Here is a 57,671-nt window from a genome sequence, read left to right as displayed (position 1 = left end):
TAGTTCCTTTGGGTATATTGGGTTTCATTCAATTAATTTTTCATGATTCAAAACGCTGCAAATATCCAAAAAAAACATTGGAATACGGGAAGAAAATTACGATTTATCTAATTACTCTTTTCGTTTTTGAGTATAGTTTAAACATCAAAAAAAGTACTAAAACGACAAGTATAAATGCAATTAATGGCACAAACACAGCAGACAACGATAGTGCGCTCGAAATACCCGATTCTGTAGCCGAAACTACTGGATTAGCCAAACCGGCTGTAACCGTTGAAGAGGCTAATCTAGAGGTTGATGTTGCAGATTTTACCAAAGCGGCAGTTCCACCTCCAGCCAAAATAGCCAGAGAATAGGTAATCAAGGGATCAAATTCGCCAATTGTAGAAAGCATTATTGCCGAGCCCGCTATACCGGCAATTGGTATAGCGATGGTATCTAATAAATTATCGACAAAAGGAATAAAATAGGCAAATACCTCCACTACAGTTGCTACAGCAAAAGTTATGATAGAGGATATACCGCCAATCCACTCCCAATTTTCATTTAAATCAAAGTAACCAAAATGAGCAGCAATACTCACGACTAAAAACGGAATAAATATTCTAAAACCGACTGCTGATGCCAATGAAACGCCTAAAATCACACTAATTAATTGCTCCATAATAAAAGAGAATAAAAATTGAATTAAATTTAGCAAAATTAAATTGGTCTCAAGTCGGTTGCATATAAATTGTATTAACTTTATAGTAAAATGGTTTGAAAATGAAATTTCGATTTCTCTTTCTTTTATTTGTTTATCAATTTACTCTGGGCTATGCGCAAAAATCTCCCTACAGTTATCTCAAAATAAATAATGAAGTTTCCACCTTGGAAGTTTTACTGCAGAAGTATATTCAAATTCCTTCTGTTAGCGAAAATGAAAAAGAAGCCGGTGAATTTTTAAAAAAAGTTTGCAAGGAAAATGGATTAATTATTACAGATTTCGGAACGGAAAATGGCAATTACAATTTTGCAGCCTCCCTACATCCTTTAGACCTTAAAAAACCCAATATTGTTTTCCTAAATCACATTGATGTTGTCATGGAAAGCGAATCCTCTAAATTTGGACCTTATTCTGGAAAAATTGAAAATGGTAAAGTATACGGTCGGGGTGCTATAGACAATAAGGGAGCAGCAGTAATGCAATTGGGCGCTGTACTTCAGGCTCTTCAGTTAATCAATAAAGCAAATTCAAATTATAATGTAACATTTCTTAGTGTTTCATGTGAAGAAAATCAATGTAAAGGGGGGGCTGACTTTGTTGCTGAGCATTATTTGGATATACTTAAACCAGTTGTTGTTATTGGTGAGGGCCCATCAGAAATTAGCACAATCATTGGGGGTGATTTTAAACATGACATTTTTGGCATTTCAGTAGCACATAAAAGAACACTTTGGTTAAATCTAAAACTAAATATTGAAACGGCAGGACATGCAAGCATTACGCCCCATCATTATGCCAATAAGGACATGGTAAAGTCTCTTGAAAACTTGGTTAGCAAAAAGCCAAAAATCATATTTAATGATGTAAATGTAAATTTTATAAAATCTTTAGGAGAACATAAAAAAGGGATTGAGAAGCTATTCTTATCTCATCCAAAATTATTTAAAGTCTTTTTAGCAAGTCAGATTAGAGCACATCCTGAATTATTGGCAATTTATTCTAATACATTAACCCTAACCAATGTCTATTCAGATAATAACACATATAACAAAATTCCAAATACTATTGAGGCTTATTTAGATTGCAGATTACTTCCTGAAACTGACGAAACTGAATTCCTTAAGGACATAAAAAAAAGACTAAAAAACGATTCAATTTCAGTCAATATTGTTGAACAAACTCCTAGAACTTATCCATCAGGCAAGCAGAATATCTATTATCAAAATTTGAAAAAAGCTATCCAAATGAATTACGCTGGCGCCGAAGTAATTTCGGTTATCATGCCCAATTTAAACGATTTGGGTGTTTTTAGGTCAAAAGGTATTCCTTGTTATGCGACTATCCCAGTATATTTTACCAGAGAAGAGGTAGAAAACATCCATAATGTAGATGAAAATATCGCCATTAAATCGCTTTACCAAGGAACACAAGTCTACTATGACTTTATAGAATTGATGTTGGAATAAAAACTATTTCGCTACGTTTACAACCCTTGTCTCCCTAATCACAGTGATTTTCACCTGACCGGGATACGTCATTTCATTTTGGATTTTCTGAGAAATATTAAAAGAAAGTTCTGCGGCTTTTGTATCATCAACTCTTTCACTTTCTACGATCACCCTTAATTCTCTACCCGCTTGAATGGCGTAAGCCTTTTGTACACCTTGAAAACTAAAAGCTAGATCTTCCAATTCTTTTAAGCGTTGAATGTACGAATCGACAACTTGTCTGCGCGCACCTGGTCTGGCACCAGAAATCGCATCACATATTTGTACGATTGGAGCGTAAAGCGATTTCATTTCTATCTCATCGTGGTGAGCACCAATAGCATTGCAAACATCCGGCTTTTCTCCATATTTTTCTGCCCATTCCATACCCAGAATTGCGTGTGGAAGTTCTGTATCCGTATCCGGCACTTTTCCAATGTCGTGTAAAAGACCAGCCCTTTTGGCAATTTTTGGATTTAATCCTAATTCAGCTGCCATCACAGAACAAAGATTGGCTACTTCTCTCGAGTGTTGTAATAAATTCTGACCATAACTCGAACGGTACTTCATTCTACCCACTGTTTTGATCAATTCTGGGTGTAATCCATTAATGCCCAAATCAATTACTGTTCTTTTACCAATCTCAATAATTTCTTGCTCAACTTCTTTAGCAGTTTTTGCAACTACTTCTTCAATTCTAGCAGGGTGAATACGACCATCAGTTACAAGTTTGTGTAGAGCCAATCTCGCAATCTCTCTTCTTACAGGATCAAAACAAGATAAAATGATGGCCTCAGGTGTGTCATCAACTATAATTTCAACCCCAGTAGTAGATTCTAAGGTTCTGATATTTCTACCTTCTCTTCCAATAATCCTACCTTTTACTTCATCACTATCTAGGTTAAAAACAGATACACAATTATCTATTGTCTGCTCAACTCCAATTCTTTGAATTGTATTGAGAATAACTTTTTTAGACTCTTGTTGCGCGGTTAATTTTGCCTCTTCCAAAGTGTCTTGAATAAAAGCCATGGCGTCAGATTTTGCTTCATCCTTTAAAGTTTCCAATAACTCTTTTTTGGCATCTTCAGCTGATAAACCAGATATAGTCTCTAATTGCAAAACCTGGCTTTTGTGTAATTTATCAATTTCAGATTGGCGTTTTTCTATAAATTCTAATCGTTGTTGAAGCGACTTTTCTTTATCTTCTAATGATCTGGTAAATCTTTTGCTTTTATCTAATTCTTGAGAAACCATCGATTCTTTATCACGTATTCTCTTTTCGGCATCATTGATTTTTTTATCACGCCCAAGGATGACTTTTTCATGTTCTGCCTTTAATTCAATAAATTTTTCTTTGGCTTGTAAAATTTTATCCTTCTTTATTCCCTCGGCTTCTATTTTTGCTTCTTTGAGTATGGTAGCTGCCTGTTCTTGTACGTTTTTTAAAGTATTTGATGCTCTATTTTTTTCGATGAGTTTGGCTATTAAAAAGCCCAATCCCAGTGCGATAATCCCAACTATAATTGTTTCCATTTCTTGAATATTAAGTATAAAAAAAGCCCACATTAGCCTGGGGTTCATAAAACTCCATTAAAACAAGTTTAGGGTTAACAAAGTATTCAAGTATCCATAAAATGGCGCGCTTTAGCACTTCTGACTCACCCTTTTTAAATTGATCGTGTTGAGTTTTTCAAACAAATAACTAATGTAGGCAGTATTGTTGTATTTTAAGAACTTATTGTAAATGATTCGCCAAAACCTTATTTAGCTCATTTAACTTATTTTCGACATAAACGGTATCTTGACCTTTATGTATACTTTTTACTTCACTCATTGCAGCAAATTGAAGAGCGCACATAGCTAAAACATCTTGCTTGTCTCTTATTTCATAATTCTGCTCAAATTTCTTTACGAGTTCATTAATTTTTTTAACCGCTTTTCGCACCCCTTCTTCCTCTTCTTCATTTTTTATAGTCAATGGATAAACTCTATCTCCAATTGTAACCTTTATCCTAAGCTTATCGTCCATAACTACTTCATTCACTTAATTGGGCAATACATTTATCTATTTCACGAACCAAGGCGTTTATTTTCAGTTTGGTTACATGCTTATCTTCTTTGCTGCCTACAATTGCATTCGCAATTCTTGATGTATCTAATTTTTCCTCCAACTCAATAATTTCCTTTTCTTGTTGAGAAATTTTCATCAGTAAATCTTCTTTCTCCTTCAATAATTTCTCAAAAGATTGCTGCAAAGCATTGTGCTTTGATAATATTTTGGAAACATTGACTTCCAGTAAATCAACTGATTGTGATAAATTATTCATCAAACCAAAGAATCTAACATATGCAACAAAGTTAATATACCATTTCAAATAATACAACACTTTTATTTATTTAACAAAAAAATTGCGTTACACTGTTGTAAATCAATGTAGTAAATAAATATTTTTTCTTTTAATGGCTAATTACTAATTTAGCCCGAATTATGACTAAACAGCTCTCCCCCGTTTTTTTTATGGTCTTTTTTATTTACCATAGTTTTGGCCAACAAAACTATCCTAAAGACTATTTTATTAATCCTTTAGAGATACCATTAGTACTATCAGGAACTTTTGGTGAACTCAGATCAAACCATTTTCACGGAGGGTTAGATATTAAAACCCAGCAAGTTCAAGGACTGAAAGTTGTTGCTTCGGCCGAAGGATATATTTCCAGAATAAATGTAGCTCATTGGAGTTACGGTAAGGCGCTCTATGTAACTCATCCTAATGGTTATACTACCGTTTATGGTCATTTAAGAGAATTTTCCCCAGCAATTCAAGATTATGTCAAAAAACAACAATATTCCATGGAAAGTTATGAAGTTCAGTTATACCCTCAAGCAAATGAACTTTCTGTAAGCAAAGGAGAATTAATTGCATATAGCGGAAATAGCGGAAGTTCAGGTGGACCCCATCTCCATTATGAAATAAGAAATTCCAAAGCAGAACCACATAACCCATTGCTTTTTGGTATTTCCATTCCTGATCACAAATCACCTATTTTTAAGAATGCCATAGCCTATGCTATCAATGATAGTTCTCATGTTAATCAAATTACCGATCAAATTGAACTGGTACTCAAACCTAATAATTTGGGTAATCTAGACGCCAATACCATTTACGCTTATGGAAAAATTGGGTTAGGCGTTAATGTAACGGATAGACAAGATGGCGCCATTAATAATAATGGTATCTACAATTTAGAAATGGAGGTAAATAATAAAAAAATATTTCAATATACAGTAAATTCATTTTCTTTTTCTGAGTCGAGATATATCAATAATTTTTTTGATTTCGAACGATATGATCAAAAAAAACAAAGAGTGATTAAATGCTTCAAAGAGCCAAATACCCATCTCAGTGTTTATCAAAATTTAGTTAACGATGGATATCTTTTTATCAAAGACAGTACAGAATATAATGTAAAAATATCTGCTTTTGACTTTAAAGGAAACCAAACCGATTTGTTGTTAAAAATAGTTGGTAAAAAAGACTCCATTATTAAAAAGAAAAAAGAAAAAATTACACCTTATTATTTCCAGGCGGCAAAGCAAAACGAGATTAACGATAGTCTGGTGAAAGCTTTCTTTCCAAAAGATATTTTTTATAAAGACCTGTTTTTTGATTACAAATTTGAAGATGGTATAGCGAGTTTCCACAATTCATCCGTTCCAATTCATGGAGATTTCACTATGTCTTTTAATATTAAAAATTATAGTGAAGAAGACCTTAAACAGATGTATATCGCCAGAAAGAATTTCAACAAATTCTATTATCAAAAATCCTACAGAAAAGGAGATTGGCTCACAGCAAAAAACAACGAATTAGGCGACTATAAACTAATGCAAGACACCAATGATCCAATAATTACACCGGTAAATATTAAAGATCAACAAGTTTTGAACAGACAAAGCACGATTGTCTTTAAGATTTCTGATAAAGACTCAGGGATTAAATCATATCGAGGTGAAATTAACGGTAAATTTGCTCTATTTGAATATGACCCTAAAACCGGTAGGCTTGTTTACGACTTAAACGACAGAACCTGGGATGAGGACAACTATAATTTAACCCTTAAAGTAATCGACAATGTGAATAATTCGGCTACCTTTAGTGCCACATTCACAAAAAAGGATTAGGCTTGAAAACACAAATTGCCATTTTATTTTTCTTTACTTTATTCTTTTTTGAAAACTGGGCTCAATCTACGGTCATTAAAGGTTTTGTATCTAATGAAAGTGGAAACCCTGTAGAAAACGTCTCCGTTTTCTACAGGTCTAAAGGGGTGGTTACTAATACGGAAGGTTATTATGAGATTTTGGTCCCGTCGAATAGTCAAATTCTATTAAATTTTAGCCACGTTGGTTATAAAAAATTGCAATATGAATTTAGACTTAGGCCTGGTGAAGAAATTGAGTTTTCTCCCACTCTAGTATATAAATCAGAAGAAATTCAAGAAGTTATAGTCAAAGATAAAAGGGACGAAATTCAAGGTAATGTAACAGTCAAAACGGAAACCATAAAAAATACACCAGGTGCGAATCAAGGTGTTGAAAGTATTTTAAAAACTTTACCTGGCGTTAATTTTAATAATGAACTGAGCACTCAATACAACGTGCGTGGTGGTAGCTTTGATGAAAATCTTATTTATATCAATGGAATTGAAGTTTATAAGCCTTTCTTGATTCGGTCTGGTCAACAAGAGGGTTTGAGTATAGTAAATTCTCAAATGACCCAAAATGTCAAATTTTCCGCAGGAGGTTTTCAGGCTAAATACGGAGATAAATTGTCATCCGTTTTAGACATTACATACCGAAAACCTGAAAAGTTTGGGCTACAATTCGACGCTAGTCTTTTAGGTTTTGGAGCAACCATCGAAGGACTTGCCTTGAATAATAATATGCAAATTATGGTTGGAGCTAGGTATAGAAATAACAGTTTATTTGTAGATCAAAACGACACCCGGTCTAATTTTAACCCAGCTTTTACAGATTTCCAGTCATTTATTACCTATCGCTTTTCAGAGAAATTTTCGATGGAATTTTTGGGAACCGCGAGTTTGAATGATTATAATTTTACGCCTTTTACCAGAAAAACTAATTTCGGTACATTGTTGAATCCTGTGGCAGTTATTGTAGATTATGAAGGCAAAGAAGAAGACAACTATCAAACGCTTTCAGGTGCCTTAAAAGGAACCTATGCCTTCAATGAAACACTTTCTCTCGAGCTAACGACATCCGCTTACTACACTCGTGAGCAAGAATATTACGACATTATTGCAGCATATGGCATTGGAGATGTAAACACAGATCTGGGATCTGATGATTTTGGAAATACTGATTTTATTCAGTCAATTGGCACTCAGCAAGACCATGCAAGAAATGAACTGGAAGCTAACATTTCTAATTTTCAGGCAAAACTGAATTACAGAAAAAACAATCGATTATTAGAACTTGGAATAAAATATCAAAATGAGGATTTTAATGACCGAGTTATTGAATGGCAAATGATTGATTCCGCGGGTTTTGCTGTTAGACCACCAAATCGTTTCCCGGGAAATGACGAGCCCTATACTCCCTATATAAGCCCTATAGTACCTTATCAAAACGTTCGGGCTTTTAACGATGTAAATACCCAGAGGATATTAGGTTTTGTTCAACTCAGTGATCAGTTTTTTATTCAGGATCAACAATTTTGGTACAACATAGGTATTCGGGCTCAACATTGGATTGTATCAGGCCAAGGATTATCTCAGGTAAGTCAGACTGTTTTTAGTCCGAGAGCTCAATTAACTTGGAAACCCAATTGGCAAAGTGATATGCTGTTTAGAGTTGCTGGTGGTGTTTATCAACAACCTCCTTTTTACAGAGAAATGAGAGATTCATTAGGTATCGTTCATCCTGAGGTCAAAGCTCAAAAATCTGTACAAATAATTCTCGGTAATGATTACAGTTTTACAATGTGGAATAGACCGTTTAAATTGACAACAGAGGCCTTTTATAAGAAATTAACAGAGGTTAATCCATTTACCATAGACAATGTAAGAATTAGATATCGTGCAAAAAATAATGCAACAGCTTACGCAACAGGCTTTGAAATGAGATTGAACGGAGAATTTGTTCAAGGCACCGAATCTTGGTTTAGTTTTGGCTATCTCAAAACCGAAGAAAACATAGAAAATAGAGGTTATATATCAAGACCTACAGATCAGAGGTTAAAATTTGCCCTACTTTTTCAGGATTATATTCCAGCAATTCCCAATATTAAAATGTATTTAAATACTGTTTATAATACCGGTGTTCCTGGAGGTTCTCCTAGTTATGCAGACCCATATGATTATCAAAACAGATTAAAGGATTATTTTAGAGCAGATTTAGGAATTTCATATGTTTTCAAAGATATCAATACGCCCTCCAAAGAACAATGGTTAAGAAGTTTTAAATCGTTATCAGCAGGAATAGAAGTGTTTAATATGTTCGATGCCCAGAATACAATTAGCAATACATGGGTCACGGATGTTTCTTCAAATCAATCGTTTGCTATTCCTAATTATTTAAGTCCGCGCATTTTAAATGTTAAAGTGAGTATGTCGCTTTAATCAAATTTCATTTTTTTAACTTTGATGTTTTAAACCTTTTGATCAAATGATTGTCAAAAGATTAAACAGTAGTTTTGGAAGAAGCTTTATTGGTAGAACGGCTCAAAAATAACGAAACGCAGGAGCTGGCATTTAAAGATTTAGTTCAAACGCATAAAAAGCGTTTGTATTGGCATATCCGAAAGATTGTGATTAATCATGACGATGCGGACGATGTACTGCAAAATACTTTTTTAAAAGTATTTAAAAGTATTGCAAATTTTAAAGGAGATAGTAAGATTTATTCTTGGATGTATAGAATTGCTACAAATGAAGCCATTAACTTTTTAAATACCAAGGCGAGGATGTTAAATGCAAGTCCGGAAATGCTGCAGATGAAAAGGGTTGAACAATTAGAGGATGATCCGTACTTTGATGGAGATGAGTTGCAAATAAAGTTGCAAAAAGCCATCGCGCTTTTACCACAAAAACAGCAAATCGTTTTTAATATGCGCTACTTCGACGAAATTAAATACGAAGATATGAGTGAAATATTAGAAACCTCAGTGGGTGCCTTAAAAGCTTCGTACCACCAAGCTCGAAAAAAAATAGAAAAATACTTTGAAGAATGAACAAATCTGGGGCTGACATACTAAAATTCTTGAAAGAAAAAAAGCAAGGCTTCCGAGTTCCAGACAATTATTTTGAGAACTTAGAAGCTTACATTTCTTTAGATAATGGAAAAGACAAAGTATTGTTACCAAAAGAATCTGGATATATTGTACCAGAAAATTATTTTGAATTGACCGAGCTCCAACCTTTAGATCTGATAAAGAAATCTGCTCATAACAATAGTTTTACAGTACCCGAAAATTATTTTGAAAATTTTGAAGTTAAGATCCCTCAACCAAAAGCATATGTTGAACAAATAAAATCGAGGATATTCTATTTTTCGGCGATAGCTGCCTCTCTTTTTTTAATTTTGGCAATCGGAAATTTATTGAGTTCAGAAAATAATGCTGAGTCGCAAGTTGAAATAAGCATGAAAGATTTAGAAAGTTGGTTTGACGATAATGCAGGAGTTTTGACGAGCTCAGAAATTGTAGATACTTATGATGATTTAACACTTAACCTTAATTCATTCAGTTTTAACGGCGAAATTGCCGATTATTTAGCAGAAGAAGATTTAGAAGACATTATAATTCAAGAAGAACCATGAAAATAAGTATTTTAACTTTATTTATTGTTTTGCTTTTACCCCTGACTGTAATAAGTCAAGAAAACAAACACGAAAAATTAAAAGCTTTTAAAACGGCCTATTTAACCGAACAATTGAATTTGACAAAAAGTGAAGCTGAAAAATTTTGGCCTATTTACAATAAATACGAAGACAAAACGCATGCAGTTAAAATTCAAAGTTATAAAACTGTAAAAAAAGCTATCAACGAAAAAGGAGGATTTGATTCTATTACTGAAAAGGAAGCAGAATCCTATTTAAAAAGTTTAATGGATAATGAAGAAAAAATGATTTCATTAAAAATGAATCTTTACAATGATTTAAAACCCGTTCTTTCCTCTAAGAAAATCCTGCAGCTCCATCACGCTGAGCACGAATTTAATAGAAGGTTATTAGATGAATACAAGCGAAAACAAGCCAATGCCGGTTCTTCAAAAATTAAATAGAGAAACTAGATAAATTTGAAATGTTTTTACGTACAATTTCGAACTCATCAATAATTTCTTTGACAATATCAGCAGCAGGTTTTATGTTATGAATGAGTCCTGCTACCTGACCAATTTCCAATTCTCCTTCTACTAAATCACCCTCAAACATACCCTTTTTGGCTCTTGCTCTACCGAGTAAATTTTTTAATTCTTCGACTGAAGCACCTGCTTGATATAGCTTTTGAACATTTTGGTAAAACTCGTTCTTGATTAACCTTACTGGTGTTAATTCTTTTAATGTCAAATCGGTTCCGCCATCCTTAGTTTCCACCACCATATTTTTGAAATTTTGATGTGCCGATGATTCTACAGAGGCCACAAATCGGCTTCCTATTTGAACACCTTCAGCTCCTAAGGCCATTGCAGCCATCATACCACTACCAGTAGCAATTCCACCTGCGGCAATTAAGGGAATATTAATTTTTTCCTTGACCATTGGAATCAAGGTAAAAGTAGTTGATTCTTCTCTCCCATTATGGCCACCTGCTTCAAATCCTTCCGCCACAATCGCATCAACTCCTGCCTCTTCAGATTTTTGAGCAAACTTTACGCTACTTACCACTTGTACAACCGTAATTCCTTCCTCTTTGAATCTCTGCGTATAAAGTTTTGGGTTTCCGGCAGAGGTAAATACAATTTTGATCTTTTCTTGAAAAATAATTTCTATGACCTCTTCCAGATCAGGATAAAAAAGAGGAATATTGACACCAAATGGTCTATTTGTGGCTTTTTTACATTGTTGAAGGTGATATTTTAAAACATCAGGATACATAGATCCTGCTCCAATCAATCCCAAACCACCGGCATTACTCACAGCTGAAGCTAATTTATAACCACTTACCCAGACCATTCCAGCTTGGATAATTGGATATTTTATATTAAATAAAGAAGTAATTCGACTAAACATAACTCAATTGATTACACCGGAACCCACCAATTCATCCTCTAAATACCAGGCCACAAACTGACCTTCCGTAATGGCAGATTGAGGATTTTCAAAAACAACATACAACCCTTTTTCTGCTCTAAACAATTCCGCCTTTTGTAATTTTTGGCGATAACGAATTCTTGCTAAAACCTTTAATGATTCCCCTTCTGTTATTTTGAGATCTTCTCTTACCCAATGTATATCATCGTTTTTAACAAACAAAACATTTCTATATAAACCGCGATGATTTTTACCCTCACCGGTATAAATAATGTTTTTTTCGACATCCGTATCAATTACAAAAAGTGGTTCCACTGTTCCGCCAACTGCCAAACCTTTACGCTGACCTTTGGTGAAATAGTGGGCACCTTGATGTTTTCCAACTACTTTACCATCTTCAAGATTATATTTGTGTTTTGTAGATAAATATGACAATTCATCTTCCTTATTTTTAAAAACTGGAATCGATTTCACATAAAAATGATCTGCATCTGGAATTTGGACGATTATCCCTTCCTTAGGACTTAATTTTTGCTGTAAAAACTCAGGCAATCTTACTTTTCCTATAAAACACAATCCTTGAGAATCTTTTTTGTCTGCCGTAATAAGCTCTTGGTCAGCGGCAATTTTTCGAACTTCATCCTTTTTTAATTCACCAATAGGAAATAAAGATTTAGCTAACTGTTCTTGGGAAAGCTGGCATAAAAAGTAGGATTGGTCTTTATTATCGTCAAGTCCAGACAACAACCTATATATCAATTCACCATCTTTCTCTAAAATATCTTTTCTGCAATAATGTCCGGTAGCAACATAATCTGCTCCCAAATCCAAGGCAATTTTCATAAAAACATCGAACTTGATCTCACGGTTACAAAGTACATCAGGATTTGGCGTTCTACCTTGTTCATATTCATTAAACATGTAGTCAACAATCCTCTCTTTGTACTCTTCACTAAGATCAACGACCTGAAAAGGTATTCCCAGTTTATCTGCTACTAGCATGGCGTCATTACTGTCTTCCAACCACGGACATTCTTTGGAAATTGTGACTGAATCATCGTGCCAATTTTTCATAAAAAGACCAATTACTTCGTAACCTTGCTCCTTTAATAAATAGGCTGCAACACTTGAATCAACTCCTCCAGACAAGCCAACAATCACTCTTTTCATAACATTGATGTTTGAGCGTGCAAAGATAAAACAATCCGTACGTTATAAAAAGCTGACTAGAACATCAATCTTCTTTTTTGGGTTTAATGGCAGGTTGCTCAGTACTTACCAATTCGCCATCAACATAATTTTCCCATGTACCTACCCGCTCATCATCTTTAAACGGACCTTTTTTGATAAGGTCGCCAGTACGTCTAGAATAATAGGTAGCTAAACCGTTTAGTTTGCCATTTTTGTAGTTAAAATCATAAATCAAATGCCCTTTTATGGCGTATTTCTTATAATTGCCGTCTAGCAAACCATTCTTATAATTTGCTATTTCTGTTGGAGATCCGTCTTGAAAAAAAGTTTTATAGCTTCCCTCCAGTTTTCCATTTACGTAATTTTCTTCGCTCATTACTGATTTTCCATCGGTATGGTAAAAAGTCCATTTACCAATTCTATCTTTTCCCTTCATTTTTCCCTCACTTTCCAAAACTCCTGCCTCTGTGTAGAATTTTACGTCTGCGATATCTGAATTCGAATCAAATTCTTTAATAATTACCGGATGTTCTGAAGAGGCCGCAGAATAATATTTAAATGTACCAACTTCTTTGCCATTTTTAAAAGTTCCACGATATCTAAGCCTATTATTATCATAATATTTTTCCCAAACACCTTCACGCTCACCATCCTTGTTTAATTTATTCACCTCGTTCTGGGCTAATAGCGGATAGCAACTGATCAATAAAAAAAACAACGAAAAGACAATTTTAATTTTTTCTTTCATAACAAATTCTCATAATTTCTTGATAGGTGCGCTTTGTTACACCCAATGCGCAGTTAAAAGTAACATTTTTTCCTAATTTTGGAATGAATCTCGAAATGAAATGATAATTATGAGGAGTTCGAATTTTTGGTATTATACGGTAATGATCATCGTTATCCTTCATTTTTTGATAGGATTTGGGTATTTGATCTACAAATTATCTCCCAGAAAAACAGATAAAAAAAGAGAAAACAAAAATGACCAGACTTGAATCAATCCTATCAGGTATTATCAATGCAAAGAGAGTTTATCGAGATAATGCAGCCAATGAAGTCCTTTCCAATCCAGAATTAATAGAAGAATTGATAATGTTAGCCCTAAATTCTTCATCCCTATTTCAAATTAAAGCAGCATGGATATTAGAACTTGTTTTTTTAGCTAAACCCAATATTATTTCTCCTTACCTCGATTATTTTTGCACTGGACTAAAATCCGTTAAAAACGAAAGTGCCCTCAGATCTATTTCAAAAATTTGCCGTGGTATTGTCTCTAAAAAAAATGAGAACCAACCCAATTTTATTTTGACAACAACACAGAAAGAAAGAATCGTAGAAGCTAGTTTCGATTGGTTAATTTCGGATAGAAAAACCGCAACTCAAGCATTTGCCATGGATTCTCTCTATTTTTTATCAAATGAATTTACATGGATAAAAGACAATCTGAGAGAAATTTTACAAAAGGACATCCCATTAAAATCACCAGGATATGTAAGTCATGCTAGAATGATTCTCGCAAAATTAGAAAAAGAGCAAAAACAATAAATCATACAAAGTCAGTTCACGTTGATTCAAGTCATTTAAAAATACTAATTTTGTAGCTTAATTTTTTTGAAAAACAGATGACTTTAAACAGCCTAAATGCCATTTCTCCTATCGATGGAAGATATCGCGACAAAGTAGAAAATTTAGCACCTTTTTTTTCAGAGGAGGCATTGATCAAATATCGTGTAAAAGTAGAGATCGAATATTTCATCGCTTTGTGCCAAATCCCGCTTCCACAGTTGGCCAATTTTGATCCTAAAAACTTTAAAAAGTTAAGAGAAATCTATCTTAATTTTGGGTTTGATGATGCATTGAAAATTAAAGAAATAGAAAAAGTTACGAATCACGATGTCAAAGCTGTTGAATATTTTATCAAAGAAAAGCTTGATGAATTACAACTACAAGCGTTTAAAGAATTTATCCATTTTGGATTAACATCTCAAGATATTAACAACACATCCATTCCCCTTTTGCTAAAAGAGGCTTTTTATGAAGTTTACTTACCAGAATTAGAAAGTTTGGAAATTAAATTAGATGAACTTGCCCATGATTGGAAAGCGGTGCCTATGTTGGCTAAAACACATGGCCAGCCTGCTTCCCCCACCCTTTTAGGCAAAGAAATCTACGTGTTTGTTGAAAGAATTAAACAACAAAGAAAATTATTGTTACAAGTACCTTTTGCGGCAAAATTTGGTGGTGCTACTGGTAATTACAACGCTCATCAAATTGCCTATCCTGAGATAAATTGGCGAGTATTTGGAGAAACTTTTGTTGTAACTGGTCTCGGTTTACACCATTCTTTTCCAACCACACAAATTGAGCATTACGACCATATGGCTGCTTTTTTTGATGGGATGAAACGCATAAATTCTATTTTAATTGATTTGAACCGAGATGTTTGGCAGTATATCTCTATGAATTACTTTAAACAAAAAATAAAAGAAGGTGAAGTCGGATCATCTGCAATGCCACACAAAGTAAATCCTATAGATTTTGAAAATAGTGAAGGAAATTTAGGGTTAGCCAATGCTGTTTTTGAACATCTATCTGCCAAATTACCCATATCGCGTTTACAAAGAGATTTAACCGATTCTACGGTTTTAAGAAATATCGGTGTGCCCTTTGCCCATACCATTATTGGGTTCTTATCTACACAAAAAGGTTTAGGTAAATTATTGCTTAACAAAGAAGCTTTCGCAGCAGATTTAGAAGCAAATTGGGCCGTAGTGGCCGAAGCCATTCAAACAATTTTAAGAAGGGAGGGTTATCCAAATCCTTATGAAGCATTAAAAGGTCTCACAAGAACGAATCAGAAAATAAATCAGGAATCCATTGCCGCTTTTATAGATTCTCTAGATATTTCATTTGAATTAAAAAAAGAACTTAAAAATATTAGTCCGAGTAATTATACCGGCCTGTCCTTTTAAACTATGAGAATTTTTATTGTTTTATTCTGTGCTTTATTTCTGTTTTTTGGGTGTAAGTCTGAAACGACAAACATAGATTCATTCAAAACAGGAAAATACAAAACACTGCTTAAAGACAATGAAATTAGTTCTATTGCTGTGCGTAATGATTCTTTGCAGATAGAATTGACAAATGGCGTTCGTGACACTTTTTATATCAATTGGAAAAATGATTTTGAATACACCCTTCTTAAAAAACATCCCAAAAGTTTATTAGACAGCACGCCATTTCATGTAAAAATTACAGGAATAAAAAATAATGAATATACCTTCAAGGCTTTTTTTAAAGGATCCAATTTTAAGCAAGAAGGTACAGCTATAAAGTTAGAAGAATAATCTTTCAACCAACAAAACATGGAACTATTCTCACATCCCGAAACGTGGGGAGCCCTCATAACTCTTACTTTTCTGGAAATTATATTGGGGATTGATAATATTATTTTTATCTCGATCACCGCAGGTAAATTACCCGAAAATAAAATAAAGAAAGCAACAAACATTGGACTTTTGCTCGCCATGGTCTTTAGGATCTTATTATTGACCGGTGTAACTTACCTTATCGCCATGAAAGATCCTTTATTTTATGTCAACTGGAGCTGGTTAAAAGCAAGTATATCAGGTCAAAGCTTGATTCTTTTTGCCGGAGGAATATTTTTATTATACAAAAGTACACACGAAATTCATGCGAAGGTTGAAGGAAAGGACATTACAACACAAACGAAAAATACTCAAGGAGTTTCAATGCTTTCAGTCATCGTCCAGATTGTTTTAATTGATATTGTTTTTAGTTTTGATTCGGTACTTACAGCTGTAGGAATGACAAATGGAATACATGGCGCTTTAGTGATTATGATTACTGCTGTAATCATTTCGATTATTATTATGATGATTTTTGCCAGACCTATTGGCAAGTTTGTAAATACGCATCCAACCATACAAATGTTAGCACTTTCATTTTTAATCTTAATTGGGTTTATGCTCGTAACTGAGAGTGCACATCTTTCACATGCCATTGTTTTCGGACAAGAAGTGGGTGCTATACCAAAAGGTTATTTATACTTCGCCATAACTTTTTCTCTAGGTGTAGAGGTATTAAACATGAAAATGAGGAGTAAAACCAATAAAATTTAGGGTTAGACCATCATAGCGGTTTTAAATTAGAACTCTGTAATCTAAGTTACGTAGCCTACGTAGATAGCAAGATACTTTTGCAGAGAATTTTAATTTAATAACCAGATGAAATTTAACATTGATAAGTATCTATTCGGATTTTCAATCCTGATAACTTTTTTAAGTCTTCATATTGGATACGGACAAAACACGGAGCCAATTAGTCTTGATCAAGCCAAAGCACTTGCTATTCAGAACAACTATGAACTCAGAATAAATCAAAAGAGTTATGCCGTTGCTAAAGCTGAACAAGAACAGGCCAATGCAGCATTTCTTCCTTCATTGGTTTTATCAAACACAAGTGTTTCTACCAATAACCCACTACAGGCATTTGGTTTTAAGTTGTTGCAAGAATCTGTTACAACTGAAGATTTTAACCCAGATAAATTAAATGATCCCGGAAGTCAGGAAAACTTCAACACAAAAATAGAATTGATACAGCCCATTTTTCATTTGGATGGATGGAAAATGAAAAAGGCTGCCAAAAGTAAAACCGAAGCTCTTGAACTGCAAAATGAAAGATCAAAAGAATACCTGCAGTTAGAAATCGAAAAAGCTTATATGCAATTACAATTGGCGTATGAGCAACAAGAGGTTATTGAAAAGGCTTTGGAAACTGGTGAGGTAAATTTAAAAATTTCAAAGGATCAATTTGATCAGGGTTTGATTCAATTTGCCGATGTCATCAATGTGGAGGTAAGGTTCAATGAAGTTAAAAATGACCTTCTAAAAGCCAAAAGTAATGTTTTAAATTCATCTGAATATTTGGCCTATTTAATTGGAAAAGAACCAAATGATATACTCATTCCTACAGAAAAACTGACGATGAGCGAGTATCCAGAACCAGATTCTGTGAAAATGAGTTCAGACAGAAAAGATCTTTTAGCCATTGAACAAAATATAACCGCTCAAGAACAAATGCTCAAATCATCTCAATATCAATTCGTACCCAAGGCTAGTGCAATGGCACATTATGAGTGGAACGACAATGATTTTATGGGTTTTAATGTAAGTAACTACTTAGTGGGATTACAACTCTCCTGGGATGTTTTCGACGGAGGGAAAACATTGGGCAAAGTGCATAGAGAAAAGGCAATGCTAGAAAAAAATGAATTGTATAAACAGAATTATTTAGCCCAAAGCGAGTTAGAACTAAATAAAGCCCGCAGACAAATGTATGATGCTCGAGATGCTGTAGAGATAGCAGAATTAGCTGTAGAACAATCAAAAGAATCATATAGAATTGTTAGCAATCGCTTTTCTCAGGGATTAGAAAAAACCAGCGATTTATTGTACGCAGAAACTCAATTGCAAAAACAAGAACTCAATCACTCACAGGCTTTGTTCAATTATAACTACGCCTTATCATACCTTAACTTTTTAACGAAATAAAAATGAAAAAAATAATTATTCTACTCATTGCAGTAATTAGTGCTTATAGCTGTGGCGACAGTAAAAATGAAGTTGTTGTTGACAATACCATTGTAAATGTTAGTGTTGCAAAGCCTAACTCAAATGCTTCCGGTCAGTTTTTTACTGCCAGTGGACAAATTGAAGCTGATCAATTTTCAAATTTAAGTACCAAAATAACCGGATACATTGAAAATATTTATGTAAAAATTGGTGATAAAGTAACAAAAGGTCAGTTGTTACTAAAAATAAATAATACAGACATTGAAGCCCAACGTGCCCAAGTAAAAGCGAAGTTACTACAGGCTGAGGCAAACTTTAAAATTGCGGAAAATAACTACAATCGATTTAAAAAATTATACGAGCAAAAAAGTGCCTCTACCAAAGAGTTTGAAGATGTACAGGCCGCCTACGACATTGCAAGTGCACAGGTTGAAGCTGTAAAGGAGATGGAAAACGAAGTATCTGCCATGCTCAACTACAGTTCAATTACAGCTCCATTTTCAGGGGTTATCACAGATGTTTTTGTCAAGGAAGGAAATATGGCTCTACCTGGAAATCCATTGTTGGGTATAGAAAACCCAAATAATTTGGTGGCTACAGCCGAAATTCCTGAAATGTACTTGACGAAAGTGAACAAAGGTGATCAAGTAAAAGTGAGAATTAAAAGCAATCAGACACTTTTAAATGGAAAAGTGAGGGAAATAAGCAGATCATCTCAAAATAGCGGTGGTCAATACCTAGCTAAAGTCGAAATTCCAAATACGGAAGAAGGAATTTTTTCCGGCATGGATGTAACAACTGAATTTCCATTTGAAGGTACCTCGGGTGAAAGAATTACTATTCCTAAGTCAATTTTAATTCACAAAGGTCAATTATCAGGAATCTATACTCTAAGTCAATCAAATACTGCCGTTTTACGATGGTTGAGATTGGGTAAAGAATATGGAGACCAAATAGAGGTATTGTCAGGTCTCTCTGCTGATGAAGCCTATATCATGGAAGCCGATGGTAAATTATACAACGGAGTTAAAATTCAAATAAAATAATCTGATGGAAAAAGGATTTGCAGGAAAAATAGCAGCTTTCTTTCTAGAATCGAAGCTGACAATTTTATTGATGATTATGTTCTTACTTATAGGAATCTACAGTTCTTTTTTGATTCCAAGAGAAGAAGAACCACAAATTGAAGTGCCTATCGCGGATATATTTTTACAATATCCGGGTGCAAGCCCTTCTGAAATAGAAACAAAAGTAATCAAGCCACTCGAAAAAGTGATTGCCAACATTCCGGGAGTAGAATACACCTATTCAACCTCCATGAAAGAACAAGCCATGGTAATTGTTCAATTTTATGTGGGCTCAGATATTGAAAGGTCTTTTGTGCAGTTGTACAATGAGATCATAAAACATATGGATCAAATGCCACAAGGTGTTTCTCTTCCTCTTGTTAAAACTAGAGCAATTGATGATGTACCTGTTTTGGGATTGACATTTTGGAGTGATACTTATGACGACTATGAACTCAAACAAATTGTTGAAGAAGTTAATAACGAGATCAAAAAAGTTGGCGGTGTTGCGAGTACAAAAAGTATAGGTGGTCGAGACAGAGAAATTAGCGTAATTCTCGACAAAGATAAAATGGCTGAAAATAACGTAGATTTTTTATCTGTAGCACAGAAAATTCAAATCAATAATGCGCAGTCAAACTCAGGAAAATTTAACCAAAAGGACGAAGAGTTTTTGGTGCATACTGGCGATTTTTTAAAGAATTTATCTGATGTACAAAATTTAATTGTAGGGGTAAATGGACAAAGTCCGGTTTATCTGAAACAAGTTGCTGAAGTGGCGGAAGGACCTGAAACTCCTGTTGCTTATGTGAACTATGGATATGGATCTGCCAATCCCGACAATCAAACAGCTTTTCCGGCTGAATATCCGGCTATTACCCTTTCTGTAGCCAAACAAAAAGGTGGGGATGCTATGAAAATATCGGAAGTAATCATCGACAAAATCGAGGTACTTAAAAAGGATTTGATTCCGGATGAAGTAAAAGTTTCTATCAGTAGAAATTATGGTGAAACCGCTTCACATAAAGTTTCTGAACTCCTTAGCCATTTGATCATCGCAATTATTTCGGTTTCACTGGTGGTGATGTTGGCCATGGGTTGGAGAGGTGGTTTGGTAGTATTCTTATCAGTACCAGTCACTTTTGCTTTAACCTTGTTTAGCTATTATTTCATGGATTATACGCTAAACAGAATTACTTTATTCGCGCTTGTTTTTGTAACCGGTATTGTTGTAGATGATTCCATCATTATAGCAGAGAATATGCACAGGCATTTCAAAATGAAGCGATTACCATTTAAGCAGGCGGCAATCTATGCCATCAATGAAGTAGGAAACCCTACCATCTTGGCCACATTTACGGTTATCGCTGCTGTACTTCCAATGGCTTTTGTTTCAGGTTTAATGGGGCCTTATATGAGTCCTATGCCCATTGGAGCTTCCATTGCCATGATTGTTTCACTGTTCGTTGCCTTAACCATAACACCCTACTTAGGTTATATTTTCTTAAGAGAAAAAGATAAAAAAGGAGCGAAAACAGAAGAGCACGGACATGATATCTCTCAGTCAAAAATTTATATCTATTACAAAAAGTTTATTGACCCATTATTAGAAAACAAAACCTATCGATTCCTGTTTTTTGGAATCAACATTTTGCTTTTACTCGGCACAATGAGTATGTTTTTGACAAAATCTGTTGCTGTTAAAATGTTGCCTTTCGACAATAAAAATGAATTTCAAGTCATTATTGATATGCCTGAAGGTACAACATTAGAAAGAACCCAGGTTGTAACAAAAGAAATTGCTCAATATCTTAGACAAAGTTCTTACGTAAATGATTACCAAACTTATGTAGGTACAGCCTCGCCGATAACTTTTAATGGATTGGTAAGACATTATGACCTGCGAAGTGGTTCTAGCTCTGCAGACATACAAGTAAATCTTATCGATAAAGGAGATAGAAAAGAGCAAAGTCATTATATCACCAAAGTACTTCGCCCGGAAATTCAAAAAATTGCTCAAAAATATCAGGCAAATGTAAAAGTTGTAGAAGTACCACCAGGACCACCGGTTTTATCAACATTAGTTGCAGAAGTTTACGGTCCGGATTACCAAGAGCAAATAAAAATTGCCGAACAATTAAAAGGTTTATTTCGAGATAATGAGGAGGTAGTAGATGTTGACTGGATGATTGAAGCAGATCAAACGGAATATCGCTTTGAGATCGACAAAGAAAAAGCCATGTTAAACGGGGTAGCTCCTCAACAAATTGTAAGTACTATGCAAATGGCGCTTAGCCATCAGCCCATTAGTAAAATTTACAATGAAGAGGCTAGTAAAGACATCGGAATTGTACTTCAAATGAAAGAAAACGAAAAAACGAATATTGATGATTTGTTAGCTTTAAAGGTTATGTCGGCTAAAAACCAGGCTATTCCGGTAGGTGATTTAGTGCATGTTAGAAAGGACACCATCGAAAAAAGTATCATGCGAAAAAATCAACGAAGAGTGGTTTATGTTACGGGAGAAATGGCTGGTAAATTAGAAAGCCCGGTATATTCCCTTCTCGACTTTTCTGAAAATCTCGATAAAATCAAAATACCCGAAGGTTATGATTTACAAGAAGAATGGAATCAACAACCCGAACATGAAAATGAATACACGGTAAAATGGGATGGAGAATGGCAGATTACTTTCGAGGTATTTAGAGATTTAGGTGCTGCTTTTGCTGTGGTCATCATCATTATTTATATGCTATTGGTCGGCTGGTTTCAAAGCTTTAAATCACCCATCGTGATGCTTGTTGCTTTACCACTTTCATTAGTTGGAATCATTTTAGGCCACTGGGTTTTTGACGCCTATTTTACGGCAACATCAATGATCGGTTTAATTGCTTTGGCAGGAATTATGGTTCGTAACTCTGTACTCTTAGTGGATTTCATCAATTTAAGGTTAGAAGAAGGAATACCGCTTAAACAGGCTGTTATAGAAGCAGGAGCCGTAAGAACTACGCCAATTTTATTGACAGCCGGAACAGTAGTCATTGGAGCTTTTGTAATGTTATTCGACCCAATTTTTCAAGGGCTGGCAATTTCAATGTTAGGTGGAACCATATTCTCAACTGTTTTGACATTATTGATGGTACCCCTTATTTACTACTTTATGGAAAGAAAAAAATATAAATTATAAAATCATGGTCAAACTCATCGCATTAACCGCCGTAAAAGAGTTCGAAAAAAAAACTGTTGAACTTTTTAGAAAAGCCTCCATTCCCGTTTGGAGTGTATTTAACATAGACGGATTCAAAAATAATCCGGAAGATAGTTTAGAATCTAAATGGTTTTCCGGAGCAAGCCAGAATGTGAGATCTATTATGGTCTTCTCATTTGTAGAGGAAGAAAAAATTGATCACCTGATTAATGAATTGGAAAAATTTAATCAAAACATCGAAAGCAGCAACCCTATAAGGTTAGCGGTATTAAGTGTCGAAAAATTTATTTAATTATGGAAAAATATATTAGAGCAATTGCAGGAATGTTTATTATCATCAGTGTTTTACTGGCCTATTTTGTAAATATAAATTGGATTTGGTTTACATTATTCGTAGGTATAAACTTGTTTCAATATAGTTTTACTAACTGGTGTTTGATGGAAAAAATACTCAAAAAATTAGGGGTTTCTTAAATAATCCTAGTTTTTTTCAATGAGGGTGAGATATCACCCTCACTTTTCTTATTTTTGCCATGTGTTGAAGCAGAGCAAAATTCTTATTGTAATTCTGTTTATTGCAGGACTATTATCTCCCATGCTGGGTGGAGTTTTTCACGCTTTTCAAAATCATGAGCACAATTATTGCTTCGCCAAGGATGAATTACATCTGCATAAATCAAAAGACAATTGTTCGAATTTCCATCACATTCAAAATGTAATTCAAGGTTTTGAAAGTTATGAGAACTTTGAACTTATAAATTCTTACTTCAGAACATCATATTTTCTAGTACCTCAGAAAGAAGATTTTCAAAGCTGTGATATCAATACGCTTAGAGGACCTCCTATTCATGTTTTTTAATAAGACCACATTACTCTTTTAAATAACATGAATTTATATAAATATGAAAATCAAATTAATTTTTATTTTTTTTGTGTTTGGCTTAACTATTCAAGGCCAGAACTCATTAAAAGGAATCGTTTTAAACGAAAATCAAGAACCTATTGAGAATGCAGAGGTATATATCGAATTATTGCATATAGGAACAACAACCGAAGAAGATGGTTCTTTTGTGCTTAAAAATATTCCTAAAGGAAACCACAAACTAACTGTAAATTATTTAGGTTACGATACTAAAAATATTAATATTCAAGCTACCGAAAATGACTTAGAAATAAATATTAAATTACTACCTACAATTTTCCATATGGACGAAGTCATTTTATCTACACCGTTCCATCGACTTCAAAGCGAAAATGTGATGAAAATTGAGTCAAAGTCGATTCAATCTCTCCAAAAAAATGGCGCTCCCACCCTCATAGAAAGCTTGACAAGTATTCCAGGAGTAGAGCAGTTTTCTACAGGAACAGGAATTGGTAAACCTGTAATTCGAGGACTAACAGGTAACCGAGTTTTAGTTTACACACAGGGTGTTAGGCTTGAAAATCAACAGTTTGGAGATGAACACGGCCTGGGATTAAACGAATCTGGAATCGAAAGCGTTGAAATCATAAAAGGTCCGGCTTCACTCTTATATGGTTCTGATGCTCTGGGTGGTGTACTGTATTTTAACCCAGAAAAATTTGCTTATCAAAACGACACGAAAATAAATATCAGTCAAGATTTTTTCTCAAATACATTGGGAAGTGCAACCTCGGTAGGTGTAAAAACTTCAAAAGATATTTTTAAATTTTTGGTTCGAGGCACATATAACACTCATTCTGATTATGAAATTCCGAATGGTGATCGGATAACTAACACAAGATTTAATGAAAAGGATCTTAAACTCGGTTTAGGATTGAATTTGAATAATTATGTATCGGAAATCAGATATAATTATAATGATGCTGAGATTGGTATCACGGAAGGAATCAATGATCAATCCACTTCTAAAACTTTAGAATTACCCTATCAAGATATTCAAAATCATATCATTAGCCTTCACAACCATTTCTTCTTAAACAAGGCTAAAATAGATTTAAACCTAGGATATGTTATCAATAATCGAAAGGAATTCGAAGAACATGAAGAGGAAGATCATGGCTTTGAGCCTCATGAAGAGGAAGAACATATGGAAGCTGCATTGGATATGAAATTACAAACGTTTACCTATGATGCGAAATACTATTTCCCAAATTTCAAAAAGTTTGAAACCATTATGGGTGTACAAGGTATGTTCCAATCAAATAAAAACTTCGGAGAAGAAATTTTAATACCAGATGCTACGACAAACGATATCGGTTTTCTGGCAACTTCAATTTACAATATGAATGATAAGAGTTTGGTTCAAGCCGGTCTTAGGTATGACCATAGGAACTTGAGTACAGACAGTTATGAAATCCACCATCACGAACACGACGAAGATGAATCACACGAAGGCGATGAAATTGAAATAGTTGATGCAATAGATAAAACATATGGAAATTTCACTTTTTCTTTGGGCTATAAAACCAAAATCTTTGATAAAATAGTTACTCGATTGAATTTGGCAAGTGGATTTAGAGCTCCTAATTTAGCTGAATTAACGTCATATGGCGTGCACCATGGTACGAACAGATTTGAAATTGGTAATCCAAATTTGGAGAGCGAAAGAAATTTTCAAACAGATCTTTCATTAGAATATGGTAATGAGCATTTTGAAATTTTTGCAAATGGATTTTACAATAGCCTAAATAATTATATTTATGCTTCACCAACAGGCGAATTTGAGGATGATTATGCCGTTTACGAATATATTCAAAATGATGCTGAGCTTTATGGTGGTGAATTTGGAATTCATCTACACCCACACCCACTCGATTGGCTGCATTTAGAAAGTAACTTTGAAATGGTTATTGGAAAACAAAAAAATGGAGATTATTTACCATTGATCCCTGCCAATAAATGGTCTAATACAGTAAGAGGAGAGTTTGCAGGAAATAAAATCTTCGATGATATTTATTTGGCCATGAATCTTGATTCATTCTTTGATCAGAATAAAACGAATGATTTTGAAGCGAATACTGAGGGATATAATTTGCTGAATTTCAGGTCTGGTGGAAATATCAATTTCAATAAAGTTGAAATTCAAATCAATTTTAGCATCAATAATTTACTCGATAAAGAATATATTTCACATTTATCAGCATTAAAAATTGATGAGATTCCTAACCCGGGAAGAAATTTTGTTCTAGGACTTAATTTTACGATTTAAATTGGATAGAAAAATTAAATTAAGTAGAAGTTGATAATTTGCATTTACTAACTTTGATTATCAATTAAATATCATGGAAAAAAGACTAATAGAGTGCGTGCCAAACATAAGCGAGGGTCGTGACCTACATAAAATAAATACAATAGCCAATGTAGTAGAAACTGTTGAAGGTGTTAGATTATTAGAAATTGATCCCGGTAAAGCAACGAATAGAACGGTCATCACTTTTGTAGGTGAACCTGAAAAAGTTGTAGAAGCAGCATTTTTATTGATCAAAAAGGCAGCAGAACTTATTGATATGTCTAAACATAAAGGAGAGCATCCTAGATTTGGTGCTACGGATGTTTGTCCTTTGATCCCTATTTCTGGTATTTCTATGGAAGAAACGGCTCAATATGCCCATCAACTAGGAAAAATGGTGGGGAATAAATTAGGAATTCCAGGCTATTTTTATGAAAATGCAGCCACTTCGGCCAAAAGAAAAAATCTGGCAAGTTGTAGAGCAGGAGAATATGAAGGCCTTAAAGAAAAGCTGGTTGATAAGCTTTGGAAACCTGATTTTGGACCAGCAGCATTTAATGATTCCGTAAAAAAAACGGGGGCAATTGCCATTTCAGCCAGAGATTTCTTGGTGGCCTACAATGTGAACCTCAATTCAACCTCAACCAGAAGAGCAAATGCCATCGCATTTGATATCCGTGAAGCCGGAAGAATCAAAAAAATTGGGGATCCTGTGACAGGAAAAACAATTTTTGATAAAAACGGTGAACCAGAGCGAATTCCGGGGAAACTAAAAGCAGTAAAAGGTATTGGTTGGTTCATTGAAGAATATGGAATTGCGCAAATTTCATATAACCTAACCAACATCAATATTACACCTGTACATATTGCATTTGATGAAACCTGTATATCTGCTGCAGAAAGAGGTTTAAGAGTAACCGGCTCCGAACTGGTAGGTTTGATCCCGCTCAAAGCTATGCTAGATGCTGCCGATTATTTTTTAACTAAACAAAACAGATCTTTGGGTATTTCTGAAAAAGAAAAAATTAAGATCGCCGTTAAGTCTCTAGGATTGGATGATTTAAAGCCTTTTCATCCCGAGGAAAAAATAATAGAGTACCTTTTAAAAGATGAATCTGAAAAAAAATTAATCGATTTAAGTGTCAGAGAATTTGCCGAAGAAACTGCCAGTGAATCTGTAGCCCCTGGTGGTGGTTCAATTTCAGCTTATGTGGGAGCACTAGGGGTTTCTTTAGGCACGATGGTGGCTAATTTATCTGCCCATAAACCAGGTTGGGATGATAGATGGATGGAATTTTCAGAATGGGCAGAAAAAGGGCAAAAATATAAGGAAGATTTACTCTTTTTAGTGGATGAAGATACAAATGCTTTTAACAAAATAATAGAGGCAATAAGACTCCCAAATAGTAATGAACAAGAGAAAGAAGAAAGAAAAATCGCCATAGAAAATGCTACAAAATATGCAATTGATATCCCTTTTAAGGTAATGAAAACTGCGTTTGAATCGCTATCGGTCATGAAAAAAATGGTAGAGATTGGAAATCCAAACTCTTTGTCGGATGCTGCCGTTGGTGCCTTATGCGCAAAAACAGCAATAGCGGGAGCTTTCCTAAACGTGAGAATCAATGCGAAAGATTTAAATGATAAAGATTTTGTTAAAGAGGTTATTGAAAAGGCTGGAAACATTTTCGCCAAAGCCAATCAGATTGAGAATGAAATAATGGAAATAGTAAATGAAATGATTTAACTATGATGATATGGCGTTCAACAATGCAAGTTATTTGTTTAATATGTATTTTTATAAATGATTGAATGTAAATAGCCCTGAAATAATGCGTCCTGCTTATTGCTAATGGATTTTTTTGAAAAATATAAATCAATATTTGACTCTGAGACTACTTTTTCTAGTGCCTCAATAAAAGACCATTTGGCAAAATTGGAAGAAATCGACTCATACCTGCCCCCTTCCCAATCTTTCTTCATTTTTATCAATACAGCGAGTTCGTCATATGAATTTGTAAGTAAAAACTTTGAATATTCATTAGGGTACAACAGAGAAGAAATGCTTAAATATGGCGCCAAATTTTGGATTTCGTGCTTGCATCCTGAAGATTGCGAGAATTGGTTAAAAAGTTCTCAAGATATGATGGACTTTACTTTATCTAAGGTAAATCTTGCTGACAGAAAAAAATTAGTCTATTCTTATAATTTCAGGGTAAAAACAGCCCAAGGATCTTATGTTCAGATTGTGGCTTCGCTTACACCTACACATTTCGATGAAAAAGGGAAACCCATTTTAGGATTGGCACATTACACCATTGTAGAAACAGAAGGGCAATCTTCAAGTTGTGGAGTAAAAATTCTGGATGAGAACAATAGGTACAAAACCTTATTTTACAAAAATTATTTTCATGAGTCACTTTTCTCCAAGTTAAGTCAAAGGCAAGTTGAAATTGTCAAATTATTAGCAGATGGAAAAAAGAGTAAAGAGATTGCCAAAGAAATATTTTTGAGTAATCATACCGTAGATGGTCATAGGCGGAACATCTTAAAAAAACTTGGATTTAGATCTACTGACGAATTGATTCAGCATTTAAAAAGTCATGAATTAAACGAAAAACACTCAATTTGAGTATTTTATTTAATCGGAATGTGTAGTAAGTTTGTTTTTTGAATTAAACTACTTTTCCCCCTTGTTTAATTTTTAAATAGATTTTTTGGATTAATAAAAAAACTCGATTCTTCAATCGAGTTTTTTTATTGTTCTTAGGAGTACATCTCTTTACGCAGTTCTTTAATTTTTGGATCATCCAAATACTCGTCAAAAGTCATATAACGGTCAATTACTCCTTTCGGTGTCAATTCAATTACTCTATTCGCTACCGTTTCTGCAAATTCATGGTCATGTGTAGAAAACATAACAGTTCCTTTGAATTTTGTTAATGAGTTATTAAATGCCTGAATTGACTCTAGATCAAGGTGATTCGTTGGTTCATCTATCAACAAAACATTAGCCCTGGTCATCATCATTCTGGAAAGCATGCAACGCACTTTTTCACCTCCAGAAAGCACATTACTTTTCTTTAGCGCTTCATCACCACTAAAAAGCATCTTTCCTAAAAAGCCTCGCAAAAAAACCTCTTCTCTTTCTTCGTCTGTCTTCGCATATTGCCTTAACCAATCTACCAAACTTAAATCATTCTCAAAAAATCCCGAATTATCTAAAGGTAAATAAGCATATGAAGTTGTTACTCCCCAGTTAAACTTTCCTTTATCTGCTTTTTCTTGATCTGCAATGATCTGATAAAATGCTGTAACTGCGCGTGAATCTTTCGATAATAAAACAACCTTATCCCCTTTTGCAAGATTTATATTTACATCACTAAAAAGTAATTCACCATCCTCAGAGGTTTTAGCTAAGTTTTCAACATGCAAAATTTGATCTCCGGCTTCTCTTTCTTGATCAAAAATAATGGCAGGATACCTTCTGCTCGAAGGCTTAATGTCAGAAATATTTAATTTCTCAATCATCTTCTTTCTACTTGTCGCCTGCTTTGACTTGGCTACGTTGGCAGAAAAACGACGGATAAACTCTTCCAATTCTTTTTTCTTCTCTTCGGCCTTTTTATTTTGCTGAGCCTTCTGTCTGGCTGCCAATTGACTAGATTCATACCAAAATGAATAATTTCCTGAATACTGATTGATCTTGCCAAAATCAATATCCGAAATATGTGTACAAACTGCGTCTAAAAAGTGTCTATCGTGAGAAACAACAATTACTGTATTCTCATAATTTGCCAAGAAATTCTCCAACCAGCCAATGGTTTCAAAATCTAGATCGTTTGTGGGCTCATCCATAATCAATACATCCGGACTACCAAAAAGTGCCTGAGCTAATAAAACTCTTACTTTAGCCTTCCCATCTAAATCCTTCATCATGGTATAATGTTGATCATCTTCTATACCTAGTGAAGAAAGCAGACTCGCTGCCTCACTCTCTGCTGTCCATCCTCCCATTTCCTCAAATACCACACCCAATTCACCAGCTTCAACTCCATCAGCTTCGCTAAAATCAGGTCTTGCGTAAATGGCATCTAATTCATTTTTAAGCTTATACAAAGGAGCATTTCCCATTAAAACTGTTTCCAGAACAGTGTACTCATCATAGGCATAGTGATCCTGGGTTAAGACCGACATTCTTTTTCCCTTTTCGAGAGAAACATGACCTGAAGTTGGATCCATCTTACCGGAAATTATTTTTAGAAAAGTAGATTTACCGGCTCCATTTGCGCCAATGATTCCATAACAATTCCCTTTCGTAAATTTTGTGTTTACTTCATCAAAAAGTATTCTCTTCCCGAATTGTACAGATAAGTTTGATACTGATAACATGCTTTAAAAATTTTTGCAAAAGTAGATAATTATTAAGGATTTCTTAATGTTATCTAAAACTAAATTGAATTTTAACAAAGTCTTGGTAAAATGATAAATAACAAATCAAAAATGCGTTAAAAAGAGTTATTACAAGACTATTTTAACAAGCCATTAACAAGGGGCAACATGGTATATAATTACATTTGTTCATTATGTTAACCTCAATGCATTTGAAAAAGAACTACTTTGACTTATTGAAATTTTCATTCTTACTTATAGCTATATCTTTGGCTTCATGTAGCAATGGGAAGAATGAAGATCGTAAGACGTATTTTGGAGGCAAAATTAAAAATCCTAGGGAACAGTTTGTCTATTTTTTAAAAGACGAAAAAGTACTGGACTCCGCCAAAATTGAAAATTCCAGATTTCTATTTGAATTAAATTCTATTGAAAATGGTCTCTATACTTTTAAACATGGGCCTGAATTTCAATACTTATATCTCGAACCTCAAGACAGTCTGTTACTTTATCTCAATACTTGGAATTTTGACGAAACGATAAATTTTAGCGGAAAGGGATCTAGAAAAAATAATTTTTTAATTAATTTATTTCTTAAACAAGAAGAAATTGAAAAACTAAATCAAGACAATTTTCATTTAGATCAATACGCATTTGCAGCCAAGGTTGATTCTATTACAGCTTCATTGGTTACAGAATATGAAAAACTTATAGAGGCTGAAAATGAGGAGCCGTCAGAATTCTTTCAAAAACTGGCAGAAGTGGCTATTTTTTACCCGGGTTATTCTAAAATGGAATATTTCCCAATGAAACACAAAGATCAAAATGAGCGCTATGATCACCCTGAAGTGAGTGATGATTTTTATACTTACCGCTCAAAAGTTGACCTAAACGATGAAGATTTGATCAGTTATGCTACTTATCGTTATTACATAAAAACATTCTTGTACAATCAAGCTTTTGAAAAAGAAATGAAAGATTCAACTCAGAATAATTTTTCGTTGAATTTTATGGCTGCAGCGAATGAACATATCAAAAGTGAAAAAATTAGAAATATTTTATTGGCGTCAGGATTTTGGATTTCTGTTTCGGCCTTTAATATGGACCCACAACACACCAAAGAAGTTGAAGATTTCTTTTTTGCCCATTGTACCGATGAAAAATATATCGCTGAAGCCAAGCAAGTTATTGATCAAAGAAGAATGCTCAAAAATGGTGATTCTTTACCCTTTTTAAGGACATACAACATTAATAAGGAACATCAAGACATTAAAAAGCTTATAAGAAATAGAGATGCTGTCATATATTTTTGGCCAAAAGAGGAAAGTTCGCAAGAATTATTGGTAGAATCTTTACATGACATGCATAAAAAATATCCGGAAATCATTTTTATTGGTATAGAAAGAGAAAAATCTTATGATGAATGGGCTCATTTCATAAAGACCAGAAAGTTACCAGCAGAATTACAATATAAAATTGATAAAAATTGCACTTCCTATCCTTTGTTCAAAGGTGATATGGCTAGAACACTTATTCTTGATAAAGGTTTGATTATGAACAATTACTTATTGTTTACAGATTCTTATACCTTAGAAAAAAACCTTGCTTTACTTAAAAAGTAAGATAAATCCTATATATCGGAAAATAAGTAGTACTTTTGCAGCCCAAAACATCAAATAACTTATTTTATTATAAATCAGTTATTTATATTCATTTTTTAAACACAATTTATGTCATCATTCAAAGATCTGGGATTAAGTGAAAATCTACTCGGAACACTTTTAGAACTCGGTTACGAACAACCAACTCCAATTCAAGAAATAGCAATACCTCAGATCATTAATTACGAAAATGATTTAAAAGCTTTCGCTCAAACAGGAACGGGTAAAACAGCAGCGTTTAGCTTACCTATTTTAGAGCTAATCGATAATGAATCATACGAATCACAAGCAATTATTCTTTCGCCCACCAGAGAATTGGCGATTCAAATTGCTAAAAATATCACCGACTTTTCAAAAAATATTCCCGGATTGAAGACAGTTGCCGTTTATGGCGGTGCTAGTATCGAAGATCAAATTAGAACCATTAAGAAAGGTGCTCAAATTATTGTGGGAACTCCAGGAAGAACGGTAGATTTAATAAATAGAAGAGTTTTAAAACTCAATAGCATTCAATGGTTGGTATTAGATGAAGCCGATGAAATGTTGAACATGGGTTTCAAAGAAGAGCTCGATAAAATTTTAGCGGTTACACCAGAAACAAAACAAACCCTATTGTTTTCAGCTACTTTTCCAAAAGAAGTAGAGGCTATCGCAAAGCATTACATGAAAAATGCAATGGAAATTTCTGCTGGTACAAAAAATGTTGGTGCAGATAGTGTTAGTCATGAATTCTATTTAGTTTCTGATAGAAATAGATATAGTGCATTAAAGCGAATTGCTGATTTGAATCCGAACATATATTGTATCGTTTTTTGCAGAACTAGAAGAGAAACTAAAGATGTTGCCGACAAACTTATCGCAGACGGCTATAATGCAGATGCTCTTCACGGAGATCTTTCTCAGGCACAGCGGGATATAGTGATGCAGAAATTCCGAAACAAAAATCTTCAGATTTTGGTGGCTACTGATGTGGCAGCAAGAGGTTTAGATGTCAATGATTTAACTCACGTTATCAATTACAAATTACCTGATCAGATTGAATCTTATACGCACAGAAGTGGTAGAACGGGTAGAGCTGGTAAAATTGGTATTTCTATTGCCATTATTACGGCAAAAGAAAAACGAACACTTTCTTCTATTGAAAAAATTATCAATAAAAAGTTTGAGCAAAAACAGGTTCCTAACGGAAGGGAAGTTTGTAAAAATCAGTTATATAGTTTAATTGACAAAGTACATGATATTGAGGTAAATGAAAAAGAAATCAAAGAATATCTGCCCGATATTTACGAAAAGTTGGAAGGTCTTTCAAGAGAAGAATTGATTCAAAGATTTGTTTCATTAGAGTTTAATCAGTTCCTATCTTATTACGAGAATACGCAGGATATAAATGAAGATGGCAGTTCAAAAGGCAGACAACCCGATGCTAATTTTGAAAGATTCTATATCAATTTAGGTAAAAAGGACAAAATCAACGCAACAAAGTTAATTGGCCTGATTAATGAAAATTTAAAGGTTCGAAATGTTGAGATCGGAAAAATCGAAATTTTAAATAATTTTTCATTTTTTGAGATCGATAAGAATTATCTCGACCAAACTTTAGAAGGGTTTAAAAGAACCAGCTATAATGGTAGAAACATTATTGTAGAACAGGCCGGTTCTAAAAAAGGTTCTGGTAAGAGAAAAAAAACTAAACGTTATTAGTCAAATTTAGACATATTGGTGGCCTATATTTTTATTAGAGTTTTTAAAGAATTCACCATTTTGATAAAAACTTTATTAAATTTATAGTTTCAAGCCACCTTATATGAAAATGTTTTCTTTTTTACTTTATTTCATTTTATTTACCATTCCGAACTTTGGTCAGGAGATAATTTCTCCATTTGGCCAAGGCACTACCTCAAACATTGGCAGTTTAAATGCAACTTTAGGAGAAATTGCCATTGCTACAGATCAATCTAGCGAAGGAATAATAACGCAAGGTTTTCATCAGACTAATCTTTCTGTTTTATCTGTGGATGATTTTGATCCACAGTTAAAGGTTTCTTTATACCCCAATCCAAGTCCAGATTTATTTCATATTGAAATGGAAGATTTTACTACTGCAATAGTCAAAGTTTATAATGTGCATGGTCAACTCATGCTAGATCAAATTTTGGACAATAATAATTCTGAAGTACACACAGAACAACTTAAAAAAGGAATGTATTTTCTTACCGTGTTCAAAAACGATAAACCCATTAAAACATATAAAATCTTAAAAAACTAGCCATGAAGAATACTTTTACACTGATTTTTTCGCTTTTATTCATTACAACTATATTTGCACAAAGTCCTGAAGGATTTAATTATCAAGCCGTAATTCGTGATTCTGGAGGAAACATCATCGCTAGTAAAAATATTGGCGTTCAATTTACAATACATCAATCGTCGGCCACAGGAACCACTGTTTATAGTGAAATTCATGCACCAACAACAAATGAATTTGGTTTAATCAATTTACAGATTGGTAGTGGAACTGTTGTTTCTGGACAAATTGAGTCTATTAATTGGGGCGTTGGACCTTTTTTTCTTGAAACATCAGTCGATGTATCAGGCGGAACAAATTATACCTCCATGGGAAGTAACCAGCTAATGAGTGTACCCTATGCTCTATTCGCTAAAAATTCTTCAGGGAATTTTTGGGAATCCAGTTTAGCAGACAATGGAATTTCTTATTCTGATAATGTAGTTATTGGACAAAAATCAGTGAACGATTACGACAGACTATTTGTAGTTTCGAATGAAAATGATCCCAATGCCTCAAGTTTAGTTTTAACGAATAGATCAAAAACAACACAAACCCGATCTGTATATTTTAACGACGAAAACAAAACATTGGTGATGGGATTGAATAGTTCTAATTCTCCGTTTGGATCAAATGAAGGATTCTTATTTTATTTTGATAATTATGATTTTAAAATTGGTGTTGGAGGTGTAGAAAGAATGCGATTTAAAGCAGATGGAAAAATTGGAATCGGTACGATAGATCCCAAATCACAATTACAAGTTACAGGTGGCGATGTTTATATTGAGAATGTAAATAGTGGTGTTATCATGAAATCACCAGATGGTAATTGCTGGCGAATGACCGTTGATAATAGCGGAAATCCTGTTTTTACCAGTATCACATGTCCTTAAAATAAAAAAGCCTCGAAGGAGGATTTTTTTATATCTATGAGTATTCTATCTAGTCGAATAATTTGGCGCTTCTTTTGTAATAGTTACATTGTGTGGATGACTTTCTGTAATTCCGGCTGCAGTAATTCTAACGAATTTTGCTTGTTTATGGGCAGCGATATCCTTACTTCCACAATAACCCATACCCGCTCTCAAACCACCAATAAACTGATGCATAGTTTCATAAACTTCACCTTTATATGGTACTCTACCAACAATCCCCTCTGGTACTAATTTTTTAATATCATCTTCCACATCTTGGAAATATCTATCCTTTGATCCCTTGGTCATCGCCTCTACAGAACCCATTCCACGATAGGATTTAAATTTTCTCCCTTCAAAAATTATTGTTTCTCCCGGCGATTCTTTCGTCCCTGCAAGCAGTGATCCTAACATAACTGAATCTGCTCCGGCCGCGATAGCTTTCGGAATATCACCTGTATAACGAATTCCTCCATCAGCAATTATTGGGACTCCAGTATTTCCTATCGCCTTTGCAACTTCAATGATAGCTGATAATTGCGGAAAACCAACACCCGCAACAATTCTTGTCGTGCAAATTGACCCCGGACCAATTCCTACTTTTACCGCATCGGCACCGGCATCTACCAAATATTTTGCTGCTTCACCTGTGGCAATATTTCCAACCACGATATCTGTATCCGGATATTCGGACTTAATAGATTCTAACACCGAAATAACACCCTTTGAATGTCCATGTGCAGTATCAACTACTAAAGCATCTACACCATGCTTGATTAGAGCCCTCGCACGATCTAATGTGTCTTGTGTAACACCCAAGGCTGCAGCCACTCGTAAACGTCCATAACTATCTTTATTCGCATATGGATTTTCACTAACCTTAATGATATCTCTAAAAGTAATTAATCCTACTAATTTATTCTTATCATTAACTACGGGTAATTTTTCAATTTTATAATTCTGTAAAATTTCTTCTGCTTCTTTGAGAGACGTTCCTTCTTTAGCTGTTACTAAATTTTCAGAGGTCATCACTTCAGAAACTAATCGACTCTCGTTCTTTTCAAAACGTAAATCTCTATTTGTTATAATTCCAATTAATTCTCCTTCATCATTTATCACAGGAATACCACCAATAGAATATTTTTTCATCAAACCTTTTGCATGTGCAACTGTTTTATCTTTTTTCAAAGTAATTGGATCTATAATCATTCCAGATTCCGATCTTTTCACTCTTTTAACTTCAGATGCCTGTTGCTCAATAGGCATATTTTTATGCAACACGCCTATCCCACCCTCTCTAGCCATGGCAATTGCCATATCTGATTCTGTAACGGTATCCATTGCAGCAGATACAATAGGAACATTCAAAGATATATTTCTAGTAAAATGAGATTTAGTACTTACATCTCTTGGCAACACTTCGGAAAAAGCTGGAACAAGCAGAACATCGTCATAAGTAAGACCTTCGAGTAAAATTTTTGAAGTAGGCATATGCAATTGAAATTAATTGCGAGCAAATTTACGATAATATATTGGATTCTAAATGCAATATGTTTTTGTGGACTAAAATTAGTTATCAGATCGCAATACATGGGTAGTATATGCAGAAAAAAGCGTCCCTTTTTTAAAAAAGAACGCTTTTCAATTCAATAAAACAATTTAAAACGAATAGGATACTCCACCATTTACCATAAATGGCGCACCGGGTCTTAAACCGGCTGGTGTTCTTGCCACTTCATATTCACTATCAAAAACATTCATCAAGTTAGTAAAAAATGTAATTCTTGGTGTAAAGAAATAGCGTGCAGCAGCATCAACAATAAAATTACTGCCAATCTTATAATTTTCAGGAATTGTTCCTGTACCGGCCATAGTTCTGAATTCGTCTGTATAGCGACCACTCAAACTTAGATTAAACCTATTACCTTCTAAAGAAGCTGTAATATTAAATTGATTTTCCGGTATATATGGAATCTGATCTCCTTTAGACACTTTTCCATAAATTTCCACTTGACTATCAAAATCAGAATCAAATCTCGTATCTGTTAAGGTATATGAAAAAGTAACGGGAAATCTTAAATTACTAGAAGTATTCCTCAAAAAGTCATAATTCAATATCAATTCAATACCCTTAACTGTTGCAGCTCCGGCATTAAATAAATCCAAACTTCCTGTACCCCCGGTAGCTGCCAAATCACTTCCCAATAAATTAGTGTAATCATTATAATAACCTACTAATTCTCCTGTTATTCCTGCAAAATTAAAACGGCCACCTAATTCATAGTTCGTACTGTTTTCAGGGTCAGAACCGTCTTGGTTTCCAGGAGGAGAAAATCCTCTGTGGACACCACCAAATATTGAAAGGTCATTGCTAAATTTATAGTTTGCACCAATTCCCGGAATTACAACATCAACATCATTTTCTCGGGTAGTTAAATCAACGCCTGTTCTGTCGGAATCATTCTTTCCATAATCCTTTTTCTTAAGCGTCATATTTTCATATCTCAATCCGGGAGTGATTGTTAAATTATTCCAGGTCAATTTGTAAAGAACATAAGTTGCTATAGCCTCTGCACTATTAATCAAGTTTGAATCACTTCCTTTTCTAGCAACAGTTGTACGAATCATTTCTTGATTTTGAATAGCGTATTTATCAACCCATTGAAAACGATCTTCATAATCTTCGTGATAACGCAATCCAACTTCTAAATCATTAAAAGTATTGGTGCCAAAAGTAAAATTCGCTATCGCTTGAATTCCTTTTGACTCATAACTTCTATTATTGGCCTTCACTCCAAATACATCACTTTGTGTATCATTCATACTGGCAATAGCTTCATATTCAAGTGGGTAATCTTCGGGAGTTTCAAGTACATCACCAATACTTACCTTATTATTAACTGTAACATCATTTAATTTATACCAATTTCGATTGAATTCATTTTTATAGGCTGTGGCTCGTATTTTTAAATTCTCTAAAGGTTTAATTAAATAGTCAAATTGAATCTGCTTGTGCTCAGTATCCATTTTATCCTCTGCTGAAGACAAATATCTACGGTAAGGATTTGCATTAAAATCATCTTCGGTTAAACCCAAATACGTCTCATTAGATGCTTCTTCAGAAAATTGCAATTTCATTGTTAAAGATTGAAACACTTTTGCGTCATAATCAGAATTTAAACGGATTTTTCCGAGGTAATCATTTTTGTCAAAACCTGTATTTCCTCCTCCGTCTAAACTTTTAAAACCGTCAGAATTATAGTTAAAAAACTGAGTTACAAACCCAAAGTTCTCTGTTGAATGTCCCAAAGTTGCTTCTGTACTTTTAGAATCATAGTTTCCATAGGTAAATCGTACATCACCAGAAAAATCATTTGGAATCTGCTTTGAAACCATATTTACAGCCCCACCGGTAGTATAAGGACCATATTGAATCTGGCTACTTCCTTTTAAAACCTCAACATCTTCAATTCTTCCGATGGTTGGAAAATAATAGGCTGAAGATGCACTATAAGGTGCAGGAGCTATCAATACGCCGTCTTCCATCAAGGTAATCTTGGCAGATCTTTCAGGAGAAGTTCCACGAATACTAATATTCGGCCTTAAACCGAATCCATCTTCTTCTACAATAGATACACCCGGAACCGCTCTAATCACTTTGTTCATATCTGTATATCCGAATTGTTGTAAATCTTGTGGAGATAAAAAATACGCAGAACCAGTTCTATTTCTAACTTCAAATTTACTTCCCAAAATATTATTGGATAGAATAATTTCATCGAGAACCTCAGGTTCCTTATCAACAATTGTGTCTTTTGTAGTTTCTACTTGGGCAAAAAGACTAAATGAAAACATCCCAAATAAAAGAGTTAAAACAATTCTTGTCATTTTATTTTAATTTAGATTCATTATAAATTAATAAGTTTTGAGAGGCAAATGTAAAAGAAGAAAATCAATAAAAAAAGCTTATTTAGAATTATTTTAAATAACATGATATTTGTCATGTTTTTGGCTTATGGCTTACCCCATTTAGTAGAAAAAAAACATATTTCTCCTCTAAAAAATTTAATGAAATAGAAGTTTATAAATTCTCTTGTAGAAATTATTTTTTATATTTGATTATAACTTTAAATTAACCAATCATGAAAAGATTATTAACTTTATTCATTTTAGCAATTACATTTTCATTTGCCAATGTTGCAAATGCTCAAGAAGATTACAGTGCTTTAAACTTATTTGTAAGCTTTGGAGACCACGCAGCAATTAATGGACACTATGAAATACCAATTGCCAAAAATTTAACCGTATCTCCATCTGCTGTAGTAGCCTTTGACTTTGATTACATTGCTTTAGGTGGTAGATTAGATTATTATTTTGATAGTCTATTTAAACTTAATGAGCCCTGGGATATTTGGGGTGGTGTAGATGCAGGATTCGTTCTTGGTGATGATGATAAAAATGATGACTTCAGTTTGAATCTTCACGCAGGTGTAGAGTACAAATTAAATGATACTTGGGGTATCATTGGTGAAATAGGTGGTGGTACCGCTTCATTCGGAGGTATTGGTGTCGGAATCCATTTCTAAACAACAAAACAAAATCTAAAAAACCTGCTTATGGCAGGTTTTTTTGTTTAAATCTATTAACTTTAGACTCAAATAAGCATACATGATTACATTAGGAATTGATATTGGTGGCACAGGTATTAAAGGAGCTCCAGTTGATTTAGCGACAGGAGAATTAACACAAGAAAGATTTAGAATAGAAACACCTAGACCTGCAACTCCTGAGAAAATCGCAGAAAAGATACATGAAATCGCACAACATTTTAATTGGACCGGGTCTGTGGGCTGTGGCTTCCCTACTCCATTTTATCATGGTAAATGTTTATCCGGCGGAAATTTACACCCTGATTGGACCAATGTTCATGTTGAAAAATTATTTGAAAAAGCAACCGGACTCGATGTTCATGTAATTAACGATGCTGATGCAGCCGGCCTTGCCGAAATGAATTTTGGTGTTGGAGTAGGTAAGAAAGGTTTAGTGGCAGTTATTACTTTAGGTACAGGGATTGGATCTGGATTATTTTTTAATGGAGAATTAATCCCAAATACTGAACTAGGTCATTTGGTATATAAAAATAAACCTTTTGAAAAATATGCGGCAGATTCTATTCGAAAAAAGAAATCCTTGAGCTATAAAAAATGGGGAAATAGACTAAATAAGTATTTTCAAAGGGTAGAGTTAATACTTTCTCCAGACTTGATCATTGTAGGTGGCGGAGCTAGTAAGTATTTTGATAAATATCAACGGAAAATAAAAATAAATGCCCCAATCATTCCGGCTGAAAATAAAAATGAAGCAGGGATCATTGGAGCAGCTTTGGCGAGTAAACTCGCCAAAAATTAGTAGATTTTATTCGTCGTCATCACTATCATCCTCTGTATCAGGATCTAAATATTCTTCTTCTAAACTTTCTTTAACATCATCTTTCAGAACACCGTCATCATCATAATCATCATCATCATAAATAATTTTTTCGGCTGCCGTCTGACTCATCTTTATCAATAAAATCTTCTCGTCGGTTTCAAAAATAAGCGCACTTACATTAATCCCATCTTTGTCATAAAAATTAATCAATTCATGACTAAAACCTTCAGGATACTGCAGTTTTAAAAGATTTTTTATATCGTTACTCAGTTTGTCGTAAGACGTGAATACTCTTGGTTTTTGTGAACTCATAATTACCAATTTAACAAATATGCAAAAATTAATGGTGCAACAATCGTTGCATCGGATTCTACGATATATTTTGGAGTGTTTATATCTAATTTACCCCATGTTATCTTTTCGTTAGGTACGGCACCAGAATAGGATCCATAACTTGTTGTTGAATCACTGATCTGACAGAAATAACTCCAAAATGGAGTGTCTTCTCTTTCCATATCCTGATACAACATAGGCACAACACAGATAGGAAAATCACCAGCGATACCTCCACCTATTTGAAAAAATCCAATCCCCTTATCTTCAGCTTGTTCTGTATACCAGTCAGCTAAAAAGGTCATATATTCAATGCCCGATTTCATCGTACTCGGGTTTAATTCACCTTTTAAACAATAGGAAGCAAAAATATTTCCCATAGTCGAGTCTTCCCAACCTGGAACTACCATTGGTAAATTCTTTTTGGCAGCAGCCAGCATCCAACTGTTTTTCGGATCTATTTCATAATACTCTTCTAAGACACCTGATAAAAGCATTTTATACATAAATTCATGCGGAAAAAATCTTTCTCCATTTTCTTCAGCATCTTTCCATATCTTAAAAATATGCTTCTGAAGTCTTCTAAAAGCCTCCTCTTCAGGGATACAAGTATCTGTTACCCGATTCAATCCTTTTTCTAACAAATCCCATTCGTCCTGAGGTGTTAAATCTCTGTAATTAGGCACTCTTTTGTAATGGCTATGGGATACTAAATTCATGATATCCTCTTCCAAATTAGCCCCGGTACATGAAATAATTTGCACCTTATCTTGTCTGATAATCTCAGCTAATGAAATGCCTAACTCTGCCGTACTCATTGCTCCTGCTAAAGAAATCAACATTTTTTTCCCCTCAGCAAGGTGTTTTTCATATCCTTTTGCTGCATCTACCAATGCCGCAGCATTAAAATGTTTATAATGCTTAAGTATATACTCGCTAACCGGACCTTTATTTTGCATGGTTATAATTTTTAATTTTCATTTGATCAAGCTCCAAAATTACTTGTTATAACCAAGAATTTTGAACATTTCTTCGAACGATTGCTCATTTCTATACACATAATCTATGATATTTCCCTTTTCATCTCGATCTATGATTACGTGTTTTGGTGAAGGTATTAAACAATGCTTAATGCCCCCATAACCGGATATTGCATCTTGATAAGCTCCTGTATGAAAAAATCCGAGATAAAGTGGTTCTTCTTCATCATCATTCATATTGGGTAACAAAACCTCCTGGTTTAAATCTTCTGAATTATAATAATCAGAATGGTCGCAACTTATTCCGCCAATATTGACTCGTTTGTATTCGTTTTCCCATTTATTTACAGGCAATAAAATAAATTTTTCGTGAATAGACCAAGAATCTGGAATAGTATTCATCAAACTGTTATCTATCAAATACCAAATTTCAGCATCGTTCTGATCTTTCTTTTCCAGTACCTTAAAAATAATGGCGCCGCTCTCTCCAACTGTATATTTGCCGAACTCTGTATAAATATCAGGCTCAGGAACATTATCATTTTCGCAAGCCGATTTTATGTTTTTTATGATTTCATTTATAATACCTTCATAATCGTACTCAAATCCCAAATTATTTCGAATTGGGAAGCCTCCGCCTAAATTGAACGAATCTAAAGAATCACATTCCTTTTTAAGATCAATATAAATTTTTAATGCTTTTTTGAATTCTCCCCAATAATACAAACTGTCCTTAATACCGGAATCCACAAAAAAATGCAACATTTTAAACTCGACCATTGGATTATCCTTGATCTTCTCATTAAAAAAATCGATTAACTCATTTGATCTAATACCTAATCGTGAAGTGTAATAAGATGATTGTGGCTCCTCATTTATCGCCATGCGCATCCCAATTTTTATTTTATTGTTTCCTGCAGCGTTCATCAATCTTTCGAGCTCAGTTTTACTATCTAAAACCACGACTATATTGGTAAAGCCCATCTCTTGCAGCGCCACAATTTTCTTGAGGTAATCGATAGTTTTATATCCGTTACATATAACTGTTCGCTTTTTATCTATTTTTTTATCCTTCAACAAGTTGATAATTAAGTCTATATCAAAAGAAGAAGAGGTCTCTAAATGTACATTGTGTTTTAGTGCCTCGCTAACTACATGCGAAAAGTGGTTGCATTTTGTACAATAGCAATAATGATATTTACCCTTATAATTATTCTTTTTAATAGCACGGTTAAAAAGATTTCTAGCTTTTTTAATCTGATCGCCAATTTTTGGCAAATAAATAAACCTAAAGGGTGTTCCGTATTTGTCAATAAGGTGTTTCAAAGAAATCCCGTGAAAAGTAAGATTTCCATTTTTCAAATCAAATCCCTCTTGAGGAAAATAATAGCTTTGATCAATTAAATCAAAATAGGTGTTTTTCATTTAAGAATAGATAAAGGTATTGAGGTAAAAATAAAAGTGCAATATTAATCTTTTTTAAAAAACCATCAAACAATTTTAGACATCGATATTTTTTGTCTTTACTAAAATAATCATTCTATTATTAGGATAGGAAAATAACCTCTAATTTCTGCATGAATTATGATTTTAAATTCCTTTAAATATTTTTAAAGCTTCATTATACGCCGACTCAAATCTCAAAAGATTAAGGCTTATGTCTATTTTTTTTGCGGAAAAATACGTTATCAATTTTTCCGTTGGCATATTTCCTGTCAATTCATCCTTTGCCATTGGGCAGCCTCCAAAGCCCAAAATTGCACCATCAAACCTGTAACACCCTGCGCCAAAAGCAGCGTCAACTTTTGCAAACCAATTTCTTGGATGTGTATGCAAATGTGCTCCAAATTCAATTTCAGGATACAACGGAATCAAATTACAAAAAAGCTCAGAAATTGTGATCTCATCAGCCATGCCAACTGTATCTGACAAGGACAAAATTTTTACACCTAAATCTGATAACCTTTTTACCCAGTTAGAAACAATCTCGACACTCCAAGGATCTCCATAGGGATTACCAAAACCCATCGATAAATAAGCTACTAATTCTTTATTGTGGTTCTTACAGATTGTGAGTAAATCAGTTAAAAGTGAGACAGATTCTTCAATAGTTTTACCTGTATTCCTCATTTGAAAGATTTCAGAGATGGAAAATGGATAGCCTATATAACGAATCTCACTAAATTTACAAGCCTCTTCTGCTCCTCTTAAATTAGCAACAATTGCTAATAGTTTAGTTCTAGAATTTTTTACGTCCAATTCACTCAGGACTTCCGCCGAATCTCTCATTTGGGGGATTGCTTTTGGCGATACGAAGCTTCCAAAGTCTAGTGTATCAAAACCTACTTTGAGCAAAGCATTGATATAGGTAATCTTATCCTCTGTAGGAATAAATCTTTCCGTAATGCCTTGCATGGCATCTCTCGGACACTCTATAATCTTTACTTTTTTCATGAAATTCAAAGATACAAAATAGCAAATCGTTTTAAAGTATTTCTAATTTGACAAAAAAATAATTTCATTCTATTGTACAAAAAAACCCGCAATAAAAATTGCGGGTTTTTAAATTTGGTTTAACTTCTTACAATGTTGCAGCGTGTGCAATCAAATCAAGAATCTTAGTTGAGTAACCGTACTCATTATCATACCAAGAAACTACTTTTACAAACTTATCTGTCAAGGCAATACCCGCACCTGCATCAAAAACAGATGTACAAGATTCACCAACAAAATCCTGAGAGACAACAGATTCTTCTGTATATCCTAAAATTCCTTTTAATTCTCCCTCAGAGGCTGCTTTCATTGTTTTGCAAATATCTTCGTATGTTGCACTTTTTGAAAGATTTACTGTTAAATCAACTACTGACACATCCATCACCGGAACTCTGAATGACATACCTGTTAATTTTCCATTTAATGACGGAATTACTTTTCCGACAGCTTTGGCAGCTCCAGTTGAAGATGGAATGATATTATGTAAAGCTGCACGTCCACCTCTCCAGTCTTTCATAGAAGGTCCATCAACTGTTTTTTGAGTAGCCGTTGTTGCGTGAATTGTTGTCATTAATCCATCAGTAATGCCATAAGCATCATTCAATACTTTGGCAATTGGCGCCAAACAGTTGGTTGTGCACGATGCATTAGAGAAAATTGTATCAGAAGCTTTTAATTCTTTATGATTAACTCCCATTACGAACATTGGAGCATCCGCTGAAGGAGCTGAGATCACCACTTTTTTTGCACCACCTTGTATGTGTAAATCTGCTTTTTCTTTAGTTGTAAACAAACCAGTTGATTCGATAACATATTCTGCCCCAACTTCATTCCATTTTAAATCAGCTGGGTTTCTTTCTGCAGTAATTCTGATTACCTCTCCATTTACGACCAACTTTCCATTTTTAACTTCTACTTCACCATCAAATTGACCATGTACAGAGTCATATTTTAGCATATATGCCAAATAATCTACATCTAATAAATCATTGATGGCAACTACTTGAATATCTTTTCTTTGAGTAGCAATTCTAAATGCTAATCTACCTATTCGACCAAATCCGTTAATACCTACTTTAATCATTTCGTTTAATTTTAGTTGTTATTACACTGACATTATATCAGAAATTCTTAATATTTCTTTGTTTATTGCGTGGTGCTCTTTTACGGCCAATTCGAGATCTACAGCCACCATTTCATTATTCACAGAGCCAACCATTAGATTAGTTTTGCCATCTAATAAAAGTTCTACTGCTTTTACACCCATTCTACTTGCCAAAACTCTATCAAAACAGCTAGGCGAACCACCTCTTTGCATATGGCCCATAATAGATACTCTCACCTCATATTCAGGAAGATTTTTCTCTATAAATTGAGCTATTTCAAATACATTTTTACCCGTTTTATCACCTTCTGCCACTACTACAATACTCGACGATTTTCCAGACCTTCTACTTTTCTGCAGAGAATCTAACAATCGATCCAAACCTAAATCTTCTTCGGGAATAAGTATTTCTTCAGCTCCAGCTCCTATTCCAGCATGAAGTGCAATAAAGCCAGAGTCACGACCCATAACTTCCACAAAAAATAATCGATTGTGCGAACTTGCTGTATCTCTAATTTTATCAATTACATCTACAACTGTATTTAAAGCAGTATCGTAACCAATAGTATAATCTGTGCCGAATATATCGTTGTCTATTGTTCCTGGAATTCCAATGACAGGAAAGTTAAATTCTTTATTAAAAACCATTCCTCCTGTAAACGAGCCATCTCCACCAATGACTACCAAGGCATGAATATCAGAAGCAATTAAATTATTATATGCTTTTTCACGCCCTTCTTTTTCCATAAAATCTTTCGATCTTGCAGATTTTAAGATCGTTCCTCCTTTATTGATTATATTGTGCACACTTCTGGCGTTCATACTTATAAAATCTGCTTCTATAAGCCCCTGATAACCCCTATAAATACCAACACAATCTATTTTGTAGTATGCACAAGATCTTACTACTGATCTTATGGCTGCATTCATACCGGGAGAATCTCCTCCGGATGTCATTACAGCTACTCTTGTGATTCTTTTTCTCATATTTTATTTTAAGCCAAACAAAAATAGAAAAAATAAGTGTAAAAAAGACTCGACATTTTAGTTTTAACCGAAATCGTTTGAGATTACAATTTGGAATATTTTCTTACAAACCCCCTTATAGAATAGGGGTTATGAATTATTCTCTATCAGAAAACAAGGCTTTGAACTGCTCAATACATCCCCTATCTGCCAAAGTAACAAAACATTGATCATTGTTCTCACCACCAAAAGTAATGTTTGTCGGGTTTTTCCCTATTAGCATAATTGTTTTTAGTAATTTGCCTTTTGGAGATAAAATGACAACCTTTCCAGCACCATATCTACAAACATATAAATTTCCATTTGCGTCAGTGCGCATGCCGTCTAATCCAAAATCATCAAAGTTGTAGAACAATTTTTTATTGGAAATTTCACCGGTTAAACTGAGATCATATACCCAAATTTTTCTTTGGATGGATTCATTTACATATAGCTTACTACCGTCAGGACTTACTTCTATGCCATTTGTAGTTCCCATCTCCCTTTCCAATAATACAAAGTTTCCCTGTTCGACCCGCCATAAGTTTCCCGTATTATTTTGCCAATTCGGATCACTGGCAAAAATTTGACTATTTGGGCTAATGGCCAGATCATTTGGTTGATTTGCGGCTGACTCATGGGCAAATACCTCAATATTAGTTGAATTTATTGAAACTTTTAGAATGTTATGCCCGACATAATCCGCGATAAACATGTCTCCCTTTTTATCAAATCTGATTCCATTTCCAATACTTCCTTGAGGTAGTTTTATGAATAATTCAACATTCCCCTTCGGATCGACTTTCCCAATTGTTCCTTCCTCACCAAAATTTACCGCGTAAATATTGCCGTATTTATCAGTGGCCGGCCCTTCAATACCCGACGTAAACATTTCTTCTTCGGTAAAGTCTGATGTTTGAGCTATTAAATTAGCAACAATGTTTAACACAAAAAATAAGCAGAAATAATATTTGAGATAAAGAGGTTTCATGGTTTTATTGTTCTTAAATAATTAGCTAAATCTAATGTTGATTTTTTTAGTGCAAATTCTACATCTAAATTTTGTAATGGATCCTCCTTTTGATTTAATAAAACAGTGAGTTGATCAAATTGATTTTCAGACATTTTCTTATTCTCCAGCGCATCTATCATCAATTTAGAAATTCCTTCAATTCTTGCGGTATAAGGAATAATCCTTTCAATGAGTGGAGCTTGAGTTGCTATACTTTTTAGCTCATCATTCAATTTTCCCCAATTATTAAAATTTGATATCAATTCTTTTCCTGAGGTTTCATTCTCTGTAGATATATACTCTTTTACCAATTTGTTAAATTTTCTTTTTAACAGGGCATCTGCCGTGCAGGCATCAGCAAATAATGTCAACGGAGAAAACATCTTATACTCTGTTCCACCTACGTTTCTAGAATAAACCTTAAAGGGTTCACTGATTTTAGAAAGCTCATCCAATGCCCTAATATCCTGAAAATTAGAAATATTTCTCAAAATCACATCTTTATTTCTTTTATGTTGAATGCCAATTTGTTCAAGGTCATTACTAATTTTCTCATATCTCTCAAACATAAAATCTAAATCGTTTATCTCTTTGGGCGACCATAATCTTTCAGCAATAGCTGCAGTTCTTGGCCATATTCTCGAATCTATTGTCAATGGAGTTACTAATTCTGACCACATGGTTGCTTCACCACCTAGAACTCTGGCCTCTTCCTCTTTTGATAATTGTTCATCAGGCATTGGATCTACAAGGTAATGACTTTCCACAGACAACATTAAATCAATATAATAACCATTCGACAAGATAGTTTCATGGCCATTCTTTACAGCATCTACTAATGATTGCTTAGGTTTTAATCCTTCGTTTTCACCTCTCCAAGCATGAATTACAGCAGATTTAGACATCTTGGGAGTCATGATCTCTTCCCAACCTACCAATTTCTTATTGTATTTTGAAAGTATTTTTTCAAGTCGTAAATTAAAATAGGTCTGCAGATCATGATTGCTTTTTAAGTTATTCTCTTTTTTGAATTGAGTTATTTTTTCGTTTTCATCCCAATGCACACCAGCATTTTCATCTCCACCAATATGAACATAGGAATCCGGAAATAAAGGAGTAATTTCTTTAAATAGTTGATCTAAAAACTGATAAACCCTTTCATTGGTTGGATCTAATGTTGGGTCAAATATTCCTGCATTACGCTCTAAACTGTAGATCGTATCCTTACTTCCCAATTCGGGATAAGCTGTTAAAATTGCGGTGGCATGAGGTGGTACATCAAACTCCGGAACGACTCTAATACCACGCGTTGCTGCATACGCTACGATTTCCTTGATTTGTTCCTGAGTATAATAATCGCCATCAGAACCTTTTTCATGCAATTTTGGTAGGCTTTTCACTTCAACCCTAAATCCTTGATCATCTGATAAATGCCAATGAAATACATTCATTTTCACAAAAGACATGGCATCTAAATTTCGTTTGATTACCTCAACTGGCATAAAATGTCTTGATACATCTATCATTAAACCCCTCCAAACAAACCTAGGTTTATCGTTAATTTTAACACAAGGAAAGACATAAGACCCATTTTGAACGGCAACTAGTTGAAAAAGCGTTTGTAAACCATGAATTGCTCCTAGATCAGTATTGGCATTTAAAACAATTTGATCTTGTCCAACTTCTAAGAAATATGATTCATCCTCTCTCAACTCATTTAACCCAGGTCTGTTGATTCTGATCAAAAGCTTCGGATTCTCAATCTGAATATTTGGTTCAACAAAACCTTGATCAATAAAAACACCCGTTTTATTGGAAATATTTCTAATAAAATTTGTTGCATTTCTGTAAATCCTTTTATCAGGATTACCTTTTACCTGAACCGTAAATGTCTGATCAATCTTGAAATGCCCTTTTACTACCGAAATCTGTTCTGGGTAAGGCATTAGTTGAATGTTTTGACTCAAACCTTTAGCAATTGAGAAAACAAATAAACCAACGAGAAATAAAAATGAATTTTTCATAGAATTATAAAAAGGTGGTTAAGAACCATTTCTCAACCACCTTTTCTTATTTACTATCAATTAAAAATGATACCTTTTAAACGCTTCCAAAGCCTCGTAATCGGCTAGACCAAGCGCATGATACTTTTGTGCAGTGGCTTTATTTCTATCTTCAGCTCGCATCCAAAATTCTCGTGAGTCATCTCCCTGAAACATCACTCCATCTTTCTGAGATTGATGATAAAAGATAGCCTGACGCTTTTTCAAAACTTGATCAGGACTCATTGGAACTGCCATTTCTATTTCATGAATTTCCCATTCATGCCAAGCCCCACGGTATAACCATACCCAACAATCATCCATATACTTTTTTTCTTTTAATTCACCCAACGCACCAAAAAGGGCATCAAGACAAACTTTATGTGTTCCATGTGGATCTGCTAAATCTCCGGCAGCATAAATTTGATGTGGCTTTACTTCTTCGATCAGATTTTTCATAATATCAATATCTACAGAGCTCAGTTTGTTCTTTTTCACTCTTCCAGTTTCGTAAAAAGGCAGATTTAAAAAATGCACTTGATGATCCGGAACAGACAAATATCTGGTTGCCGCCAGACATTCCTTTTGTCGAATAAAACCTTTTAACATTCTTACCTCAATGTTATCAATATCAAATTCCTTTTTGTTATGAATGCCATCCACTATCCTATTAAAGTGCTCACTTTGAGGATTCATGGCAAGTCCAACCTCAGCAAATTTCATTGCCTCTTTATCAGAAACTGCAATATTCCCGGAAGTTTGATAAGCCACATGAACTTCATGCCCCTGCTCCACCAAACGATCAAAAGTACCACCCATCGAGATAACATCGTCATCCGGATGTGGACTAAAAATGATTACTCTCTTTCTAGCCGGACCTTTTCTTTCGGGTCTATTTGTATCATCAGCATTTGGCTTACCTCCTGGCCAACCCGTAATGGTATGTTGCAATTGATTAAACAAGGAAATATTTAAATTGTAAGCCGAGCCGTGTTCAACTAATAAATTAGCCATTCCGTTGTTGTTGTAATCTGAATCTGTCAATTTTAAAATTGACTTTTTAACCAAACCACTTAACCAAACAGCTGCCTTCAAAGTCAATTCATTTGTCCAATCGCATGATTTCACTAGCCAAGGTGTTTTAATTCTGGTTAGTTCTTCTGAAGCACCTTCATCTAAGACAAAAGTTACGTTATCGTGATGTTGCAAATAAGAGGAAGGAATTTCTGATGTCACTTCACCTTCTATGGCTTTCTGTACTACAGCGGCTTTATTAATACCCCAAGCCAAAAGAACTATTCTTTTTGCCCTTCTAATGGTACTTATCCCCATGGTAATTGCTACTTTAGGCACATTATCTATTCCTAAAAAAGCAGGAGCAGCATCAATTCTTGTAATATGATCTAGCGTAATATTTCTGGTGCCCGAATTAAAATGAGAACCAGGTTCATTAAATCCAATATGTCCTGTTCTACCAATACCTAACAATTGAAAATCTAATCCCCCAGCTTCTTTGATTTTCATTTCATAATCAATGCAAAACTGATAAATTTCATTTGATGGAATTTCACCATTAGGAATATTAATATTTTCTGGTAAAATATCTATATGATTAAAAAGGTGCTCATGCATAAAATACCAATAACTTTGCGTATTAGTTTTTTGCATCGGATAATATTCGTCTAGATTGAAAGTTACCACATTTTTAAAGCTTAAGCCCTCTTCTTTATGCATTCTAACTAATTCTTCATAAACCTTTATCGGAGAAGAACCAGTTGCTAAGCCAAGCACACATTTTTCACCAAGTTTTTCCTTTTTTTTAATAAGGTTTGCAATTTCTTGCGCCACAATAACAGAGGCCTTGTTCGAATCTTTAAAAATTACGTTGTGTATCTTTTCAAAACGTGTTTCTTCAAATTTTCCTGCCTGTTCGTGATTAATACTAATTTCCATTTTGTTGTTATTATTGTTGTTTAAAAGAATTTTTACTAACCAGTTTCTACCAATCTTCCAATAAAAATTTCGTTCAATTGGTTAAACTTAATAAGAATTAGAGATTCTGTGTAATAAAATCGACATACAACGCAAAAGGAACAATTAATAGCGTTAAATGTCTGACTTGTTAATCTATTTAAAATGAAAAAAAAGCTGTTTTAAATAAAACAGCTTTTTCATAAAAACAATTACTAATTAACATCCCACCAAATCCGGGTGGTAAGTTGATCTCCTTGCCTGTCTATTGCTTCTTGCAAATTATCAGGATTATTTGCCCGCTCTGTCGCAGGGTAGGTAAATCTTCTTGGTATTCCTCCGTCAGTTTCACTCCAATTAAATTCTTGTGGTACTAATTCAGGATATCCAGATCTCTTCCAATTAGCCCAAGTTTCTAATCCATTTGGAAAAGAAGCAACCCAGTATTGTTCGTTTATCATTTTCAAAGCTTCATTTGCATTGAAAGGATTTTCTTCCAAATATGCATCTATCTGTGCTTGCGTAATGGTAGCCTCTCCAGCCTGAGTTAAAGCTGCAGCTTCATATAGCTTTAGATATGTCATTGCTGAAGTTACACCTTTGTTGTAGTGATCCTCGACATCTCCACCGGCAAGTCCCCAACGATAAGCAGCCTCTGCTAACATTAACTCAACCTCTGCATAAGTTTGGAAAAAGAATGGCGCATCATAGTTACCTTCACTTCTAAACCAAGACCATCCAACCAAACCACCAAATATTTTCATATTAGGTTTTGAATTTGCCGATGTTCTAGATCGATCCTCATTTGGTTGACCAACCTGTAAATCAAAATCTGTTTCACCAGCGGTGGTTGAGCTTAATACAGAAACTCTCGGATCGTTTCTTTCTTTCATAAAATCTATAAAAGTACCAGCCATTTTTACTTGGTTACCGAATCTAGAAGCAAAAGATCTTGAAATTGGGTTTACAGTTGGTCCGAAAACGCCACCATAACCAGCAGTCGATTCAAATCTCATATAAGCAATATCATCATTGCTTTCCATTACTCCAGCATCAATTGCTTTTGAAGCCCATGCTTGTGCGGCAGCAGGATCAACTTTCACCATTCTCATGGCTAAACGTAGCATTAAGGAATTTGCAAATTTTTTCCATTTCATCGTGTCTCCTCCATAAACAACATCACCCTGACCGAAAGAGTTTTCACCACCTTTAGCCAAAATATTAGATGACTCCTCTAAAATTCGAAGCATATCAGCATAAATCGATTCTTGCGTGTCATATTTTGGAAAACGAATTCCTTCGATAAACCCCTTTGCAGCTTCAGAATATGGAATATCTCCATAAGCATCAGTTAATCTACTAAAAACAAGTACTTTCCATACGTTAGCAATAGCAAGATCGGTTTCAGCGAAAGGTCCTTCTGCTTTTTCAAGATTATTTACTAAATCAACTATGCCTTTCACTGAACTCGGGAATTGCTCATCAAAAAATCTAGCATCTTGTGATCTTGTATATTCCCAAGTATAACTTGTACAATTTAATTGTTGCATAATCGGCATAACTACTCCCATGTGATAGAACAAGCTCGCCACATAACTAGTACCGGCCGTATACATTTGTATACCTGTAATTGCTACATTAGGAGGAAGTGCTGTTGGCTTCGTTGGGTCTACGTTCATTTCTTCGAAGCCATTATCACAAGCCGAAAATGATAAGACTATTAAGAATAAATAAATTAGTTTTTTCATTTTTAACATGTTTTAAAATTTAACATTAACTGAGAATCCAAGGCTTCTTGTAGCAGGCATACCAAATCTTTCCATACCTTGTGCATTGGTATTATTGAGCGACGATTCAGGATCGATATTATCTACCTCTCTCATTAGAAAAAATAGGTTTCTTCCGATTAGAGAAAATCTCATATCCTTCACAAAGCCTTCTTTTAAATATTTGGTTGGTAAACTATAACTTAAACTTAATTCTCTAAATTTTATAAAATCTGTATCGTATACAAACTCTTCAGCGATTCCTGTATTTTCTCCAGCTATATAGCTATAGTATGAAGACAAACTTCGAACTGGTACCGTAGTTTCAAAAGCCTCTCCGGTATCTTCATTAATTCCAGAAACAACCAATCCATTCTCTCTACCTTTTAAGGTTTCTTTGTGTTTACCACTTGCATAAGCTTGCTCGTTTGTTCCTGAAAAAACCTGACCACCAAACTTACCATCAATGAGAAAGTTCAAACTTAGATTTTTATAACTGAATGTGTTAGAGAATCCCATTGTTAATGGAGCAACACCAACACCTAAAATTTTACGATCACCGCGTACTGGCCTAGGAATTCCTTGTCCGTCGATTCTATAAAATATATTTCCGTTTTCATCTCTTTTATACGCTTCACCAGAAATAGTACCGTAATTTTCTCCTACTTCGTGAGAGATATTTGCAGTTCCATTTCTACTTAAGGCCATTGTAATCGGATTAGCTTCATCATTGGTACTTACGATTTCACTATCGTTATACGCCATATTAAAGCCTGTATTCCAGAAAAAATTATCATTCCTAATTGGATAACCTTCCAATAACAATTCAAGTCCTTTATTATTTAACTCACCAACATTTAGGAGGGCAGAAGTATATCCGGAAGTACTGGTTGCACTGGCACTTACGATATCATTTTTTGTTGTGTTGTCATAGTATGCAACATCTAAATGCAATCTATTTTCAAAAAATCTTCCATCAAATCCAATTTCAAATTCGTTTTTCTGAAGTGGAACTAAGTTAGGATTTGGAATTCGACCACCATTGATTTCACCAAATGGTTGACCTAAAAATGTTCCTAAAATAGCATAATCGAGGTTCAAAGCGTAAGGAGAAGTATCTCCCGCAACCTGAGCATAACTCGCTCTAATTTTTGCATAGTTCACAGGACCATTATTAGATGCATTGAAAATTTCGTTTAGCAACATCGAACCACTCAACGACCAGTAAAAATCGTTATTTGGTGTTGTTTTTCCTGGGAAAGACAAACTTGAAAACCATTCGTTCCTTCCTGTAAAGGTTAAAAAGAATGAATCGTCATAGTCAAATTCAAAAGAACCATAAATTGAATTGATCTTTTTTTCGTTAAAACTATTAACCGGAATAGGATTAGTTGTATTGTTTAAATCTTCTAAACCAACAATTACAAAATTATCTCCCTGTGCACTTAATTGCTCAAAAGTAGCCTTTCTAGTATTCCCACCAATGATAGAATTGGTTCCAAATTTTGAGGTGATATCCTTATCTATGCCAAGCATTACATCAGCATCAAACAAAGAATATGTAGATTTTGCCTGATACAATCTCCCTCCTTCGCGATAAGCTGTTCCCCATGGAGTTACTCTTTTAACAGAAAAGTCATAAGAATCAATACCGGCTCTACCATTTAAATACAACCAATCAGTAATGTCATATCTCAATGTAGTAGAAGCGATGATTCTGTTTTTTTCATCGTTATTATTGAACTTATCTGTGACCCAATATGGGTTTGTAAACCACACAGAGCCTAAGAAATTGTTCTCTGTTCCATCAAGGTTATAACCAGGCTTCATTACTGTTACATCTGTATTAACAGGTAACATCATGACAGAAAAGTTTGCATTTCCAGGTCCATCACCAATTCCCACACGGTTATGTACTTTTTCCAAAATATATCTCGCATTAACTGTACTTGTTAATTTAGGATTAATTTTCGCTGTAGCACTTAAAGAATAAGATTGACGATCTAAAGTACTATTTGGAAAAACATCGTTGTTGTCTAAAAATGAAGCAGACATGCGGTACGATAAATTTTCATCTCCCTTTACCAATGAAATTGTATTAATAGCTGTAGATCCGGTATTATAAAATCTATCTAGGTTATTCCCTGCATTTGTATAAGGTCTGTATACTCCATCAGAATTAATGATCATGCTTCCATCTAACTTAGATCCCCAAGATTGCAATGCTGATGCTTCTGCAGAAGAAATTAAGTTCTCTGGATCAGTTATCGCTACAACTTCTCCCTCTACATACTCAAAGTTTGGATTCAGTCCAAATCTACCCTGACCGTATTCTTTTTGAAAATCTTGTAAATCTGTGTTTACTTTTTCGAATGTTAAAGATGAAGAAAATTCTACGCCAAAACCTTTGTTTCTCTTTCCTGATTTTGTAGTAATCATAATAACACCGTTCGAAGCTTGAGATCCGTAAAGTGCCGCCGCAGAACTACCTTTTAAGACAGATACAGATTCGATATCATCCGGACTTATAGAAGAGATATCATCTCCTCCATCACCAAACTCCCCATCAAATCTACCCACTGAGGCTTTAGTTGAATTGATAATTGGTATACCATCAACAACATATAGAGGTTGGTTGTTCCCCGTTAAAGAACTCGCTCCTCTAATAATAACGCGACTAGATCCTGAAGCCCCGGTACTACTTGTAGATACATTCACACCTGCAACCCTACCTTGTAATGAATTTACGGCACTTGTTGTTTTTACCTGCGCTAGCTCATCTCCTTCCACTTCAGTTAATGAATAACCTAAGGCTTTAGCCTCACGCTTGATTCCTAAAGCAGTTACTACCACTTCATCTAAACTCTCGGCATCTTCAATCAAAACAATATCGATTGAAGCACCATCTACTACCCTTTCTATGTCGGCAAAACCTACGTAAGAAAAAACCAAAACATCTCCTGAATTTGCATTAACTTTAAAAGTTCCGTCAAAATCAGTTACTGTTCCTGTTGCTGTGCCTTTTACCAAAACATTTACGCCTGGCAGAGGTTCTCCGTAAGAATCTTTAACACTACCACCAACCAAAATTTGCTGAGCACTTAAGGTACACAGGGTTGACAGAGCGACTAAAAAGGTCAAGAATAACTTTTTTCCCATAATTGAATAATTTTATTTAATACTTATTTTAAGTCAGTATTGCGCTAAAGTATATAAAAAAGAACAAAAACATGCTTTTTTATGCGTTTTTTTGCATTTATAAAATATTTTTTTGTTAGAGATTAGCTTATATAATTGTATTTCAACACTTTAAATATAATAATATTTGCGTATATTAAGATTGACATAAAGCCTAGTTACATGGAAATTTAACCATTTTACGATATAAACACCATTTTTTCAATCAATTATATACGTGAATGAATGAAAATAAAGTCTATTTTGAAAAAATACACATATATACACGCAAATTATTTCACAAAAAGTCTTGATTTTTAAAAAATATGATCAAAAGCACGAAAAAAGCTTCAAAAAAAAGAATATATTATATTGTTATATACTTTTTCAGAATTAATATTATAATATTTTATCCCATTTATTGTCAAAAACGCATAAATCTGCAATGTAATTTGAAAATTATTAATTCGCTCTCTTCTTATTTTTTTTTTGAAATAAGTATTCCTTCCAAATCCATCTATATTGGTAGCGGGTATTATGAGAGTCAAACCGAATGAAAGTGATATTAATAGTGAAAAGATTCAAAAAAAATATAAGCTGTTATGATTTTAAAAAAAGATACACCTACATTTGTTATAAGACTTGCTTAGGTAACATTATTTTATGATAAAAAGTCACAGAATAAAACTGAAATACCATGTTATTTTTTGGTCTATTTATTTCTTTTTTAATGTAATAAGGTGGGGATCATATTTTAACGATTATCAATATTCTTTAAAATCAAATCTGGTTGAATTTCCATTACACATGATTATCACCTATACAACCATATATTATCTTATACCCAACTATATTGCCACAAAAAAATTTATTCAATTTTTAATCTATTTTGGACTACTACTTGGTGGTATTTATTTTTTAAGAACAGGTTTAAACTACATATTTGTATCAAAAAACCTATGGCCAGAGGCAGATGGTATACATCAAGCCTATACATTTAATCATGTAGTTGCCGTTATAATTGGTGAAGTTTATGTGGTAGCATTGGCATCTGCTATAAAACTTACCTATGACTGGGGAGAGGAAAAAAGAAAAAACAATGAATTATTACAATTGCAAACAAAAACCGAATTAGATTTTTTGAAATCGCAAATTCAACCACATTTTTTCTTTAATACATTAAACAATTTATATGCATTAACAATCATGAAATCTGATAATGCCCCGGAAGTTGTAGTTAAACTTTCTGATATGATGCAATACGTTTTATACGAAGTCAATAATCCATTTGTCGATATTTTAAAAGAAATAAACTATATTCAAGCTTATATCGAACTGGAGGAACTTAGGTTTGGGGATAA

The 57,671-nt window shown here is 34.1% G+C and carries 48 protein-coding genes and 1 other RNA gene (2 of these 49 running past the window's edge); 26 read left to right on the top strand and 23 right to left on the bottom strand.

Annotated features, from left to right (window positions below; all coding sequences use genetic code 11):
* Nucleotides 1–28, bottom strand: the start of a protein-coding gene (hisS, locus tag ACFQ39_RS09855) for a histidine--tRNA ligase (protein ID WP_377178555.1). 1,739 nt of this gene lie to the left of the window's left edge; 28 of the gene's 1,767 nt are visible here — the first part of the coding sequence; it begins with the start codon at nt 26–28; its stop codon lies off the left edge, out of view.
* Nucleotides 29–103: 75 nt separating this feature from the next.
* Nucleotides 104–664: a DUF4126 domain-containing protein gene (locus tag ACFQ39_RS09850; protein WP_377178553.1), complete on the bottom strand. Its 561-nt coding sequence runs from the start codon at nt 662–664 to the stop codon at nt 104–106.
* Nucleotides 665–765: 101 nt separating this feature from the next.
* Here ACFQ39_RS09850 and ACFQ39_RS09845 point away from each other — a divergent pair, with 101 nt between their 5' ends.
* Complete coding sequence (locus ACFQ39_RS09845; protein WP_377178552.1) at nt 766–2,172, top strand: M20/M25/M40 family metallo-hydrolase; 1,407 nt, start codon at nt 766–768, stop codon at nt 2,170–2,172.
* Nucleotides 2,173–2,175: 3 nt separating this feature from the next.
* On the opposite strand, the gene rny is transcribed toward ACFQ39_RS09845, so the two are convergent.
* From rny to ACFQ39_RS09825, 4 genes are all read right to left on the bottom strand, one after another.
* Nucleotides 2,176–3,729, bottom strand: a complete 1,554-nt coding sequence (gene rny / locus ACFQ39_RS09840) for a ribonuclease Y (protein ID WP_377178550.1) — start codon at nt 3,727–3,729, stop codon at nt 2,176–2,178.
* Between the two features lie 49 nt (nt 3,730–3,778).
* Nucleotides 3,779–3,883, bottom strand: a non-coding RNA gene (gene ssrS / locus ACFQ39_RS09835) — 6S RNA.
* 48 nt (nt 3,884–3,931) lie between these two features.
* Complete coding sequence (locus ACFQ39_RS09830) at nt 3,932–4,225, bottom strand: cell division protein ZapA (RefSeq protein WP_377178548.1); 294 nt, start codon at nt 4,223–4,225, stop codon at nt 3,932–3,934.
* Between the two features lie 7 nt (nt 4,226–4,232).
* Nucleotides 4,233–4,571, bottom strand: coding sequence for a hypothetical protein (locus ACFQ39_RS09825; RefSeq protein ID WP_377178546.1), 339 nt, complete (start codon nt 4,569–4,571; stop codon nt 4,233–4,235).
* A 113-nt stretch (nt 4,572–4,684) separates the two neighbouring features.
* On the opposite strand from ACFQ39_RS09825, the gene ACFQ39_RS09820 reads away from it, so the two are divergent.
* From ACFQ39_RS09820 to ACFQ39_RS09800, 5 genes are all read left to right on the top strand, one after another.
* Nucleotides 4,685–6,379 carry a M23 family metallopeptidase gene (locus ACFQ39_RS09820; RefSeq protein ID WP_377178544.1) on the top strand — a complete coding sequence of 565 codons (1,695 nt, stop codon included), beginning with the start codon at nt 4,685–4,687 and terminating at the stop codon, nt 6,377–6,379.
* Between the two features lie 2 nt (nt 6,380–6,381).
* Entirely contained in the window at nt 6,382–8,838 is a 2,457-nt protein-coding gene (locus ACFQ39_RS09815) for a TonB-dependent receptor (protein ID WP_377178542.1), read from the top strand.
* A gap of 74 nt (nt 8,839–8,912) precedes the next feature.
* Nucleotides 8,913–9,449: an RNA polymerase sigma factor gene (locus ACFQ39_RS09810; protein WP_377178540.1), complete on the top strand. Its 537-nt coding sequence runs from the start codon at nt 8,913–8,915 to the stop codon at nt 9,447–9,449.
* Nucleotides 9,450–9,478: 29 nt separating this feature from the next.
* Nucleotides 9,479–10,036, top strand: coding sequence for a hypothetical protein (locus tag ACFQ39_RS09805; protein WP_377178538.1), 558 nt, complete (start codon nt 9,479–9,481; stop codon nt 10,034–10,036).
* The gene (locus ACFQ39_RS09800; RefSeq protein WP_377178536.1) at nt 10,033–10,500 is read left to right on the top strand and encodes a sensor of ECF-type sigma factor; all 468 of its coding nucleotides are present in this window, start codon (nt 10,033–10,035) and stop codon (nt 10,498–10,500) included. The genes ACFQ39_RS09805 and ACFQ39_RS09800 overlap by 4 nt, the downstream gene beginning before the upstream one ends.
* Here ACFQ39_RS09800 and ACFQ39_RS09795 read toward each other — a convergent pair.
* From ACFQ39_RS09795 to ACFQ39_RS09785, 3 genes are all read right to left on the bottom strand, one after another.
* Complete coding sequence (locus ACFQ39_RS09795) at nt 10,493–11,449, bottom strand: NAD(P)H-dependent flavin oxidoreductase (protein ID WP_377178534.1); 957 nt, start codon at nt 11,447–11,449, stop codon at nt 10,493–10,495. The genes ACFQ39_RS09800 and ACFQ39_RS09795 overlap by 8 nt on opposite strands.
* Before the next feature lie 3 nt (nt 11,450–11,452).
* A complete protein-coding gene (gene mnmA, locus ACFQ39_RS09790; RefSeq protein ID WP_377178532.1) occupies nt 11,453–12,640 on the bottom strand; it encodes a tRNA 2-thiouridine(34) synthase MnmA in 1,188 nt (395 codons plus the stop codon).
* Nucleotides 12,641–12,704: 64 nt separating this feature from the next.
* Nucleotides 12,705–13,409, bottom strand: a complete 705-nt coding sequence (locus ACFQ39_RS09785) for a toxin-antitoxin system YwqK family antitoxin (RefSeq protein ID WP_377178530.1) — start codon at nt 13,407–13,409, stop codon at nt 12,705–12,707.
* Nucleotides 13,410–13,645: 236 nt separating this feature from the next.
* On the opposite strand from ACFQ39_RS09785, the gene ACFQ39_RS09780 reads away from it, so the two are divergent.
* The 13 genes from ACFQ39_RS09780 to ACFQ39_RS09720 all read left to right on the top strand — a co-directional run bounded on the left by ACFQ39_RS09780 (nt 13,646) and on the right by ACFQ39_RS09720 (nt 28,377).
* Nucleotides 13,646–14,209, top strand: coding sequence for a hypothetical protein (locus tag ACFQ39_RS09780; protein ID WP_377178528.1), 564 nt, complete (start codon nt 13,646–13,648; stop codon nt 14,207–14,209).
* Nucleotides 14,210–14,286: 77 nt separating this feature from the next.
* Complete coding sequence (purB, locus tag ACFQ39_RS09775) at nt 14,287–15,636, top strand: adenylosuccinate lyase (protein WP_377178526.1); 1,350 nt, start codon at nt 14,287–14,289, stop codon at nt 15,634–15,636.
* Between the two features lie 3 nt (nt 15,637–15,639).
* The gene (locus ACFQ39_RS09770) at nt 15,640–16,011 is read left to right on the top strand and encodes a hypothetical protein (protein ID WP_377178524.1); all 372 of its coding nucleotides are present in this window, start codon (nt 15,640–15,642) and stop codon (nt 16,009–16,011) included.
* Between the two features lie 18 nt (nt 16,012–16,029).
* The gene (locus ACFQ39_RS09765; protein WP_377178522.1) at nt 16,030–16,806 is read left to right on the top strand and encodes a TerC family protein; all 777 of its coding nucleotides are present in this window, start codon (nt 16,030–16,032) and stop codon (nt 16,804–16,806) included.
* A 105-nt stretch (nt 16,807–16,911) separates the two neighbouring features.
* Complete coding sequence (locus ACFQ39_RS09760; protein ID WP_377178520.1) at nt 16,912–18,237, top strand: TolC family protein; 1,326 nt, start codon at nt 16,912–16,914, stop codon at nt 18,235–18,237.
* 2 nt (nt 18,238–18,239) lie between these two features.
* A complete protein-coding gene (locus ACFQ39_RS09755) occupies nt 18,240–19,304 on the top strand; it encodes an efflux RND transporter periplasmic adaptor subunit (protein WP_377178518.1) in 1,065 nt (354 codons plus the stop codon).
* 4 nt (nt 19,305–19,308) lie between these two features.
* On the top strand, nt 19,309–22,512 hold the full coding sequence (locus ACFQ39_RS09750) for an efflux RND transporter permease subunit (protein ID WP_377178516.1): 3,204 nt from the start codon (nt 19,309–19,311) through the stop codon (nt 22,510–22,512).
* 4 nt (nt 22,513–22,516) lie between these two features.
* Nucleotides 22,517–22,825 (top strand): hypothetical protein, encoded by a 309-nt coding sequence (locus ACFQ39_RS09745; protein ID WP_377178514.1) that lies wholly within the window; start codon nt 22,517–22,519, stop codon nt 22,823–22,825.
* A 2-nt stretch (nt 22,826–22,827) separates the two neighbouring features.
* A complete protein-coding gene (locus ACFQ39_RS09740; protein ID WP_377178512.1) occupies nt 22,828–23,007 on the top strand; it encodes a YgaP family membrane protein in 180 nt (59 codons plus the stop codon).
* Between the two features lie 61 nt (nt 23,008–23,068).
* Complete coding sequence (locus ACFQ39_RS09735; protein WP_377178510.1) at nt 23,069–23,392, top strand: hypothetical protein; 324 nt, start codon at nt 23,069–23,071, stop codon at nt 23,390–23,392.
* A gap of 43 nt (nt 23,393–23,435) precedes the next feature.
* Entirely contained in the window at nt 23,436–25,724 is a 2,289-nt protein-coding gene (locus tag ACFQ39_RS09730) for a TonB-dependent receptor (RefSeq protein WP_377178508.1), read from the top strand.
* Nucleotides 25,725–25,797: 73 nt separating this feature from the next.
* A complete protein-coding gene (gene ftcD, locus ACFQ39_RS09725) occupies nt 25,798–27,492 on the top strand; it encodes a glutamate formimidoyltransferase (RefSeq protein WP_377178506.1) in 1,695 nt (564 codons plus the stop codon).
* 180 nt (nt 27,493–27,672) lie between these two features.
* On the top strand, nt 27,673–28,377 hold the full coding sequence (locus tag ACFQ39_RS09720; protein ID WP_377178504.1) for a LuxR C-terminal-related transcriptional regulator: 705 nt from the start codon (nt 27,673–27,675) through the stop codon (nt 28,375–28,377).
* 134 nt (nt 28,378–28,511) lie between these two features.
* On the opposite strand, the gene ACFQ39_RS09715 is transcribed toward ACFQ39_RS09720, so the two are convergent.
* A complete protein-coding gene (locus ACFQ39_RS09715; protein WP_377178502.1) occupies nt 28,512–30,137 on the bottom strand; it encodes an ABC-F family ATP-binding cassette domain-containing protein in 1,626 nt (541 codons plus the stop codon).
* Between the two features lie 212 nt (nt 30,138–30,349).
* Between ACFQ39_RS09715 and ACFQ39_RS09710 the strand changes: the two genes are divergently transcribed.
* The 4 genes from ACFQ39_RS09710 to ACFQ39_RS09695 all read left to right on the top strand — a co-directional run bounded on the left by ACFQ39_RS09710 (nt 30,350) and on the right by ACFQ39_RS09695 (nt 34,975).
* Nucleotides 30,350–31,759: a hypothetical protein gene (locus ACFQ39_RS09710; protein WP_377178500.1), complete on the top strand. Its 1,410-nt coding sequence runs from the start codon at nt 30,350–30,352 to the stop codon at nt 31,757–31,759.
* 108 nt (nt 31,760–31,867) lie between these two features.
* A complete protein-coding gene (locus tag ACFQ39_RS09705; RefSeq protein WP_377178498.1) occupies nt 31,868–33,499 on the top strand; it encodes a DEAD/DEAH box helicase in 1,632 nt (543 codons plus the stop codon).
* Between the two features lie 103 nt (nt 33,500–33,602).
* Nucleotides 33,603–34,064, top strand: a complete 462-nt coding sequence (locus ACFQ39_RS09700) for a T9SS type A sorting domain-containing protein (RefSeq protein ID WP_377178496.1) — start codon at nt 33,603–33,605, stop codon at nt 34,062–34,064.
* Nucleotides 34,065–34,066: 2 nt separating this feature from the next.
* Nucleotides 34,067–34,975: a hypothetical protein gene (locus ACFQ39_RS09695; protein ID WP_377178494.1), complete on the top strand. Its 909-nt coding sequence runs from the start codon at nt 34,067–34,069 to the stop codon at nt 34,973–34,975.
* 45 nt (nt 34,976–35,020) lie between these two features.
* Here the strand turns inward: ACFQ39_RS09695 and guaB are convergent, their stop codons facing one another.
* Both guaB and ACFQ39_RS09685 read right to left on the bottom strand, forming a co-directional pair.
* Nucleotides 35,021–36,487, bottom strand: coding sequence for an IMP dehydrogenase (gene guaB / locus ACFQ39_RS09690; RefSeq protein WP_377178492.1), 1,467 nt, complete (start codon nt 36,485–36,487; stop codon nt 35,021–35,023).
* Nucleotides 36,488–36,655: 168 nt separating this feature from the next.
* Nucleotides 36,656–38,884: a TonB-dependent receptor family protein gene (locus tag ACFQ39_RS09685; protein WP_377178490.1), complete on the bottom strand. Its 2,229-nt coding sequence runs from the start codon at nt 38,882–38,884 to the stop codon at nt 36,656–36,658.
* A gap of 254 nt (nt 38,885–39,138) precedes the next feature.
* On the opposite strand from ACFQ39_RS09685, the gene ACFQ39_RS09680 reads away from it, so the two are divergent.
* Both ACFQ39_RS09680 and ppgK read left to right on the top strand, forming a co-directional pair.
* On the top strand, nt 39,139–39,582 hold the full coding sequence (locus ACFQ39_RS09680; protein ID WP_377178488.1) for a hypothetical protein: 444 nt from the start codon (nt 39,139–39,141) through the stop codon (nt 39,580–39,582).
* An 82-nt stretch (nt 39,583–39,664) separates the two neighbouring features.
* Nucleotides 39,665–40,405 (top strand): polyphosphate--glucose phosphotransferase, encoded by a 741-nt coding sequence (ppgK, locus tag ACFQ39_RS09675; RefSeq protein ID WP_377178486.1) that lies wholly within the window; start codon nt 39,665–39,667, stop codon nt 40,403–40,405.
* A gap of 6 nt (nt 40,406–40,411) precedes the next feature.
* Here the strand turns inward: ppgK and ACFQ39_RS09670 are convergent, their stop codons facing one another.
* From ACFQ39_RS09670 to ACFQ39_RS09620, 11 genes are all read right to left on the bottom strand, one after another.
* Nucleotides 40,412–40,738 carry a hypothetical protein gene (locus ACFQ39_RS09670; protein ID WP_377178484.1) on the bottom strand — a complete coding sequence of 109 codons (327 nt, stop codon included), beginning with the start codon at nt 40,736–40,738 and terminating at the stop codon, nt 40,412–40,414.
* Nucleotides 40,739–40,740: 2 nt separating this feature from the next.
* Nucleotides 40,741–41,718, bottom strand: coding sequence for a deoxyhypusine synthase family protein (locus ACFQ39_RS09665; RefSeq protein ID WP_377178482.1), 978 nt, complete (start codon nt 41,716–41,718; stop codon nt 40,741–40,743).
* A gap of 39 nt (nt 41,719–41,757) precedes the next feature.
* Nucleotides 41,758–43,164 (bottom strand): arginine decarboxylase, encoded by a 1,407-nt coding sequence (locus ACFQ39_RS09660; protein ID WP_377178480.1) that lies wholly within the window; start codon nt 43,162–43,164, stop codon nt 41,758–41,760.
* 165 nt (nt 43,165–43,329) lie between these two features.
* A complete protein-coding gene (locus ACFQ39_RS09655; RefSeq protein ID WP_377178478.1) occupies nt 43,330–44,193 on the bottom strand; it encodes a hydroxymethylglutaryl-CoA lyase in 864 nt (287 codons plus the stop codon).
* A 127-nt stretch (nt 44,194–44,320) separates the two neighbouring features.
* Nucleotides 44,321–45,316, bottom strand: a complete 996-nt coding sequence (gene gap / locus ACFQ39_RS09650; protein ID WP_377178476.1) for a type I glyceraldehyde-3-phosphate dehydrogenase — start codon at nt 45,314–45,316, stop codon at nt 44,321–44,323.
* Between the two features lie 21 nt (nt 45,317–45,337).
* Nucleotides 45,338–46,324, bottom strand: a complete 987-nt coding sequence (gene pfkA, locus ACFQ39_RS09645; protein WP_377178474.1) for a 6-phosphofructokinase — start codon at nt 46,322–46,324, stop codon at nt 45,338–45,340.
* Nucleotides 46,325–46,460: 136 nt separating this feature from the next.
* Complete coding sequence (locus tag ACFQ39_RS09640) at nt 46,461–47,333, bottom strand: SMP-30/gluconolactonase/LRE family protein (RefSeq protein ID WP_377178472.1); 873 nt, start codon at nt 47,331–47,333, stop codon at nt 46,461–46,463.
* Entirely contained in the window at nt 47,330–49,378 is a 2,049-nt protein-coding gene (locus tag ACFQ39_RS09635) for a beta-N-acetylhexosaminidase (RefSeq protein ID WP_377178470.1), read from the bottom strand. The genes ACFQ39_RS09640 and ACFQ39_RS09635 overlap by 4 nt, the downstream gene beginning before the upstream one ends.
* A 60-nt stretch (nt 49,379–49,438) precedes the next feature.
* A complete protein-coding gene (nagB, locus tag ACFQ39_RS09630) occupies nt 49,439–51,349 on the bottom strand; it encodes a glucosamine-6-phosphate deaminase (RefSeq protein WP_377178468.1) in 1,911 nt (636 codons plus the stop codon).
* A 233-nt stretch (nt 51,350–51,582) separates the two neighbouring features.
* Nucleotides 51,583–53,115 carry a SusD/RagB family nutrient-binding outer membrane lipoprotein gene (locus tag ACFQ39_RS09625; protein WP_377178467.1) on the bottom strand — a complete coding sequence of 511 codons (1,533 nt, stop codon included), beginning with the start codon at nt 53,113–53,115 and terminating at the stop codon, nt 51,583–51,585.
* 12 nt (nt 53,116–53,127) lie between these two features.
* A complete protein-coding gene (locus ACFQ39_RS09620) occupies nt 53,128–56,292 on the bottom strand; it encodes a SusC/RagA family TonB-linked outer membrane protein (protein WP_377178465.1) in 3,165 nt (1,054 codons plus the stop codon).
* A gap of 681 nt (nt 56,293–56,973) precedes the next feature.
* Here ACFQ39_RS09620 and ACFQ39_RS09615 point away from each other — a divergent pair.
* Nucleotides 56,974–57,671, top strand: the 5' portion of a protein-coding gene (locus tag ACFQ39_RS09615) for a sensor histidine kinase (protein WP_377178463.1). Its footprint extends 331 nt past the window's final position; 698 of the gene's 1,029 nt are visible here — the first part of the coding sequence; it begins with the start codon at nt 56,974–56,976; its stop codon lies beyond the right edge, outside the window.

The sequence above is a fragment of the Namhaeicola litoreus genome (assembly GCF_042679565.1).
In the GTDB taxonomy this organism is placed as follows: domain Bacteria; phylum Bacteroidota; class Bacteroidia; order Flavobacteriales; family Flavobacteriaceae; genus Namhaeicola; species Namhaeicola litoreus.
The sequence above is the reverse complement of the archived record's forward strand: the minus strand, read 5'-3'. Positions and strand labels throughout refer to the sequence as shown.

Excerpts from the sequence above, each read along its gene's own strand:
- ACFQ39_RS09800 (WP_377178536.1), top strand. The coding sequence starts at position 10,033 with ATGAAAATAAGTATTTTAACTTTATTTATTGTTTTGCTTTTACCCCTG.
- ACFQ39_RS09820 (WP_377178544.1), top strand. The coding sequence starts at position 4,685 with ATGACTAAACAGCTCTCCCCCGTTTTTTTTATGGTCTTTTTTATTTAC.
- ACFQ39_RS09795 (WP_377178534.1), bottom strand. The coding sequence starts at position 11,449 with ATGTTTAGTCGAATTACTTCTTTATTTAATATAAAATATCCAATTATC.
- ACFQ39_RS09770 (WP_377178524.1), top strand. The coding sequence starts at position 15,640 with ATGAGAATTTTTATTGTTTTATTCTGTGCTTTATTTCTGTTTTTTGGG.
- ACFQ39_RS09740 (WP_377178512.1), top strand. The coding sequence starts at position 22,828 with ATGGAAAAATATATTAGAGCAATTGCAGGAATGTTTATTATCATCAGT.
- ACFQ39_RS09850 (WP_377178553.1), bottom strand. The coding sequence starts at position 664 with ATGGAGCAATTAATTAGTGTGATTTTAGGCGTTTCATTGGCATCAGCA.
- ACFQ39_RS09745 (WP_377178514.1), top strand. The coding sequence starts at position 22,517 with ATGGTCAAACTCATCGCATTAACCGCCGTAAAAGAGTTCGAAAAAAAA.
- ACFQ39_RS09625 (WP_377178467.1), bottom strand. The coding sequence starts at position 53,115 with ATGAAAAAACTAATTTATTTATTCTTAATAGTCTTATCATTTTCGGCT.
- ACFQ39_RS09680 (WP_377178488.1), top strand. The coding sequence starts at position 39,139 with ATGAAAAGATTATTAACTTTATTCATTTTAGCAATTACATTTTCATTT.
- ACFQ39_RS09655 (WP_377178478.1), bottom strand. The coding sequence starts at position 44,193 with ATGAAAAAAGTAAAGATTATAGAGTGTCCGAGAGATGCCATGCAAGGC.
- ACFQ39_RS09665 (WP_377178482.1), bottom strand. The coding sequence starts at position 41,718 with ATGCAAAATAAAGGTCCGGTTAGCGAGTATATACTTAAGCATTATAAA.
- purB (WP_377178526.1), top strand. The coding sequence starts at position 14,287 with ATGACTTTAAACAGCCTAAATGCCATTTCTCCTATCGATGGAAGATAT.
- ACFQ39_RS09670 (WP_377178484.1), bottom strand. The coding sequence starts at position 40,738 with ATGAGTTCACAAAAACCAAGAGTATTCACGTCTTACGACAAACTGAGT.
- ACFQ39_RS09695 (WP_377178494.1), top strand. The coding sequence starts at position 34,067 with ATGAAGAATACTTTTACACTGATTTTTTCGCTTTTATTCATTACAACT.
- ACFQ39_RS09620 (WP_377178465.1), bottom strand. The coding sequence starts at position 56,292 with ATGGGAAAAAAGTTATTCTTGACCTTTTTAGTCGCTCTGTCAACCCTG.
- ACFQ39_RS09705 (WP_377178498.1), top strand. The coding sequence starts at position 31,868 with ATGTCATCATTCAAAGATCTGGGATTAAGTGAAAATCTACTCGGAACA.
- ACFQ39_RS09700 (WP_377178496.1), top strand. The coding sequence starts at position 33,603 with ATGAAAATGTTTTCTTTTTTACTTTATTTCATTTTATTTACCATTCCG.
- ACFQ39_RS09760 (WP_377178520.1), top strand. The coding sequence starts at position 16,912 with ATGAAATTTAACATTGATAAGTATCTATTCGGATTTTCAATCCTGATA.
- ACFQ39_RS09845 (WP_377178552.1), top strand. The coding sequence starts at position 766 with ATGAAATTTCGATTTCTCTTTCTTTTATTTGTTTATCAATTTACTCTG.
- ACFQ39_RS09715 (WP_377178502.1), bottom strand. The coding sequence starts at position 30,137 with ATGTTATCAGTATCAAACTTATCTGTACAATTCGGGAAGAGAATACTT.
- ppgK (WP_377178486.1), top strand. The coding sequence starts at position 39,665 with ATGATTACATTAGGAATTGATATTGGTGGCACAGGTATTAAAGGAGCT.
- ACFQ39_RS09660 (WP_377178480.1), bottom strand. The coding sequence starts at position 43,164 with ATGAAAAACACCTATTTTGATTTAATTGATCAAAGCTATTATTTTCCT.
- guaB (WP_377178492.1), bottom strand. The coding sequence starts at position 36,487 with ATGCCTACTTCAAAAATTTTACTCGAAGGTCTTACTTATGACGATGTT.
- gap (WP_377178476.1), bottom strand. The coding sequence starts at position 45,316 with ATGATTAAAGTAGGTATTAACGGATTTGGTCGAATAGGTAGATTAGCA.
- ACFQ39_RS09640 (WP_377178472.1), bottom strand. The coding sequence starts at position 47,333 with ATGAAACCTCTTTATCTCAAATATTATTTCTGCTTATTTTTTGTGTTA.
- ACFQ39_RS09635 (WP_377178470.1), bottom strand. The coding sequence starts at position 49,378 with ATGAAAAATTCATTTTTATTTCTCGTTGGTTTATTTGTTTTCTCAATT.
- ACFQ39_RS09755 (WP_377178518.1), top strand. The coding sequence starts at position 18,240 with ATGAAAAAAATAATTATTCTACTCATTGCAGTAATTAGTGCTTATAGC.
- ACFQ39_RS09765 (WP_377178522.1), top strand. The coding sequence starts at position 16,030 with ATGGAACTATTCTCACATCCCGAAACGTGGGGAGCCCTCATAACTCTT.
- ACFQ39_RS09685 (WP_377178490.1), bottom strand. The coding sequence starts at position 38,884 with ATGACAAGAATTGTTTTAACTCTTTTATTTGGGATGTTTTCATTTAGT.
- nagB (WP_377178468.1), bottom strand. The coding sequence starts at position 51,349 with ATGGAAATTAGTATTAATCACGAACAGGCAGGAAAATTTGAAGAAACA.
- ACFQ39_RS09750 (WP_377178516.1), top strand. The coding sequence starts at position 19,309 with ATGGAAAAAGGATTTGCAGGAAAAATAGCAGCTTTCTTTCTAGAATCG.
- ACFQ39_RS09780 (WP_377178528.1), top strand. The coding sequence starts at position 13,646 with ATGACCAGACTTGAATCAATCCTATCAGGTATTATCAATGCAAAGAGA.
- ftcD (WP_377178506.1), top strand. The coding sequence starts at position 25,798 with ATGGAAAAAAGACTAATAGAGTGCGTGCCAAACATAAGCGAGGGTCGT.
- ACFQ39_RS09830 (WP_377178548.1), bottom strand. The coding sequence starts at position 4,225 with ATGGACGATAAGCTTAGGATAAAGGTTACAATTGGAGATAGAGTTTAT.
- mnmA (WP_377178532.1), bottom strand. The coding sequence starts at position 12,640 with ATGAAAAGAGTGATTGTTGGCTTGTCTGGAGGAGTTGATTCAAGTGTT.
- ACFQ39_RS09730 (WP_377178508.1), top strand. The coding sequence starts at position 23,436 with ATGAAAATCAAATTAATTTTTATTTTTTTTGTGTTTGGCTTAACTATT.
- ACFQ39_RS09785 (WP_377178530.1), bottom strand. The coding sequence starts at position 13,409 with ATGAAAGAAAAAATTAAAATTGTCTTTTCGTTGTTTTTTTTATTGATC.
- rny (WP_377178550.1), bottom strand. The coding sequence starts at position 3,729 with ATGGAAACAATTATAGTTGGGATTATCGCACTGGGATTGGGCTTTTTA.
- pfkA (WP_377178474.1), bottom strand. The coding sequence starts at position 46,324 with ATGAGAAAAAGAATCACAAGAGTAGCTGTAATGACATCCGGAGGAGAT.